Below are 57,671 nucleotides of genomic sequence, written 5' to 3'. Positions count from 1 at the left end.
AATTGATCGGTATGAGTGAAAGGGCTATGCGCTCTATTCGGGGCAAAGACATCTCATATATTATGCAAAATCCAATGAACAGCTTTACGCCAGTATGGACGATCGGTCATCAGCTGATTGAAACCATCCGCCGGCATACCACTGTCAGTAAAAGGCAGGCAAAAGCGAAGGCAATGGATGCGTTAGCGCAGATGAATCTGCCGCAGCCAGATAAGCTGTTAAACAAGTATCCTTTTGAACTAAGCGGCGGCATGCTGCAGCGTGTCATGATTGCCATGGCTGCCTGTATGCACCCGCCTCTCCTCATAGCAGATGAACCAACAACTGCTTTAGATGTACACACACAGAAGCTGGTGCTTGAGCATCTGAACCAAATTCGTCATGAGTATGGAACCGCCATTTTGCTCATTACTCACGACCTTGGCGTCATTGCAGAAATGGCAGATCAGGTTGTTGTCATGAGACAGGGAGAAATGGTTGAAAAAGCAGAAGTGCTTGAGCTTTTTGAAAACCCCAAGCATGATTATACAAAGAAACTATTAGCAGCTCGTCCATCCATCCCAGCTGTTTGCCCGATTTGAGGTGAGAAGGCCCTTGCATTTATTAGAAGTGAAAGCAGTTAGTCATTCATACAACAGCCGGTCGTTTCTGATGAGAAAAAAAGGCGCAGACCAAGTCTTAAACGGCGTCAATTTAATCATTGAAGAAGGCACGTGCGTCGGATTGCTGGGGCAAAGCGGCGCAGGGAAAAGCACGCTAGGCCGTATCATACTTGGTCTAGAGAAGCCAAAAGCCGGTCAGGTTCTTTTTGAAGGGCAGGATATTTATTGTGCAGATCAAAGAACACGCAAACATTATCGCCGGCATGTGCAAGCGGTGTTTCAAGATTCGTACTCGGCGGTGAATCCAAGGTGGGCAGTCGAACAAATTTTATCCGAACCGCTTGAAAACTATGAAACCATGAGCCGAAAAGAACGCAAAATCGTGCTGATCCATTGGCTGGAAAGAGTCGGGCTCAGCGAAAAGGACTTGTCTAAATATCCGCATCAATTCAGCGGTGGCCAGCTGCAAAGGATCAACATTGCAAGAGCCTTATTGCTGCAGCCAAAGCTCGTCGTACTGGATGAATCCGTCAGCAGCTTAGACATGGTCACACAGGGTGTCATTTTAGATTTATTAGTAGAATTAAAGAAGGAACTAGGTGTCGCTTACTTATTTATTACACATGATATGACGGCAGCCTATCACTTAAGTGATCAATTGGCGATATTAGATCAAGGTGAACTTGTTGCTCAATTTCGATCAAAGGATGATTTCTTTTCATCTGAAGAGATAGCGGTGCAAAAGATGAGAGATGCAATGCTCGCAGACCATCCTTTGTCCCGAACAATTGGCAGACCGGTTCGATAAATCTTCATTACATCAATGCCTCTTTTAGAAGAGGCTCAGCGTGTAGACAAACCCTCGCATTCGTTGTCAGGTCTGCGCGCTGGTGCTCACGAATGTTCAATTCGCTCCGCGCCAGTGCTCGCCCTTCCTAGACTTCAAAGGTTTTCTATCACGCTGAAAAGAAGACAAAGTGCTAAAATAAAAATCATTTTAGCACTTTGTCAACAATCTAAGCCTCTTTTAGAAGAGGCTATTTTTCATGAAAGGCAGGTGGCATCGTGAACCATCGAGCGTATTTAGCTTTAGCCATTCCTTTAACCATCTCAACGATGACCACTCCATTACTTGGAGCTGTTGATACAGCAGTTGTCGGTCAGCTTGCCAACCCCGCGTATATTGGAGGCGTCGCGGTTGGCAGTCTCATTTTCAGTACACTCTATTGGCTCTTTGGTTTTTTGCGGGTGAGTACATCTGCTTTTGCCGCTCAGGCAAACGGGGCGCAGAGTGAAGAGCAGGGCGTACTTGCTTTTCTAAGACCCTTTTTAATCGCCATCATTGTCGGCCTTTGTTTTATTGCCCTACAATGGCCCATTATTCAATCTGCTTTTCTCGTGATCTCTCCGGCTGCGGATGTACGGCAATTTGCAGCAGATTATTTTCATATTCGGATTTGGGGTGCGCCGTTTACCTTAATGAATTATGTGATATTAGGCTGGCTGATGGGAATGGCAAAAATGAAAGAAGCCCTCTCTTTACAAATCTTGATCAATGTCATGAATATGGTCCTTGCCCTCCTGCTTGTTCATGTGTTTTCGTTTGCAGTCAAAGGGGTGGCGGCCGCGACATTGATATCTGAATTAACCGCCTTTGTATTAGGCGCATGGATCATCATGAAACATTCAAAAAACGGGTTCCAGATGCCGGCTATTAAGAAAATCATGGATACACAGGCAGTTCAGAAAATGTTTCATGTGAATAAAGACTTGTTTATTCGGACGATTTGTCTGCTTGTCGTGATTAACATGTTTACAGCAAAAGGTGCTTCTTTTGGAACAGAGATGCTGGCGGCCAATGCCATCTTATTTCAAATTCACTACATCATGGCTTATTTGTTCGATGGTTTTGCCAATGCATCCAGCATCCTTGTGGGGAGATCAGTTGGGGCAAATGATCGCACCCTTTATGAGAGAACTTTAACCCTTTCGAGGCAGTGGGCACTTGTCATGGCATGCCTAATTGCGTCGGTTTATTTTCTCTTAAAAGAGCCGATCTTGGGCTTGTTTACAAATCTTCCCCGTCTTTTAGATGTGACATTAGGCTATGCAGACTGGCTCGTTCTCTATCCGTTTGCCGCTTGTTTCGGTTTGGTCATATACGGTGTATTTACAGGTGCGACAGAAATTGCCCCTGTCAGAAATTCAATGCTGTTTGCGATGATCTTGTTTATCGTTGTTCAAGCAGCGGTTACGCCTATTTGGCATAATCACGGATTATGGTTTGCCTTTATCATCTATACTACCGGACGGTCTGGCTTTTTGATGATGTACAAATCAAGGCTGGATCAGAAGCTTTTCGCAAATGAAAAACACCCTTTGCCATCATGACAAAGGGTGTTCATGTTCATTCGCTTTCTTTTTTCACCTTTTGATACGCCTCATCAAGGTGCTGAATTCGCTTCAAAACCACAGCATTTTTGGTCAGCTGATCTTGTACAAGCGTTGACACCACTGAGCGGTAATAGGCATTCATGGCATGAATCTTGTCTTCATTTTGATTCATGGCGATGTGTTGTTTCAAGTTGTCAACAAAGTATGGAACGGAAAAAAGTTCAGACATGGGAATCACTCCTATTTCGTATATACGGTCCGTCAATCTTCATGTAAAATGATGAGAGGGAGGGGAGACAATGAGCCTTAATCTGCAACAAGAACAAGTATTAAAGCAGGTGCTCACACAAGAACTCAGGCAGGCCATTACATTGCTCCAGCTGAATAGCACTGAGCTTGGCGAGTATCTTGACCAGTTAGCGCTTGAGAACCCTCTGATTGAGCGGAAAGACACGGACAGCTATCAACCAGTTTATCATAAAAAATCTCAAGACCGAATGACAGAGCCGTATCGAACGCATCAAAAAGAAAGCCTGCAAATGTATTTAAAGAAACAAGCCATTGATTTGAATTTAAGTGAAAAGAATCAAAGGATCTTTCATTTTATGATCGAGTCCATTGATTCCAATGGCTATTTAAATGAACCAGTTGACGAGATGGCAGCAGTCTTAAAGGTGTCAGCTGAAGAAGTTGAAGCCGTCCTTCATCAGCTTCAATCGCTAGAGCCTGCCGGTATTGGCGCAAGATCTTTACAAGAAGGCATCCTGCTTCAGCTGAGAAGAAAAAAGGAGCGCTGGTATGAAGCTGAGCTGATCATCGATGAGCACTTCTTTCTCTTTGCAAGAAAGGCATGGAAGGAAATCGCGGCGAAAACAGGTATTTCCATGAAAACACTTCAAGCGGTACAAGATGAGGTGTCGCAGCTTGAACCAAGACCAGGCATCCATTTCTCATACGAAGAAGACCATGTGTATATAGAGCCGGATGTGACGATTACTGTCGTGCAAGACCACATCGCATTTGAGCTGAATCAGCGCGCTTTCCCAGACGTTGAAATGAATGAAGGATACTTCGCTATGATTCAAGACCGAAAGCGGCATGAAGCATATGTGTATCTAAAGGAAAAAGAGCAACAGTACAATTGGCTTCTCCAAGCGCTGAAGCAAAGAAAACAAACGATGACCCATGTCGTTCGTGAGATTATCTTACACCAGACAGATTTTTTCCTTACAGGGAAACATAAAATGAAACCGCTTACGATGAAACGTATCGCAGATATATTGCAAGTGCATGAGTCAACAGTCAGCCGAACGGTGAAAGGGAAAATGGTGCAAACCCCTTATGGCCTCATGGAAATGAAGCAATTTTTCCAAGCAAAGCTAGAAGGGCCCTCACTGGAAGAGGCATCCAGCTACACAGTCAAGACGTACATTGCCGAGCTGATCCAAACGGAAAATAAGAAAAAACCGTATTCAGATCAGCAAATGATGACGCAGCTTCAGCAAACCTTTGGCATTCGAGTCTCACGCCGAACCATTGCGAAATATCGTGAACAAATGAATCTTCCATCATCTACACTGCGGAAGCGCTATGATTAAAAAGAAGTACTTGCCAGAAACATGGCAGGTGCTTCTTTTTTGTTGAAAGGGAGGCACATAGAAGATTTTTTGAAAATTAAATCGGGGAGACGTGTGAACGGAAATTTTGGGGTAAAGTATAAGATAGGGCATGAGCCGAAAAGGATAGACAACAGTGATGAGGTGAGACCAATTGAAATATAAACAAATCAAAACCAAAAAAATATATGAAGAAATTGCGGATGCATTAATCGAATCCATTCGCACTGGTGAGCTTCTTCCGGGAGAAAAATTAGATTCGGTTCAAGCGCTCTCAGAAAACTTTCAAGTCAGCCGTTCCGCTGTGAGAGAGGCGCTGTCTGCTCTCAAAGCGATCGGATTAATAGAGATGAAGCAAGGGGAGGGCACATATGTGAAGCAGTTCGATCCTGAACAGCTCGCATTTTCTTTATCTCCTGCATTTTTAATGAAGCAGCATGATGTCAGGCAGCTCCTTGAAGTGAGAACCATTATTGAAACAGGTGCTGTCAAAAAGGCGGCGCTGCTTCGGACGGACGATGACCTTCATCAGCTGCGTGATGCACTTGAACAAATGAAGCTGGCAGAAGCCCATGAAGAAATTGGTGAAGAGGCAGATCTCACCTTCCATCTCGCCTTAGCCAAAGCCTCGAAGAATGATGTATTAAAGGTGTTAATGAATCAGGTCTCATCCTTGTTAGTAGAAACGATGCGGGAAACGAGAAAAGTCGTGTTATTCTCAACGAAAGCCTCCATTCGGAAGCTTTACGAAGAACATGAACAAATTTACAAAGCCATCGTTGCAAGGCAGCCAGAAGAAGCAGAGAAAGCGATGCTTACGCATTTGAAAAATGTAGAAAATCTGCTCGGTGATGTGCTGCAAAAACCAGCAGAACAAACAGATACACAATAAGCTGTGCCGAAATGATGGCACAGCTCTATTATTGCCGAGAAATATGTAGCTTTTTCATTCGATATTGCAGACTTTGCCTGCTCATGCCCAATAACTTTGCAGTCTGTGAAATATTATCGTCCATTTTTTCTAAGTAATGGACGATGTATTGTTTTTCGAATCGTTCCATTTGGGTTTGGAAATCAGTCGTCTGTTCTGGGCTTGTATACACAAAGGTGTCAGCAGCTGCGGTTTGCTGCAAAGAATTTGTTTGCAATTGCGCCTTAGGACGGTCTTCCCCGTGTTTAAATCTAAAATGATAGGGAAGGTGATGCATGCTTAAGTCGTCTTCATCCATCATCATATTCATCCCCGCCTCAATCACATGCTCAAGTTCTCTTACATTGCCTGGCCAATGATACGCCTTAAAAAGGGCAAGTACCTCTTCATCAGCCGCCTTCACCTTCATTTGAAACAGCTCATTATATTTTTGAATAAAATGATTCACAAACGTAGGAATGTCCTCTTTTCGTTCAGAAAGCGGCGGAATAAATAAGGTGACAATACCGAGACGATAAAATAAATCCTTGCGCATACGTCCACCTGCGATTGCATCCACAGGGTCCTCATTCATATTGGCAATCACTCTTACATCAACAGCAATTTCCTTTGTGCTTCCTAGCCTTCTCACACGTTTCTCCTGTAAGACGCGCAGTAGTTTTGCTTGAAGATGAGGATTTAATGAGTTGATCTCATCTAAAAGCAAGGTTCCTCCTTGCGCCTGCTCAAATAAGCCAGGCTGATCAGCTGCTCCCGTAAAAGCCCCTTTTTGTGTACCAAAGAGCAGGCTTTCAATCAAATTATCAGGCAGTGCCGCACAATTTTGGGTAATAAATGGTCCAGATGACCGGCTACTGCCGTTATGAATGCTTTGAGCAAACAGCTCTTTCCCAGTCCCAGTTTCGCCAACAATGAGCACATAGGAAGAGGTGCGTGTCGCTCGTTTCGCATGCTCAATCACCTCTAAAAAGGCAGGGCTTTGTCCAATAATAGAATCGAAGGTAAAGCGGGTGCTTCCTTTTTTCTTCATATTGTGATGAATCAGCCGTTCCAGCTTGGTCACATCATTCGAAATTTCAACAGCCCCTTGAATGAGACCGTATCGAACGAGCGGGTATGTATGGTTAATCGTTGTGATTTCTTTTCCGTTGTAATTATGATACGTCTGCTTGGCATGTACGGTTTGTTTCCCGGTACGCAGCGCTTGGACAAGTGTACTGTGCATTTCATCTTGAAACGCGAAGAAATCGAGTACATTTTTATGGAGAACATCTGAGCGTTTCAATGATTCAATTTCCATCATTTTTTTATTATAAACAACAGTATTGCCATTCTCGTCAATGGCGTGAACCCCGACATCAATTAAATCGAGCATTTGTTTATATAAATCAATCTCATTTTCAAGCTTTGCGGTATGCATATCTTTTTTCACTTGCGCCACCTCCTGACGTTACCTCTATTTTACATGAAAAATTTTGCAGTTTCCTCTAAAAAATTTTGCGCATGCAAAGATATTTTGCGTAATGAATGAGGTAAACCCTTATGATCAAGCGGTCAGAAAGTTGGCACGATCCTTGCATAACATATGGATGAAGATGAACCCAATTGAAAAAAGCTACCTTACAGAAGGAGGAATAGATGATGACACAGACAAATGAATTGATTCAACAAACAGAACAATATGGAGCGGCAAACTATCATCCGTTGCCAATTGTAATTTCAGAGGCTGAGGGAGTGTGGGTGACAGACCCTGAAGGCAATCGATATATGGATATGCTGAGTGCGTATTCCGCAGTGAACCAAGGACATCGCCATCCCCGCATTATTGAAGCGCTCAAAAAACAGGCAGATCGCGTGACACTCACGTCGAGAGCCTTTCATAATGATCAGCTTGGTCCTTGGTATGAAAAAATTTGCAAACTGACGAATAAAGACATGGCACTGCCAATGAATACAGGTGCTGAAGCTGTAGAAACCGCTGTAAAAGCAGCGAGACGCTGGGGCTATGATGTGAAAGGAATCGAAGAGAATCGTGCAGAAATCATTGCGTGTGTTGGCAATTTCCATGGGAGAACGATGACGGCTGTGTCTCTTTCCTCAGAAGCAGAATACCAAAGAGGTTTCGGCCCAATGCTTCCTGGAATTAAGTTGATTCCTTACGGAGATATAGAAGCGTTACGTGAAGCTATCACACCACAGACAGCGGCTTTCCTCATTGAACCGATTCAAGGTGAAGCGGGTATTGTCATGCCGCCAGAAGGCTTCTTGAAAGATGCCAAAACGCTTTGTGAGCAAGAAAATGTGCTGTTCATTGCGGATGAAATTCAAGTGGGGTTAGCACGAACAGGTAAGATGTTTGCGTGTGATTGGGAAGACATTGAGCCAGATATGCTGATTCTTGGGAAAGCTTTAGGCGGCGGAGTATTCCCAATCTCGTGTGTTGTAGCAAACCGTGATATTTTAGGCGTATTTAACCCTGGTTCTCATGGATCTACCTTTGGAGGAAATCCTCTTGCGTGTGCGGTGTCGCTTGCTGCACTGGATGTTTTAATCGACGAAAAGCTTGCAGCCCGCTCTATGGAGCTTGGTGAATACTTCAAAGACAAATTGGCACGCATTCAAAGTCCTGTGATTAAAGAAGTGCGCGGCCGCGGACTATTTATAGGCATGGAGCTGACAGAGGCAGCTAGACCTTATTGTGAAAAACTGAAGCAAGCAGGTTTGTTATGTAAGGAAACTCATGAAACAGTCATCCGTTTTGCACCACCGCTGACTATTTCAAAAGAAGATTTAGACTGGGCGATTGGTCATATTGAAGCACTGTTTCAAGCTTAAATGGCAAAGGGGGAGGAAGCTTCACTTTCTCCCTTTCTTTTTCAACGAACAGCGAATTTTGTCAAAGGATGCTGAATAGAAGAGGGAAAGTGGGGAAGTGGATTTGATGCAAGAACAGCATAATGAACTAGAGCGTTCCATGAAAAGCAGACATCTTTTTATGATTGCCTTAGGCGGCGTCATCGGTACGGGCCTTTTCCTTGGATCAGGATTGATTATCCATCAGGCAGGACCGGGGGGAGCCATTCTATCGTTTATCATTGGCGGACTGTTAATGTATTTGGTCATGCTGTGTCTTGGAGAATTAGCAGTGGCGATGCCAACAGCCGGTTCCTTTCAGGAATATGCAACCAAATATATAGGCCCGTCCACAGGCTTTATGATTGGTTGGCTGTACTGGTTTAGCTGGGCGTGTACGATTGGTCTGGAGTTTACATCAGCAGGCATATTGCTCCAAAGGTGGTTTCCAGATATCCCGGTTTGGCTCTGGTGTCTAGCATTTAGCGTGATATTATTTGCCGTGAATGCCATCTCTGCTCGCAGCTTCGCTGAAACGGAGTTTTGGTTTTCAGCTATCAAGGTTGCGGCCATCCTATTGTTTATTATCATCGGAATTGGCGCAATTTTCGGAATGATTCATTTGAAAGGCGGAGAACCAGCCCCTTTATTTCGTCATTTGACGGATCATGGCGGACTATTTCCTAATGGTGTTTTTGCTATTTTATTAACCATGGTCACGGTCAATTTCTCCTTCCAAGGAACAGAACTTGTAGGGATCGCAGCAGGTGAGAGTGAAAGCCCTGAAAAAACATTGCCTCGATCAATACGGAATATTATTTGGAGAACGATGGTCTTTTTCGTTTTATCAATTGCGGTTCTGGCAGCACTTCTTCCATGGCAGACAGCAGGCGCTGTCGACAGTCCGTTTGTGGTCGTGCTGGACAAGGTCGGCATCCCATATGCCGCAGATATCATGAATTTTATTATCATCACCGCTGTCTTATCTGTAGCAAACTCTGGATTATATGCGTCATCACGTATGCTCTGGTCGCTTTCAAAGGACGGGAAAGGACCTGCTTTTACGAAAAAGCTGTCCAAGCGTAAAATCCCGATCAATGCATTATTGGTGACAATGGGTGTATCCGCTCTATCTCTGCTTACAAGTGTTGTGGCACCAAAAACGGTGTATGTGTGGCTTATTTCGATTTCTGGAATGGTTCTTGTTGTGGTGTGGATGTCCATTTGTTTGTCTCAATATTTCTTTAGAAAACAATTCATAAAAGATGGTGGAGATGTAAAGGATCTCGTCTTCCGTACACCGCTCTATCCATTTGTCCCACTAGCAGGCTTCATCGCATTTGGCATCGTGCTCATCAGCCTATTCTTTATTGAGAATCAGCGGATTGGCCTTTATTGCGGCGTTCCGTTCATGGCAGCCTGCTACATCATTTATTATCTCAAAATCAAACCGAAGGAAGAGGCAAAGCGTTTTGCCGAAGAGGAAGGAATCCCAAAAACATAAAAGACGACTATATCAAAAAAATGTGCATGCGGACCTCTTACGCATGCACACTTTCATTGATGAATTCATTCAATATAGAAGAAAATAAAATATTTTGAAAAGAAATATCATAGCAAGAACCTTGATGACAAGCAGGCTATCGGTAAAATTGTGTCTATTTTTTGTCTAAATGTGTTTGTAATAGTTGAAAATGCAAGATGATCCTGTTAAAATAATTAAAGAAAGCAGGGTTTGATTTTTTTTGGCTGTGGCGGGACGTTTTTTGTCACAGTGGGACGTTTTTAGTCCAACGTGAAAAGAAAGGGTCGTTAGCCATGAATCGTTTATTGGAAGCTCAAAAAAAATTATTGCCAGATCTTCTCATCGTTATGCAAAAACGCTACGACATTTTGCAGTACATCAGATTAGCTGAACCAATCGGCCGCAGAAGTCTTGCGACGAGTCTTGGTCTCAGTGAGCGCATCTTACGTGCTGAAGTTCAGTTTTTAAAAGAACAAAATCTGCTGGATGTCAAAACGAGCGGCATGATGCTGACGAGTGAAGGCCACGCTTTGCTTGAAATGCTTGAAGGAATGATGAAAGACGTTTTAGGTTTAACCTTTTTGGAAAATACATTAAAGAGGAAGTTAGGCCTAGAAGAAGTCGTGATCGTTTCTGGTGACAGTGACGAATCCCCGTGGGTGAAGCAAGAAATGGGAAGAGCTGCTGTCCAATGTATGAAAAAAAGGTTTACTGGAAATAATATCGTCGCCGTCACTGGGGGAACGACGATGGAAGCCGTTGCCGAAATGATGACCCCTGATGCCAAAAACAGAGACATGATGTTTGTCCCTGCGAGAGGCGGTCTTGGGGAGAATGTAAAAAATCAGGCAAACACCATTTGTGCCCACATGGCTGAAAAAGCTTCCGGTACTTACAAACTGCTGTTTGTTCCAGGACAGCTGTCAGAAGGTGCTTACTCTTCCATTATTGAAGAGCCGTCAGTCAAAGAAGTGCTTCAAACGATCAAATCATCCACGATGCTCATTCATGGAATCGGTGAAGCAAAAACAATGGCGATGAGACGAAACACACCAGCTGAAGATTTAAAAAAGATTGATGAGCATGACGCAGTGACAGAGGCCTTTGGCTATTACTTTAATCGTGATGGTGAGGTCGTCCACAAAGTGCACTCCGTCGGCATGCAGCTAGATGATTTAGAAAGCATTCCACACATCATTGCTGTTGCAGGTGGATCATCAAAGGCAGGGGCCATTGAAGCTTATTTCAAAAAACCCCGCCGAACGGTTCTCGTCACAGACGAAGGAGCCGCAAAAGAGTTATTAAGGGAGTCAATTGATCCCTCAATATAAACATTGTGACCTATAAAAGGAGGAAACATCATGGCAGTAAAAGTCGGTATTAACGGATTTGGACGTATTGGACGTAACGTATTTCGTGCAGCATTAAACAATCCTGAAGTTGAGGTAGTAGCGGTTAACGATCTAACAGACGCTAACATGCTTGCACACCTTTTACAATATGACTCTGTTCACGGAAAACTAGATGCAGAAGTTTCTGTAGACGGTACAAACTTAGTAGTGAACGGTAAAACAATCGAAGTATCAGCTGAGCGTGACCCTGCGAAATTAAGCTGGGGTAAACAAGGCGTAGAAATCGTTGTTGAATCTACTGGATTCTTCACAAAACGTGCAGACGCTGCAAAACACTTAGAAGCTGGCGCTAAAAAAGTCATCATCTCTGCTCCTGCTAACGAAGAAGATATCACAATCGTTATGGGTGTAAACGAAGACAAATACGATGCAGCTAGCCACGATGTCATCTCTAATGCATCTTGTACAACAAACTGCTTAGCTCCATTTGCAAAAGTACTTAACGATAAATTTGGTATCAAACGCGGTATGATGACAACAGTTCACTCATACACAAATGACCAACAAATTCTTGATCTTCCGCACAAAGACTACCGTCGTGCTCGTGCAGCTGCGGAAAACATCATCCCAACTTCTACAGGTGCTGCGAAAGCTGTTTCACTTGTATTGCCTGAACTTAAAGGTAAATTAAACGGTGGCGCTATGCGTGTTCCAACACCTAACGTATCTTTAGTTGACCTTGTGGCTGAATTAAACCAAGATGTAACTGTTGAAGATGTAAATGCAGCACTTAAAGAAGCAGCTGAAGGAGAACTTAATGGAATCCTTGGCTACAGCGAAGAGCCATTAGTATCTAGTGACTACAATGGTAATGCAAACTCTTCAACAATCGATGCTCTTTCTACAATGGTCATGGAAGGCAGCATGGTGAAAGTCATTTCTTGGTACGATAACGAGAGTGGATATTCTCACCGCGTTGTTGACCTTGCAGCTTACATTGCAAAACAAGGTCTTTAATTTCTCACACTGAAGGAACTCACTTGGTTCTTTCCTAGAGACACGATATAATGAAGACGGACAAGGGAAGGGGAAGCATCCCTTTCCCTTTTTCTCTGTTTTTATCCGTTCTGCACGATTTCTCGTTTTGATGAGGGCAAAATGGGAAAAGGATAAAGAGAGACTTGTCCAATGCGTAAGGAAACCAGAATAAAGGAGGATCTCCTGACGAGCATGAATAAGAAATCAGTAAAAGACATTGACGTAAAAGGTAAAGTTGTGTTCTGCCGCGTAGATTTTAACGTTCCAATGAAAGACGGAAAAGTGACGGATGATACTCGTATTCGCGCAGCATTACCAACGATTGAGTATTTAACAGGACAAGGCGCAAAGGTACTATTAGCTAGTCATTTGGGTCGTCCGAAGGGTCAAGTTACTGAAGAATTGCGTCTGACACCTGTAGCGAAACGTCTTCAAGAGCTTCTTGGACAAGAAGTGAAAAAAGCGGATGAAGCTTACGGCGACAACGTGAAAAAGCAAATCTCTGACTTAAAAGAAGGAGATGTGTTAGTGCTTGAAAACGTTCGTTTCTATCCTGGTGAAGAAAAGAACGATCCTGAACTATCAAAAGCATTTGCTGATTTAGCCGATGTGTATGTCAATGATGCGTTCGGTGCTGCACACCGTGCACATGCATCCACTGCTGGTATTGCAGCATATCTTCCGGCTGTTTCGGGCTTCCTCATGCAAAAAGAGCTTGAGGTTCTAGGAAAAGCCATTTTAAACCCTGATCGCCCATTTACAGCGATTATTGGTGGCGCCAAAGTAAAGGATAAAATCGGTGTGATTGAAAGTCTTCTTGATAAAGTGGACAACCTCATCATCGGCGGCGGACTTGCTTACACATTTGTGAAAGCACTAGGCCACGAAGTAGGAAAATCTTTATTAGAAGAAGACAAAGTAGATTTAGCGAAATCCTTTATGGACCGAGCAAAAGAAAAAGGCGTGAACTTCCTGATTCCAACAGATGTTCTGGTAGCCGACGACTTTTCAAATGATGCGAATACAAGCATTGTGCCAATCTCTGAAATTCCAAGTGATCTAGAAGCACTTGATATTGGAACAGAGACAATAGGCAAGTACGCTGATGTTATTAAAAACAGCAAACTTGTTGTTTGGAACGGACCAATGGGTGTATTTGAAATCGACGCATTCGCTAAAGGAACAAAAGCAATCGCAGAAGCACTGGCAGAAGCAAAAGATACATATTCTGTCATTGGCGGTGGAGATTCAGCAGCAGCTGTTGAGAAATTTGGTCTTGCTGATCAGATGAGCCATATTTCTACAGGCGGCGGCGCTTCACTTGAATTTATGGAAGGCAAAGAGCTTCCAGGTGTTACTGCATTAAACGATAAATAAGACCAAAACTGCTATAAGGAAGTGTCAATCATGAGAAAACCAATTATAGCTGGGAACTGGAAAATGAACAAAACACTTGGCGAAGCGGTTAGCTTCGTTGAAGAAGTCAAGTCATCCATTCCATCTCCTGACAAAGTGGAATCCATTGTCTGTGCGCCAGCCCTTTTCCTTGAAAAGCTAAACAGCCTTTCTAACGGAACAGACCTTAAAATTGGTGCACAAAACATGCACTTTGAAGAAAATGGTGCATTCACTGGTGAAATCAGCCCTGCTGCGCTAAAAGATCTTGGCATCGGCTACTCAGTGATCGGTCATTCAGAGCGCCGTGAATTCTTCTCTGAAACAGATGAAACAGTGAACAAAAAAGCACATGCTGCATTCAAGCATGGCATCGTTCCTATTATCTGTGTAGGTGAAACGCTTGAAGAGCGTGAAGCCGGCAAAACAAATGAACTTGTCGCTGATCAAGTGAAGAAAGCACTAGCTGGTTTAACAACTCAGCAAGTCGCTGAATCTGTTATTGCATATGAGCCAATTTGGGCAATCGGTACAGGGAAATCTTCTACAGCGAAAGATGCAAACGACGTTTGTGCGCATATCCGTCAAACGGTTGCAAGCGAATATGGTCAAGAAGCGGCAGACAGCCTTCGCATTCAATATGGCGGAAGCGTGAAACCTGCGAATATTAAAGAATATATGGCAGAATCCGATATTGACGGTGCTTTGGTAGGCGGCGCAAGCTTAGAACCTCAGTCTTTCGTTCAATTATTGGAGGAAGGTCAATATGAGTAAGAAACCAGCTGCATTAATCATCTTAGACGGATTCGGTTTAAGAGGCGAAACAGTTGGTAACGCTGTTGCCCAAGCAAAGAAACCGAACTTCGACCGCTACTGGAACGAATTCCCGCATCAAACCTTAACGGCTTCTGGTGAGGCAGTAGGCCTCCCGCAAGGTCAAATGGGGAACTCTGAAGTTGGGCATTTGAACATCGGTGCAGGACGCATTGTGTATCAAAGCTTAACAAGAGTGAATGTTGCCATTCGTGATGGGGAATTTGAGAAAAACGAAACGTTCCTAGAGGCAATGACTTATGCAAAAGAGAATGACAAGGCCCTTCATTTATTCGGTCTCCTGTCAGACGGCGGTGTGCACAGCCACATTCAACATCTCTTTGCCCTGCTAAAGCTGGCGAAAAAAGAAGGCTTAACAAAGGTATACATTCATGGCTTCTTGGACGGACGTGATGTTGGTCAGAAGACAGCCAAAGTGTACTTAAAACAGCTTGAAGAACAAATCAAAGAAATCGGTGTCGGAGAAGTGGCAACACTTTCTGGACGCTATTACTCAATGGACCGTGACAAACGCTGGGATCGTGTGGAGAAAGCATATCGCGCGATGGCGTATGGTGAAGGCCCAAGTTATCAAAACATCTATGATGTCGTTGATGACTCCTATGAAAATGGAATCTACGATGAATTCGTTATTCCATCTGTCATCACGAGAGAAAATGGTGAGCCAGTTGCAAAAGTAAACGACGGCGATTCTGTGATTTTCTATAACTTCCGCCCAGACCGTGCGATTCAAATTTCGAACACCTTCACAAATGAAGATTTCCGCTCGTTTGATCGCGGAGAAGCACATCCGAAGAATTTACACTTCGTCTGCTTCACACACTTCAGTGAAACAGTTGATGGCTATGTTGCCTTCAAACCAGTGAATTTGGATAACACAGTAGGAGAAGTGCTAGCGCAAAATGGATTGAAACAGCTGCGGATTGCTGAAACAGAGAAATATCCTCACGTGACGTTCTTTATGAGTGGTGGACGTGAAGAAGAATTTCCTGGTGAAGACCGCATCTTGATCAATTCGCCAGATGTGGCAACCTATGATCTCAAGCCAGAAATGAGCGCTTATGAGGTAAAGGATGCACTTGTTGCAGACATCAATGCTGACAAGCATGATGCGATCATCCTGAACTTTGCTAACCCGGATATGGTTGGTCATTCAGGTATGCTCGAGCCAACAATCAAAGCCATTGAAGCAGTAGATGAGTGCTTAGGAGCTGTTGTCGACGCAATCCTAGCAAAAGGCGGACATGCCATCATCACAGCAGACCACGGTAACGCAGACGTGCTGATTACCGAAGAAGGAAAGCCGCATACTGCACATACGACAAACCCTGTTCCAGTCATCGTAACGAAAAAAGGTGCAACGCTTAGAGAAGGCGGCATTCTAGCCGATCTATCTCCAACGCTTTTAGACTTACTTGGTCTTGAAAAACCAAAAGAGATGACAGGAACATCATTGATTCAGAAATAACAAATTGATTCAAAAGGAGAGAAATAACGATGCCATACATTGTTGACGTATATGCACGCGAAGTATTAGACTCTCGCGGTAATCCAACAGTTGAAGTAGAAGTTTACACAGAATCTGGCGGCTTTGGCCGTGCACTAGTACCAAGTGGTGCTTCTACTGGTGAATATGAAGCAGTAGAACTACGTGACGGAGACAAAGACCGTTACCTTGGAAAAGGTGTTCTGACAGCTGTAAACAACGTAAACGAAATCATTGCACCAGAGCTTTTAGGCTTTGATGTCACTGAACAAGTAGCAATTGACAAAATGTTAATCGAACTTGACGGAACAGAAAACAAAGGGAAATTAGGCGCAAACGCAATCCTTGGCGTATCTATCGCTGTAGCACGTGCGGCTGCTGATTTCTTACAAATTCCACTTTACCAATACCTTGGTGGATTCAACTCCAAAACGCTTCCAGTGCCAATGATGAACATCGTCAACGGCGGAGAGCATGCGGATAACAACGTAGACATTCAAGAATTCATGATTATGCCTGTAGGTGCACCGAACTTCCGTGAAGCACTTCGCATGGGCGCACAAATCTTCCATAGCCTGAAATCTGTATTAAGTGCAAAAGGCTTAAACACAGCTGTAGGTGACGAAGGTGGATTCGCTCCAAACCTTGGTTCTAACGAAGAAGCACTTCAAACAATCGTTGAAGCGATTGAAAAAGCTGGTTTCAAACCAGGTGAAGAAGTGAAACTTGCAATGGATGCTGCATCTTCTGAGTTCTACAACAAAGAAGACGGTAAATATCATTTATCAGGTGAAGGTGTTGTGAAAACATCTGCTGAAATGGTTGACTGGTATGAAGATATGGTATCGAAATACCCAATCATCTCGATCGAAGACGGCCTTGATGAAAACGACTGGGAAGGTCACAAACTATTAACTGAGCGCCTTGGCAGCAAGGTTCAGCTAGTAGGAGATGACTTGTTTGTTACAAACACGAAGAAGCTTTCTGAAGGAATCAAAAACGGCGTTGGTAACTCAATCCTAATCAAAGTAAACCAAATCGGTACATTAACTGAAACATTTGATGCAATCGAAATGGCAAAACGTGCAGGATACACAGCTGTTATCTCTCACCGCTCTGGTGAAACAGAAGACAGCACAATTGCAGACATCGCTGTTGCAACAAACGCTGGACAAATCAAAACAGGTGCTCCGTCTCGTACGGACCGTGTGGCGAAATACAACCAATTACTTCGCATCGAAGATCAATTGGCTGAAACAGCACAATATCACGGCATTGCAACATTCTATAACTTGAATAAATAATGCCAGCAACGCGCTGCGTTCCGCTCTTATATCAGAGTGGGCGCAGCGTTTTTTTGTGTTGAATGAGATCCCGCAGCTGTTTCAATAGTCACATCCTATTTTTGTAAAAAATCGTCCTTCAGTCAGAGGGAAAGCGCGCAACTCCACCATTTATAAGCAATAGATCATGAAAAATCGACTAAAAATATGATCTGAAATGAACTTATGTTTTCTGTATGTGGGATGGTATCATTTTACATATATTAGGGGGTGATGAGATGCTGAATCCTTTTAGCCTTCGTTTTCCAGTAGGTGTGTATATGTATATCCTTCAGCTACTGGCGGCATATGATGAAAGGAAGCAACGAATTCTAACTTCTAAGAATGTACAGAAAAACGCATTTTGGATTTATGTCCTTGCCGCTATATTGGGCATTATTTCACTTGGAGCATTGATTTGGGCATGTAAGACCTTTGGAAAGGGCTCCAAATTTTTAGGAGAGTTCAAATTATTAGGCATGTACGTTAAAATCCAATGCGGTTTCTAACAGGGATGAGAACAGATGCAAGGTCATCTGTTCCATCTGAAACAAACGGAGGGATATGATGCTGTCACTACAATTACAAGAAAAAACGTATAGCCGCACCTTCTCTCTCCGTAATATTCAAATGAACGTGGAGAAAGGCCAGACGATGCTTCTTTTAGGGCATAATGGTGCAGGAAAGACAACGATGATTCAAGCTATGTTTGGGCTGACGCCATTTACTGGATACGTTTCCTTACATGGTGAACAGCTGAACCTTCAATCCTCAGCTCATATTTCCCTTTTGAAAAAACATGTTTCCTATATTTCTGACGATCATGCGTTGTTCGATTATTTAACACCGAGGGAATACTTTCAATTACTTCAGCTGCCACATGAGCAAGATGCCACACGTGAAGAGACATTCACCGATTTGTTTGAGCTGAGTCCGTATATGGATCAGCCAATCGCTCAGCTGTCCCATGGCAATCAAAAAAAAACACAGATCATTTCGCAGCTTCTCAGACCATGTGATTATTATGTGTTCGACGAGCCAACGAACGGACTTGATCCAGATATGATGATCATCTTAAAAAAGGTGCTCATGAAGCTGAGAGATCAAGGCGCTGGCATCCTGATTTCAACTCATCATTTGAGCTTTGGTGATACATTATATGATCATCTCATGATCTTAAGAAATGGTGACGTGAAGCTGAATATGTCCCGCCAAGAAACGAATGAGACATTTCCTCATCAGGCACTTGAAGAGATTTATAAAGAAGTAAATCGAGATTACTATATGCAGGTGGAGAGGTTACTCAATGATTTGGACACGACACGTTCTTCATAAAATCGAATGGGGCATGCTGACAACGAAAGGAAAGCAGCTTGGAAAAAAGTATCCTTTGCAGCTTCTCGCAGCTGCCGTTTTTTTCTTGCTCATCTATGCAATATACGTTGTCATCAGCCTGCGCTTTTACATGCAGGCAGGTGAAAGTGAGCCAGCTGCGCTATACCTCCAATTTGTCAAAATGTCGCTCTTACTATTAGGAGCAGGGATTGTGTTATCCCGCAATAAACTGAAGCGCCAAGAATATCAATTCTACTTTTTGAACAGTGCGATACAAAGTGTACCCTTTGTCCTTTGTGCGTATTTCTTTCCAGTGCTTTTTTGCTTCCTCATGGCTGGATTACTTTTTTTACCGATTGTATTAGGTCTTTTGATCACGGGTGTCACCCCATCTCTGTATTGGATCATCGTTGTTTGCATCACATGCGGCATATTGGCACTTTATACGCTCTCTTCATGGATGCTAATGCGGATCGGTGTAAGTCATTTCGTATCAAAAACAAAGGAGCATTTACTGCTACAAACAATCGGCTTTGCGGCACTTCAAGTACTCATATTTCTTCTTTTTCAAAAAGCAGTGGAGATGATCCATGTATGGCCGGCTGTCTATCTGACGTTGCTGGTGATTCTTCTAAGCGCTGGCTGGCTATGGGTGAAGGGCTTAGCAGCTTGCTATGTTCATCAAATGTTTTTGCAGCTGAAAACAGAGGTAAAGTCATTTTCTTACCAGAAAATTAGGACGTACTCTTCCTTTCTGACGCATTTGCGGCAGGAAGTGGTCTATTTCATCCGATCAGCTGTTTTTAAAGAACAAGGCATTTTGTTCCTCTTTCTCGTTTGTTTGACGATTGGGCTGCCATTTGTTTTTACGCCGGAAGAAACTGGATGGCTGTATGCCTTTATTGTGCAGTTTGCGTTAAAGGAAATATTGATTATGCTTCCGCTGATGATTGGCAGAGAATATCATATCAATCAACGGGCCATCTTTATGTTAAATACATCAAAGGGCGCGTATATATTGTCGAGAATTTTATTTTATTACGCAATCAATTTACTCATTTATTTTGTGTATATTGGCCTTGCTTATTTGGTGATCGGTATTGAAAGTGAAGGTCATGGCTTGGCGAGTTTGTCCATTTTATTCATGACCGTCATGGCAGCCTGTACGGGGTTTGTCGTGAAAATCAGTGATTTTAATAAACTGTTTGTCATCGTGATGATGATTGCTGTATTCAGCTTCATCGATATGCTTTTATTAGAGTGGCTGTCATCTAATATGTCTCTACTCGCCACCGCTTATCTGCTTGGTTCACTTGCCTTTTTCAGTTGTATATATGCAGTGATGTTAAAAAGGCCGATATTGCGATGATGGGGCTTGTCATTAGTTTACTAGCGGTTGTGCTCATTCATGAACTCGGTCATATGCTGATGATCATGGTGTGCAACAAAATTGAAAAAAGACCGCTCTTTGATTTTGTGGTCACGATTGATTGGAAGCATGTGGCGATCGTCCATGAGACATTTGCCAGGCCGAGCTTTAATCTGATGGTGGCACTTGCGGGTCCGCTGTTTCCGGTGCTCTGCTCGATTGTGCTTTTCTTAATGTGGAAGCATCCGGTGAGTCATCAGCTGCTGTTTTTTTCTTTACTGAACACTGTGATGCTGCATCCAGCTTGCCCAGACGGGAAAAATATCACAGCCAGTTTAAAAGAGATGAAGGAGAGAAAGAGATGATCAAAGTATTTCATTCGTTTTCTAGCGGCTTAACACTTGCGATGCTGTATATATTTTCTGTGTTTATGACCCCTGTCTTTTTACTGCTGCTAGAGGTCAATCATATTGAATCAAGTCCAACGCTGTTTGGCATGCCATTTTATATTATGAAAATTGAAGAGTATCAATTCAGCTCTGAGGCGACGCTTTTTGGATGCGTTGTCTGCTTTTTAGCTGGCGCTGTGCTTTATTTTTTCATTCAATATGTGATTCATGCTATGAAGAAACGAAGAGCATAAAAAAAGCAGGCTGAACAAATAGTCAGTCTGCTTGAAATGTGAGAGACAGCCGTACCATATCCATACACTGAATCCCGTTTTCATAAATTGGTTCATCATAATGCTTAAGGAAGAAATCGTGATCGATCGATGTTAGGCGGAAGCCGCATTTTTGATAAAGTGCGAGCTGCTGAATACTCGAGTTGCCTGTGCCGATTTCAATCGTATGAAAACCAGTGGCTTTCGCTTCAGCGATCGCATGGCGGATCAACTGCTTCCCAATTCCCTTTCCTTGCCATGACTCCTTCACAGCAACATTCATGATTTCCACTGAATGCTGAGAGAGCGATGATAGCACATAGACACCAATCACTTCCTGTGCATGAAAGGCGGCATAACAAGAGCCGGATTGCACATAAGCGAGAACCTTTTCCTTTGAAGGGTCAGCTAATAGTAAAAGATCCATAGGGAGAGATTGATCATGAGATAATGGCCGAATCTGTATCACATTTTTTCATCCTTTCTATTCTTTAATATACCCTTGTTTCACGCCCCAATCATATTGGTCCTGTACCCACTGAGAGGGAGGATGATGAGTGACATTCGGGTCTTTTTTGACAGTTGGTTTCCTTGTAGACTGAGTGGTCTGCTTATTTGCTTGAGCAGTGGCTTTTGCTGCCGTCAGCTCTTTTTGAAGCTGGTCGACTTTTATCTCAAGCGCTTTACGCTGTTTGACCTCTTTTTCATAGGCTTTCTTTTCTTTTTTGAGCTTTTTTGTGACGGTGGCTATTTGCTTTTTTTGTTCATCGTTTTTATGCTTCATATCTGTTTGATCTGATGTTAACTGCGAGAGCTTCAGATCGCTCGTGTTGCTTTCTTGCTGGTGTGTTTTCTCTGCTTTTTCGATGGTCTGCTGCTGCCAAACAATCCAGCCACCTAAGGCAATAACTGCTACAGAAAGAAGAATGATCGTCATTGTTTTCTTCATGTGTGAACCCCTTTCTTTAAACCTCTATTATCATCGGTTAAAGATATACAGGTTTTAACATCACAAGGGCATATTCACATCAGAATGGCAGACACTATGCAAAAAGGAGGGTGTCTGTTGATTTCCTTTATGATTCATGTTGTCGTCTCATTATTTGCTGTATCAAACCCCATAGGAAACGTACCTCTTTTCATCACCTTAACAGAGGGCTATACAGAAAAAGAGCGCTCCCAGACAGCCAAAAAAGCCATCGTGGTCTCTTTTATTATTTTGATTGCCTTTCTATTGGCAGGCAGGCTCATTTTCAAATTGTTTGGAATCGATATTCATGCACTCCGCATCGCTGGTGGTATTTTTATTTTTGGTATCGCTTACAATTTACTGAATGCAAAAGAATCACACGTCCAAAATCCTCATTCGGAGGAAAAGGCAGAAAGCAAAGAGAAGTCAGATATCTCCGTTACGCCGCTCGCCATTCCGATCATCGCTGGTCCCGGTACAATCGCTACAGTAATGAGTTTAACCCCTGGAAGTCAAGGGATGCTCCACATGTTTTCGATTTTAATCGGCATTGTCATCGTTCTTGCCATGACGTATTATGCCTTTCATTATTCAAGTTTTATTATGCGAAAAATGGGGAAAACAGAGATGAATGTCGTGACGCGTTTGATGGGATTAATTCTGGCTGTAGTGGCAGTTGAAATGATCGGCGCAGGCTTAAAAGGGATGTTTCCGATGTTTATATCATAAGTGTATATAAAAAAGCTGTTTTTTTCTACAATGATGTAAAATAAAACAGCTTTTTTTAAGGTTTCGGCACATGCTTAAATACTTCTTCACTTTCAAAGAACTCAATTAAGCGGCTAATCCAATCATAGTAATCAAGACTTTCCTTGATTTCTGAAAGAAGCAGGTTGATTTTATCCTCTGTTTCTTCTGGTAAATCTTCCTGTTCAAGCAGCTCTTGCAATTCCTTGCACGTTTTCTTATGTGCTTTACGGTTTTTACTGACAACACGTGTCCAATTGGCTGCAAACAATGAAATAAACGTTTGGTATTGATCTTGCTCAACATCATAAAGATCTTTACGTATTCCTTTTTCATAAACCTTTTCCGCAATATTTAAATCAAGCATTTCTCGAACGACTTGACTCATCCTCGTTTTGCTCATGCCGGTCGCCTCTGATAGCTCTTCCAGCGTCATTGGTTTACGGTTCATGTGAATGATACCAAGCACTCTACCCACTGTAGAAGAAAGACCAAAGGCATTCATGTTCTCTGCAGCTTTTTCAATATAATGATCCTGTGCTTTTTGAATGGCGCCTAGCGCTTGCTTGTCCACTCCCCGCTTCATCCCTTCACGACTGACAATTTGTAACACAATATATCATATACCTGTTTGTTGATGAAAACAATAAATATTGAGTAATTGCTAGTAATTTGGAGGAAAAAGGAGAGATATCTAGATATTACGTCGTTAACTGAAAATTTTATATAAATGTTATGCAATACAAACACATTATAAACTTTTTATTTTATAAAGTTTGCACTATAATTAATAAGGTGTAAATTTTCTGAATATATAGATCCAACTAATTGGAGGTGTCTCATTTGCTGAAACTAGAGAATGTATCTAAGACGTATAAAGGTGGAAAAAAAGCTGTCAAAAATATTGATTTAGACATAGCAAAAGGAGAATTTATTTGTTTTATTGGACCGAGTGGCTGTGGTAAGACCACAACCATGAAGATGATCAACCGACTCATCGAACCTTCCTCAGGAAACATTTTTATCGAGGGAGAAAATATTATGAAAAAAGATCCAGTTCAATTAAGAAGAGAAATCGGTTATGTGATTCAGCAAATTGGACTGTTCCCCCATATGACCATCGCGCAAAACATCTCACTTGTGCCGAAGCTCTTAAAATGGCCGGAAGAAAAACGGAAGGAACGAGCACGCGAACTGCTGAAGCTCGTCGACATGGGCCCAGAATTTTTAGAGCGCTATCCTCATGAACTCAGTGGAGGACAGCAGCAGCGCATCGGAGTTCTTCGCGCACTGGCAGCAGAACCCCCTCTGATCCTCATGGACGAACCATTTGGTGCACTTGATCCAATTACACGAGATACATTGCAGGAAGAATTTAAGAAACTGCAAAAAACGTTAAATAAAACCATCGTATTCGTCACACATGACATGGATGAAGCGATTAAACTGGCTGACCGAATTGTGATTTTAAAAGATGGAGAGATTGTCCAAGTAGGCACACCTGAAGATATTTTGCGTAACCCAGCCAACGAGTTCGTAGAAGAATTCATCGGAAAAGAACGCCTGCTTCAATCAAATCCGAATATGGAACGTGTAGAACAAATGATGAACACGTCACCAGTCACCATTACAGTTGAACAAACGTTGACTGATGCCATCTACATCATGAGAGAAAAGCGGGTCGATTCCTTGCTTGTAGTAGACGAACATGATGTGTTAAAAGGCTATATCGATATTGAAACAATTGATGCGAACCGCAGAAAAGCGGCTTTCGTTGGTGAGATCCTAAATACAGAGTTCTATACTGTACAAGAAGGCGCACTTCTCAGAGACACCGTTCGGAAAATTTTAATACGCGGTATTAAATATGTACCGGTTGTCGATGCCAAAGGGCATTTAAAAGGCATTGTGACACGGGCAAGTCTTGTAGATGTTGTGTACGACTCCATTTGGGGAGACGATACGCCAGCGTCTGCCATTGAAATGAACTAAGGGAGGTGGACACATGGATCAAATCATCGATTTTCTAGAGAAAAATGGTGGGGAACTCCTCACAAAAATGTGGGAGCATTTATATATTTCCTTAATTGCTGTCGTGCTAGGAATTATCGTTGCCGTTCCTTTAGGCGTCGTTCTCACGCGAATGAAACGAGGCGCAGGCTTTGTCATCGGTGTCGTGAATATCTTTCAAACACTCCCTAGTTTAGCGATTCTTGCATTTTTTATTCCTATTTTGGGGGTTGGGAAAATACCTGCAATCGTTGCTCTCTTTTTCTATTCGGTATTGCCTATTTTGAGAAATACGTATGCCGGCGTCCAAGGTGTGAACAAAAATCTGCTTGAATCCGGTAAAGGGATCGGCATGACGACATGGGAGCAAATTCGTCTTGTGGAACTTCCGCTTGCTGTACCGATCATTATGGCAGGTGTCCGAACGTCAACGATTTATTTAATTGGTTGGACAACACTTGCTGCTTTTATCGGTGGAGGCGGTCTTGGTGACTACATTTTGATTGGACTTCAGCTATACCAGCCGGAATACATTATTGCAGGTGCCATCCCAGTCACTATTTTAGCGGTTATCATTGACTTTACATTGATGAAGCTGGAGAAAAAAGTAACACCAGAAGGCTTAAAAGGATTGAAGGAAGTTTCATAAGGAGTTGGCTTATGTGAAAAATCGAAAAACAAAATGGATCAGTGCACTGCTTGCCGGATGCTTGCTATTGATAAGCGGCTGTTCACTTCCTGGACTAGCCGGCTCCTCAGGCAATACGCTGCGGGTGGGAGCACAAAACTTTACCGAATCAGAAATAATGGCCTATATGGTTAGCGAAATCATCGAACATTACACAGATAAAAAGACAACGATTGTGAAAAACTTAGGCTCCAATACCGTACAGCAGAAAGCAATGGAAAACGGTGATATCGACATTTCGGCGACAAGATATACAGGGACAGATTTGACAAGTACGCTTGGAATGGATGCGGAAAAAGACCCGGAGCGTGCAATGGAAATCGTCCAAAAAGAATTTAAGAAACGCTATGATTACAAATGGTTTGATTCCTATGGCTTTGATAATACGTATGCCTTTGCCGTGACGCAAAAGATGGCGAAGGAAAACAAGTTAGAAACGGTCTCTGACTTGAAAAAGAATGCGAAGAATTACCGGTTCGGTGTCGATAATATATGGCTCAAAAAGAAAGGCGACGGGTATGAAGGATTCGTGAAAACATACGGAATTGAATTTGGAAGCACGTATCCAATGCAGATTGGTTTAGTCTACGATGCATTAAAAAATGAAAAAATGGATATTGTGCTTGCCTATTCAACAGATGGACGAATCAAAGCCTATAACCTCAAAATCTTAAAAGATGATAAGCGGTTTTTCCCGCCATATGATGCATCGCCCGTTGTCCCGGAAAAAGTTTTAAAAGAGAACCCAGGGCTTGATAAGGTGATCAACAGACTGATCGGAAAAATTGATACAGAACAAATGCAAGAGTTGAACTATCAAGTCGACGGAGAGCTTCAAGAACCAGCCACCGTTGCGAAGAATTTCCTGGAAAAGCACAATTACTTTGAGTAAGATGGGGAGGTGTCACGGCTGATGGACACACTGCAGCAATTATGGACGTATTATCAGCAGAACGGTTCATATGTGTTAGAAGAATTTTATCGGCATTTTCTCATGTCAGCGTATGGGGTGCTGTTTGCGGCGATAGTCGGAATTCCAGTAGGCATCTTTGTGGCGCATTACCGTAAGCTGAGCAATTGGATCTTCGCCATTACCAACGTCATTCAAACCATACCGGCGTTAGCGATGCTTTCCGTGTTGATGCTCGTGTTAGGACTTGGCGCAAATACAGTCATCTTATCACTCTTTCTGTATTCGCTTCTGCCGATCATCCGCAACACGTATACAGGAATTGTCAGCATTGAACATGCTTATTTAGAAGCGGGTAAAGCGATGGGCATGACGAAATGGCAAGTGCTGAGAATGGTTGAATTACCGCTTGCTTTATCGGTTATTATGGCTGGTTTAAGAACTGCACTGGTCATCGCCATCGGCATTACAGCGATTGGGACATTTGTTGGTGCAGGAGGTCTAGGTGATATCATCATCAGAGGATCAAACGCCACAAACGGAACAGCCATCATTTTAGCAGGCGCTATTCCAACTGCACTCATGGCCATTATCGCTGACCTAGTCATGGGCTGGCTTGAACGCTATTTAAGCCCAACGAACAAGAAAAAAGAAAGAAAAGCATTAGCTGAAAAAAACATGACATCTGCTTAAGCGGTTGAAAAGACAAAACCTCCCTTACATCTGTAAGGGAGGTTGTTTTATAATGATCAGGCAGTTCACATGCGGTTATTTTATGATTCGAGCGTGATCCATTCAGTAGACCACTTCGAAATTTCCTCAAAAACGGGTGCAAGGGAACGCCCCATATCAGTTAAAGAATACTCAATACGCACGGGTGTTTCAGCAAAAACCTCCCGTTTTACAATGCCTGCTGCTTCCAGCTCTTTTAATCTCTCAGATAATACTCTTCCGCTTAAATTTGTCAGAGCGGCCTCAATTTCACTAAAGCGCTGCGGACTTGAGAGAAGCTGAAAAACAATCAGTGCAACCCAGCGTTTACTCAATAACTCAACTGCTTTTTCAAACCGTGGGCATATGTCAGATTGATTCATCTTTCTTCACTCCAATCTGAACTCATTATACCGTAAATTTGTCATAAATCAGCTCTAAAAGCTTGTCAATGATCAAAACATTCTATGATGACGAACGGCTGTTTAATATAAATAACAGATAGCGGTTAAGATCTTCTATTTCTTTTTTCGAAAGAGTTGACCAAATGTCTCCATCAAATAGCTCGAGATCACCAAGTTCATATTGCGTTGCGGCTTCCTTTATTTTGGATAATGCCGTTTCCTCTTCCTTCAGCTGATGGACAGAAGAGGCTTCCTCAATATAGCCCGCAGCCTGCATCATTTCCTCATAAGGGACCTTTAATGCACCGGCTAGTTTTTTTATCGTAGGAGGCTTCGGAATGCCGCGTTTCCCATTTTCAATACGAGAAATACCAGCAGCACTGACCTCTGAATACATCGCTAATTGGTTCACTGACAGCTTCTTTTCCTCACGTAATGCTCTTAAGTATGCACCAAAGTTCATCAAGGCAAAACCTCACATGGTTATAGATTAGATATGTCTATTTTACTTGATTTGTTGACTATTGGCAACAAGTATACCATGAAAATATTGACATTAGTTAATAGTGAATGTATCTTAGGGTTATGCCCCGCTATTTGTTCGTCTTTTTTTGGTTGATGAGCGTGAGAAAGTATTCATTCAGCTGGCTGATGTCTTGTGCGGATAGCCTTTCCCATAGGTCTCCGTCAAAAATGGGAAGATGTTCTACATCCTTTTGAAGCGCCGTTTGATAGATTTTCAACACGGATTCATATTTTGGTTTCATTTCATGAACTTGTTCCTGTTCAATATGACCGGCAAGCAGCATTAAATCCTCATAAGGCACCTTCAAGGCGTGTGCTAATTTTTTTATGGTTAAAGGCTTCGGCACACCACGCTTTCCATTTTCAATACGAGAAATACCAGCAGCGCTTACACCTGAATACATGGCGAGTTGATTGACAGACATTTTTCTATTTTCTCTTAAAATGCGTAATTGTTCACCAAAGTGATTCATGACATCGAACCTCACATTTCAGTATATGACTTATTTTAGTATGATCATTGACCAAAGGAAATAGCAGAGGGGTAAAAGTGTTGACTTAAGTTAATAGATCTGTTTCATGTGAGCACCTACACGTTGTACATATTGATTCCATAGGAGGTTGTAATGATGGTCGAAAAGATTCAGATCAGGCGGACTTTTGTCATGCAGTATATGATCGAAAACGATATGTCTTTAAATCAGCTCGCTGATGAAATTGGCATTTCTCCTGCCACACTCAGCAGGGTATTAAATGGTCATCGGAAACCAGGCCAGCTTGTCATTGGCAAAATGATTCATTACTTTGATAAAAAATTTGAAGATCTATTTTACTATGAAGATGTTGACAAAAGTCAATGAACAAAATGATCAAGGAGGCAATGTCGTTGAAAAGAACTGGGATGGTCAGACATATTGATTCACTAGGCAGAATTGTTCTGCCTTCAGAAATGCGCAAGGTACTCAATATTAAAGAAGAGCAGTTTTTAGAAATTTTCATTGAAGATCAAACCATTATGCTGAAAAAATATGATGCAGATAAGAGCTGCCTGTTAACTGGACAAGTGACGAAGTATAACAAAAGCTATGGAAATGGGAAAGTGATGCTGAGTCTTGAAGGAGCTGAACGTTTGTTAGTAGAATTAAAACAGCTATTGAAAGAAGAAGCAACCCGTTAAAAACGTGTTTTTAACCGAAAATTGCATATAAAAAATGCTGCATACTACTCTTTGGAATGAAATTGAATCAAAATAACGAATAAAGTCGACAATATAGAGGGAATCTTTATTTTGATGTTTCGTGACATGCACCTTGTTTTCATGTAAAATAAAGTTATGTGTACCAGTTTGTCTGGAGGTGTTTTCATGCACGCATTTGTTATCACATTACTCGTAATTGTCAGTATCGCACTTATCATCGTTGTATTGTTACAATCTAGTAAAAGTGCTGGACTGTCAGGCGCTATTTCAGGTGGAGCCGAGCAGCTTTTCGGTAAGCAAAAAGCGAGAGGTCTTGACTTGATACTTCACCGTTTAACGGTTATTTTGTCAGTGCTTTTCTTCATCTTAACACTTGCATTGGCATATTTAGGCGTGTAAAGCGCGAGTAACAGAAGGTCTGATCTTTTTTCAGACCTTTTTTTATTATCAGCACTCTTTTGTGTTTGTTTCATACATACAAGTGGAAAATATAAACCATATCGGAAGGAAAGGAAGTCACATCATGAAAGTTGTTACACCAAAACCATTTACGTTTAAAGGTGGAGAAAAGGCGGTGCTTCTTCTTCACGGTTTTACTGGGAATACAGCCGATGTTCGAATGCTTGGCCGTTATTTGAACGAAAGAGGGTATACGTGTCATGCACCACAATATAAAGGACACGGTGTGCCGCCAGAAGAGCTTGTCCATTCAGGCCCTGATGACTGGTGGAAAGATGTAGAAGAAGGCTATCAATTCTTAAAAGATGAAGGCTATGAGGAAATTGCGGTTTGCGGCCTATCCCTCGGAGGAGTTTTTTCATTGAAATTAGGTTACACTGTACCTGTAAAGGGAATTGTACCTATGTGTGCACCTATGTACATAAAAAGTGAAGAAGTCATGTATCAGGGTGTACTAGAATATGCCCGTAACTATAAGAAATTTGAGGGTAAGTCAGAGGAGCAAATTGAACAGGAAATGGAAGAGTTCAAGAAAACGCCAATGGATACACTGAGGAGCCTGCAAGAACTCATTGCAGATGTTAGAAACAATGTCGACATGATTTATTCACCTACTTTTGTTGTTCAGGCACGTCACGATCATATGATTAATACAGACAGTGCGAATATCATTTACAACGAAGTAGAGACAGATCAAAAGCATTTGAAATGGTATGAAGAATCAGGCCATGCGATCACGCTTGATAAAGAGCGCGAGAAGGTTCATCAGGATGTATATGCATTCTTAGAATCACTTGATTGGTCAGTTTAAATATATAGGGGGTTAGAGTGTGCAAAAAGAAGAATTTATGAATGAATTACTCGCTTTTATGAAAGATGAAGCGTATAAACCGTTAACCGTTCAAGAGCTGGAAGTGATGATGGAGATTACCAATCCTGATGATTATAAAGAGCTCGTCAAAGCACTTGTGATCCTGGAAGATCAAGGGCTCATCGTTCGCACGCGCAGCGATCGCTACGGTGTACCAGAAAAAATGAACTTGGTAAAAGGAAAGCTGTCTGCTCATGCAAAAGGTTTTGCATTTGTGACACCAGAAGAGTTTGGACAGGATGATATTTTCATTCCACCTAATGAGCTAGGCACAGCGATGAATGGTGATACGGTCATGGTTCGTGTCAGTCACAAATCAAACGGCACAAAAAAAGAAGGGACGGTCATCCGAATTCTGGAGCGTAATACTCAGACGGTTGTCGGTACCTACACAGAAACGAAAAGCTATGGCTTTGTCATTCCTGATGATAAAAAAATCACAACCGATATCTTCATCCCGAAATCCGCTAAAAATGGAGCGGTCGAAGGGCATAAAGTGGTCGTGACGCTGACTAGCTACCCAGAAGGAAGAATGAGTGCAGAGGGCGAAGTGACTGAAATTCTTGGTCATAAAAATGACCCTGGCATTGATATACTATCAATCATTCATAAACACGGCCTGCCAGGGGAGTTCCCTGAAGAAGCGCTTCAGCAGGCAGTAGACACACCTGAAACGATTGATGAAAAAGACCTAGAAGGCAGACGTGACTTACGCAACGAAACGATTGTAACCATTGACGGAGCAGATGCGAAGGACTTAGATGATGCCGTTACGGTGCAAAAGCTGGATGATGGCAAATATAAGCTAGGGGTGCATATTGCAGATGTCTCTCATTATGTCACAGAGAATTCCCCCATTGATCAGGAAGCTTATGAGCGTGGAACGAGTGTGTATCTCGTAGACCGCGTCATTCCGATGATCCCTCACCGCCTGTCAAACGGTATTTGCTCATTGAATCCGAAGGTCGATCGTCTCATGCTGTCTTGTGAAATGGTCATTGATCGAAATGGGAAGGTCGTCAAACACGAGATTTTCCAAAGTGTGATCAAAACGACGGAAAGAATGACCTATACTGATGTGAATAAGATTTTAGTCGATCAAGACGAAGAGCTTATAGACAAATATGAGCCGCTTGTGCCAATGTTCCAAGAAATGGAGAAGCTTGCAGAGATTCTTCGCGAAAAACGAATGGAGCGCGGGGCAGTAGACTTTGACTTCAAGGAAGCAAAAGTGCTTGTAGATGATGAAGGAGTGGCGAAAGAAGTTGTCGTTCGTGAGCGTTCTGTCGCAGAGAAATTAATTGAAGAATTCATGCTTGTTGCAAACGAAACGGTTGCAGAGCATTTCCACTGGTTGAATGTACCTTTCATCTATCGAATTCACGAAGAACCAAATCCTGAGAAGCTTCAGCGCTTTTTAGAGTTCGTGACAACGTTTGGTTACATTGTAAAAGGAACGTCGACAAACATCCACCCGCGTGCACTTCAAAGTGTACTTGATGCTGTGAGGGATCAACCAGAAGAAGTTGTGATACAAACTGTGATGCTTCGTTCGATGAAACAGGCGAAATATGATCCAGAAAGCATCGGTCATTTTGGTTTATCAACGGAATTCTATACACATTTCACATCACCGATCCGCCGTTATCCGGATTTAATTGTGCATAGACTGATCAGAACCTATTTGATTCAGAAAAAGACAGACGAAGCAACTCTAGAAAAGTGGGGCCAGCTGCTTCCTGAAATTGCAGATCATGCGTCTACAATGGAGCGCCGCTCAGTTGATGCAGAGCGTGAAACAGATGATCTCAAGAAGGCAGAATTTATGCTTGATAAAATCGGTGAAGAGTTTGATGGAATGATTAGTTCCGTGACGAACTTCGGACTATTTGTTGAACTGCCGAATACAATTGAAGGTCTTGTCCATGTCAGCTACATGACAGACGACTACTATCGCTTTGATGAGCAGCACTTTGCCATGATCGGTGAACGCACAGGAAATGTCTACCGTATCGGTGATGAAATCACAGTCAAAGTGGTGAATGTCAATAAAGATGAGCACTCGATTGATTTTGAAATCGTCGGTATGAAAGGCACTCGCCGTAAATCGGCAAAAGATTTTAAGTTTAAAAAACGAACAGATTCACCAGCGAAAAAAGGGCGCGGAGACCAAAATGCCTCTGGGGATAAAGCCAAAGAGGATAAAGGCGGAAGTGACTGGTTCACAGGCCGTAAGAAGAAGAAAAAGAAAAAACGCGTATTTGATAACGCACCAAAACAAAAGCGTAAAAAGAAAAAGTAACGTGACAAAAAGCAAATAGGGCAATACGCTCTATTTGCTTTTTGACCACATAGCGTCAGCGTTGTCTAAAGCTGGATTGTTTGATAAAATAATCCGTACGATTTGGACCGTGTTTGTGTCAAAAGGAGGGTGTACGCCAATGCCAAAGGGAGAGGGAAAGGTTGTTTCCCAAAACAAAAAAGCAAATCATGACTATTTTATAGAAGAAACATTTGAAGCTGGCCTTGTGTTACAAGGAACTGAAATCAAATCGATTCGTGCAGGAAAAGTGAATTTAAAAGATTCTTTTGCCAAAATCGAACGAGGAGAAGTGTTTCTTCATAACATGCACGTGAGCCCATACGAGCAGGGGAACCGTTATAATCATGATCCGCTGAGAACGAGAAAGCTGCTGTTTCATCGCAAGCAAATCAGTAAATTGATTGGTGCGACAAAGGAAGAAGGCTACTCACTCGTGCCTCTGAAACTCTATTTAAAAAATGGCTTTGCCAAAGTGTTGATCGGAATTGGTAAAGGGAAAAAGAAATACGATAAACGTGAAGATCTGAAGAAAAAAGATGCAAAACGTGAAATCGACCGTGCCTTCCGTGATCGACAAAAGCAATTCTAGATTCATGCAGATGTCTTGCTGAGAGCGGAAGCATTATGCTACAATATGTTATGCAGTAAACAATCATTGCTTTTCTTACAGAAACCACCAGTTGTTTCAAGCGATGAGATTGTTATAATAGTTATATACGGAAGCAGTTAAGCTGAACGTTTCCATCCCGTATATCCCTTTTACAAGGGGACGTTACGGATTCGACAGGGGCGGTTCGAGCTTGAGCTGCGAGCCGAGAGGCGATCTCGTTAACACGCACTAAATGTAACTGGCAAAACTAAAAGTTTTAACCAAAACTTAGCACTAGCTGCCTAATAAGTGCAGCGAGCTCTTCCTGACATCGCCTATGTGTCTGTGAGGAGCCCAATGAAGTAGGCTACGCTTACGTTTTCGTCTGAGGACGTAAGAAGAGATCCATCAGACTAGCTCTCCAAGCGCCCGTCAGCAGGCATGAGGATGAGTGAACACCAAATATGTTGACTACGCTCGTAGACGCTTAAGTAATCGATGTCTCTGGACGTGGGTTCGACTCCCACCGTCTCCATACATATGATTTCGAAGGAAATCAATGAGGTCAAAGTCCTTTCATATTAAGGGTTTTGGCTTTTTTCTATTGTCGGTGATTTATAAAACTTACAATGTAGTGAGCTAATAATAAGTGTTCTTTATATCAGGTTGACCTGAAGAGTTACCAATTCCAATGTCTTTGGTTAAAGTTTCTATTTTTTGCAGTTACGTTTTGTTGTTGGAGCATTTATAATTGAATGTACTATTGCATTATTTTTACAAGAATTATTTTCGGAAAAATAAATTTAAAATGAGGTACATAACATGATCAACTTCCAAGATAAAGTAGGCTTCATTTGGTCAATTGCAGAGATTTTACGTGGGCCATATAAGCCAGAAGACTATGGTGAAATTATTTTGCCATTAGCTGTATTACGCCGTTTTGATTGCGTATTAGAAAGTACAAAAGAAGAAGTGTTAGTGAAAGCAAAGCAGTATCCAAATATGACAGATGAAGCACGTGAACAAATTTTAAATCGTGTTTCTAAGCAGAATTTCCATAACATAAGTGAATACAATTTTAAAAAGCTATTAACAGACGCTGATAATATTGCTGAAAACTTACGTGACTATAAAAATGGTTTCTCAAAAATTGTTCGTGATATCATGGAGCACTTCGACTTCGATCGCCAAATCGATAAACTTGATCAAAATGACTTATTGTACTTAACGATTAAACGTTTTAGTGAAATTGATTTACATCCAGAAACAGTTTCAAACATTGAGATGGGTTATGTATTTGAGGAACTAATTCGTCGTTTTAATGAGTATGCTGAGGCCGGGGATCATTACACGCCACGTGAAGTCATTCGTTTAATGACACATTTATTATTTTCACATGATGATGCTAACATTTTAACAAAACCAGGTTTAACACAAACACTTTATGACTGTGCGGCTGGTACAGGTGGTATGGGTTCAGTTGCCCAAGAATATTTACTAAATCAAAATCCAACAGCACATTTGGAATTTTTTGGACAAGAGGTTAATCCTGAATCCTATGCGATTTGTAAGGCAGACTTACTTATTAAAGGTGAAGATGCACGTAATATCCGTTTAGGGAACACATTATCAAAGGATCGATTCCCACATGATACATTCGATTATTTAATTTCAAATCCACCGTACGGAGTGGACTGGAAATCATATGAGAAGGCGATTAAAAACGAACATCAGAAACAAGGTTTTGATGGTCGTTTCGGACCTGGTACACCTCGTACAAGTGATGGGCAGTTATTATTCCTCCTGCACTTAATATCAAAAATGAAGCCAGTCACAGTGGAAAATCCACAAGGCTCTCGTCTAGCCATTATTATGAATGGTTCGCCGTTATTTACAGGTGATGCAGGTTCTGGTGAAAGTGAAATTCGAAAGTATGTGCTTGAAAACGACTTAGTAGAAGGTATTGTGGCATTGCCGAACGACCTATTCTACAATACAGGCATTGCAACATACATTTGGATTTTAACAAACAATAAAGCGCCTCTTCATAAAGGGAAAGTGCGGTTAGTCAATGCAGTAGACTTCTCGAAAAAAATGAAAAAGTCGATGGGTAGCAAGCGTAACGAAATTACGGAAGAGCAAATTAATGAGATTGTTCGTTTATACGGTGATGCACAACCAAATAAGTACGTGAAGATTTTTGAGAATGAAGACTTTGGTTATGCGAAAATTACAGTAGAACGTCCATTACGTTTAAACTTCCAAGTAAATGAGGAGCGTTTGGCACGTGTAGTAGAGCAAAAAGGCTTTGCGAACTTAGCAATATCGAAGAAAAAAGGTGATGCAGGTCATTTTGAAATCGAAGAAGGGAAAAAGCTGCAAACACAAATTTTATATGTGTTACGCACGTTAGAAAGCGATACAGTATATAAAAATCGTGACGAGTTTACGAAAGTACTAAAAGATGCATTAAAACAAGCGGGCATTACTATCGGAGCACCTGTATTAAAAGCAATTTTAGCTGGTCTATCTGAAAAAGATGAAACAGCTGACGTATGTATGAAAAATAAAACAGACATCGAACCAGATCCTGATTTGCGTGATACTGAAAATGTACCGTTAAAAGAAAACATTCATGATTATTTTGCACGTGAAGTATTACCACATGTACCAGATGCATGGATTGATGAAACAAAAACAAAAATCGGCTACGAAATTCCTTTTACTCGCCATTTTTACAAATACACTGAATTACGTAGCTCAGCAGAAATTATGGAAGAGATTCGTGCATTAGAAGCGGAGATTACTGACCAGTTAAAGAAGGTGATGGTATGACTGTAGTTTTAAAGAAAAGCAAATTGAAATATCATTTAAAAGTTAAGAATGGTCGAGAAATAACAAATGAAGTGAATTATGGTAAAAATGTTATTAACGTATATGGATCGGGTGGAGTTTTTAAATATACTGATAAAAAACTATTTACTGGGCCTTCAGTATTATTTGGTCGAAAAGGAACGATAGGTAAACCTTTATATGTTGAAGGTGATTTTTGGGCTGTAGATACTATGTATTACACTGAGGTTTATTCAGGTAATTCTCCGAGATATTTTTATTATCTGTTAGAGGTATTCCCCTGGGGAAAAATTGTAACTCAAACAGCTTTGCCTAGCATTGTAGGGTCAGAGCTAGAAAATTATGAAGTAAATATCCCATCTGAAGAAGTCCAAAAAATCATAGCAAAATTTTTAGATCGTAAATGTGTTGAAATTGAGACTTTATTGAAGCATAAAGAACGTCTGTTAATATTATTGGAACAACAACGCCAATCAATCATCACAGAAGCTGTTACGAAAGGTTTAAATCCGAATGTGAAAATGAAAGATTCGGGTGTTGAGTGGATTGGTGAGGTTCCAGAGCATTGGGAGATAAAAAAAATTAAGCACATTACACAAGTAAAAAGAGGAGCGTCGCCTAGACCTATTGATGATCCAAAGTATTTTGATGATGATGGAGAATATGCATGGGTACGAATAGCTGATGTTTCAAGAGCAGGAATGTATTTAAATGAAACATCACAAATAATGTCTGAATTAGGTGCTTCATTAAGCATCAAACAATATCCAGGTGATTTATTTGTTAGTATTGCAGGTACTGTAGGAAAACCATGTATATCCAATATAAAATGTTGTATTCACGATGGATTTGTCTATTTCCCAAATTATAAGTATAATAAGAAATTTTTATACTATATATTTGCGTGTGGTCAGTCATATAAAGGTTTAGGGAAAATGGGGACTCAATTAAATCTAAATACAGACACAATTGGTGAGATAAAAATACCCTGGCCATCCGTAAAAGAGCAAGAGGATATTTTAAATAGACTTGAAGAAGAGGTAAATAAACTTGATAAATTGATAGGGTTGGTGAACTTTCAAATTAAAAAACTAACTGAATACCGTCAATCCCTAATCTACGAAGCAGTAACAGGCAAAATCGACGTATGTGATATGGAACTTGATTAAGTGAGGTGAATTGTAATGGCGATCGATACTACAGAAACAGGTTTTGAGACAAATATCGAATTAGCATTAATCGCGAATGGCTATAAAAAGCGTGTGTTAGAAGGTGAGGCAAGTAGTTCTTTCAAGCAGCATGCGATTGATGTTGAAGAGCTATTTGCATTTTTAGAAGATACGCAGGAAAAGCGGATGCGTACGTTAGAAAAATCGTATGGTCCTACTTATAAAGAACAAGTGTTAAAGCGCATTAAAGATCAGCTACATAAACAAGGTTTGGTTGAATGTTTACGTAAAGGGATTAAAGACCGTGGTGTGACATTACAGCTTGCGTATAATAAGCCACCTACGGATATGAATAAAACATTAAATGAGCAGTATGGGAAAAACCGCTTTAACGTTGCTCGCCAAGTGTTTTACAGTGATAAGCATAAAAACAGCTTAGATATGGTGGTGTTTTTAAACGGTTTACCACTTGTAGTGATGGAGCTGAAAAATCCATTAACAAACCAAACAGTTGAAGATGCGATGATACAATTAAAGAATGATCGTGATCCACGTGAGCAGCTATTTAAATTTAATGAGCGTGTTGCTGTCTACTTTGCCGTTGACCCAGATGAAGTGTTTATGACAACAAAGCTTGATAAAGGCAAAACGTACTTCCTCCCATTTAACAAAGGTAATAATGGCGGGAAAGGCAATCCGTTAACTTACGGTGACAACTATCGAACGCATTATTTATGGGAAGAAATTTTAGTACCTGATAGCTTACTCGATATTATATATCGCTTCATCTTTATTAAGAAAGACGACATTAAAGATTCAAACGGTGAAACAATAGGTGAGCGTCAAATGCTTATTTTCCCTCGCTTCCATCAGCTTGATGTTGTACGTAAGTTAGAAGCAGATGTTGCACAAAAACTTGTCGGTCATAATTATTTAATTCAGCACTCTGCGGGATCTGGTAAGACGAACTCGATCTCATGGCTTGCACACCGTTTAGCTAAGCTACATAACGAGGAAAATGAATCGATCTTTAGTAGTGTCATCGTGATTACCGATCGCCGAGTGTTAGATAAGCAATTGCAAGACGCAGTGTATCAGTTAGAGCATAAAGCAGGAATGGTCGAACCAGTCGATAAAAACTCAGAGCAATTAGCACGTGCTATTAATAGTGAAACACGCATTATTATTACAACGCTCCAAAAGTTCCCATTTATTTTGGAGAAAGTAGCGGGTTTAGAGCGAAAAAAATATGCAGTTATTATCGACGAAGCGCACTCATCTCAAGGTGGTAAAGCATCTACTGCCTTAACAAATGTTCTATCAGATAAGACATTAGAAGCAGCATATGAGGAAGACCGCATTGCCGAAGAAAACTTAGCTGATGTAGATGAGAAAATTGTAGAAGCCATTTTGAAAAGTGGGAAACAGGATAACGTATCGTTTTTTGCATTTACAGCGACTCCAAAGCCCAAGACGTTAGAGAAGTTTGGTACAGTTGGCATTGATGGTAAGCCAGAGGCCTTTCATCAATACACAATGCGCCAAGCAATTGAAGAAGGGTTTATTTTAGATGTACTTGAAAATTACACAACGTATAAAACGTTCTGGAAAATTGCCAAGACTGTCGATGATGACCCTGAAGTATCGAAGAAGCAAGCCACCAAAAAACTTGCTCAATACGTTTCATTGCATCCACACAGCATTGAACAAAAAACAGAAATTATCATTGAACATTATCGGAATTTTGTACAGCGGAAAATTGGTGGGCGTGCCAAGGCGATGGTCGTGACAGCAAGCCGTTTACATGCAGTACGTTATAAAATTGCTTTTGATAAGTATATTCATGAAAAGGGATATAACGATTTAAAAACAGTTGTGGCATTCTCAGGTACTGTAAAAGACGGTGGAATAGATTATACGGAGCCGGACATGAACAGTTTCTCTGAAAAAGAGCTACCTGATAAATTCAATTCAGATGAATTTAAAGTGTTACTTGTAGCTGAGAAATATCAAACGGGATTTGATGAACCACTGTTGCATACGATGTATGTAGATAAGCCATTAAGTGGTATTAAAGCGGTGCAAACCCTATCTCGTTTAAATCGTACTTGCCCAGGTAAAGAGGACACATTCGTACTGGATTTTGTAAATGAACCAGAGGTTATGAAAGCTTCATTCCAACCATATTACGAATCAACAAGCCTATCTGAAATTACGGACCCAAATATCCTTTATGATATGCAGGCTGACATCGAGCCTCATCAAGTATTTAAAGAAGATGAGGTGCAAAGGGTTAATGAACTTGAAGTAACAGACGGTGTGAAAAAGTCAACTAAGGCGCAAACAGAGTTAAATGCAATTCTTGACAAAGGTGTAGAGCGATATAAAAGGCTTTCAGAAGAAGAACAGTTTGATTTTAAACAAGCCGCAACAAAATTTATTCGTACGTATAGTTTCGTGCTACAAGTTGTAACGTTTATTGATCTAAGCTTACACAAGCAATATATTTATTTAACATACTTGTTGCGTAAGCTACCTCGTACAACTGGTGATAAGGACGTTTATTTAGCTGATGATATCGCACTTGAATACTATCGCAATCAAAAGGTATTCGAAGGGAGCATCGAGTTGGAAAAAACGGGTGGCATTGAACTTGATCCACAGAAGCATGGTGCTGGTGGTGTAGCTGAAGATGAGAAGGTGCGATTATCAAGCGTGTTAGAAAAGTTAAATGAGCGCTTTGGTACACAATTTACAGAAACAGATTTTCTTTCTCGTGAACAAGTGAAAGAGGACATGTTGAATGATGATGATCTCCGTCAGAAAGCGAAAAACAATACAAAAGAAAACTTCAAATTTGCTTTCGAAAAAACATTTATGAATTTTGTTATCGACCGAATGAGTAGCAATCAGGAGTTCTTTATGAAGATTTTAGAGAACGATGAATTTAAGTCGTACATTATGGAAGACATGTTGAATGAGGTATATGGAGAAGTGAATCGATGATGATTCTATCGAAATATCAGTCTAAGTCCTATAAGAAAAAAGATGACGGTCCGTCATCTTTTTTTGTAGGAATCACTGTTCAGTTTTTTGAGAAGGTTTAAGGAATCGAATAAACAAAGGGCTAACTACGAAAATAGCTATAATGAGTAAAAGTTTATTTGATATAAATTTCATAAACGTTGTATTAATGATATACAATGAAATGAGTAATAAATAACATACTAAGAATAGTAAACCAGACTTTCTTTTTTGAAACGGTTTATCTAAAAGAATGAGCATAAATAAACCTGCCATGATTATGATGAAGGTCATTTTTTTACCTCCCTATATTTATTGTGGGAATACACCAGATGGAACTGCTGCATAACCTAATCCGGTAAATCTTATTCTTACGCCATGTCCTTCATGTTCATCTTGAATCATTTGACCAAAGCCTACAAGCCCTCCACCTATTACTCCAGCAATAGCACTAGCTAGTTGAGTAGGAGGAATGGGTATGAATCTAGAAATGGCTGCGATTCCACTAGTAGCGCCCCCTCCAGCTTTGAAAGACTGATATAAAGATCTGGTCTCATTGCAATCAAAGTATAAGTTATATCCCCACCAATAAACATTGTGACCGTTCTTTCCGCATCCTTTAGATAATGTTGATACCTTATGATCAAGTGAATTAGTGTTAGATTCATCTAGCATTTTAATACTAAAATCAGGTTGAATAACAGCTTTCTTTTCAAGTACTAATTGGTTACTATACTTAAGCCACGCCTTTACTTCTGTAATTATTGAATGATCTAGATTCAAATCAGTATAATTTGACTTTAAAATAAGTGTTCCTTTTTTAGATAAATATAGATATGACTCTATCTTCTTTATGTCTTTCATACTTACCTTTGTTTTTTTAACATCTTTTTGTTCAGAATGAAGTGGTTGATTTTGTTCAGAGTTGTTAACATCTGATTTTTTTTCTTCCGCAGAGCCTACATTGGAAAAACCCGTTGTGGATATGATAATTGTTAACAAGCCTATCAATAGTTTAGAAAACTTTCTACGATTGTTTTTCTTCATTAAGTTTTCCCCTTCCATTTAATGTTTTCATCATTGTACTGCAAATAAAATATGGTGTGGTCATTATTATAAAAAAGGGTAAAAAAGTAGGTTTTAAATTGAGCTGGAAGATAATTTTCGGCGAATTTTTAATTAGTTAAAAAGGTGCCTTAAGACTCTTGTTGAGTGTGTTGTGAAAAAAAGAATAAACAAATGTCATAAAGATTTTAAAAAACCTCCAACCAAATCAAAATCACATCTTCCCATTTGTGACTTCCTCATATATAGTAAGATTAGACTAGTTCTAAATAACTGAAATTGGGGCGTTTACATGGATTCGATTGTTTTACATTTTATTGTGATCATGAGTGTTTCTGGCATTCTGTCCGTGATATTATCAATCATTGCTCATGCGAACCGCCACCGGTATATTGGCTGTCAATTGTTTATGTACATGTCTGGAGCAACTGCGATTTATATCTTTGGGCACACGTTTGAATTATTGGCAAGTACACCTAGGGAGATTATGTTCTGGGTTTGTTTTCAATACATGGGTCTTCCGTTCATCGCGCCATTCAGTCTAATGATTGTGCTGCAATTTACGGGATTCCATCAATATTTCACAAAGCGCCGCGTGCTTCTCATCTTACTGATTCCAACTCTCACCACCATTATGGTGTTCACCAATTCTTTTCATTCACTCTTTTATCGAAGCATCACGATGAATCCGGTAGACGGATTTTTATTGGCTGACTTTACGATTGGCTATTGGTATATCATTCATGGTGTCTATACATTTGGCTGTTCGATGCTGGCTATTTTTATGCTGGTTTGGTTTTTGCGTGTCACAAAAAAAGAATATTTAAAGCAGATTCTAATTTTGCTAGTGGGCATGTTACTGCCAATCACGACATCTTTTATCTATTTATTAGGTGTGACACCTCTTCATATTGACCCGGTCCCTGTGGTGATGTTTTTAACCAATGCACTCTACTTATGGGCGATTATGTCGTTCCAGCTCTTTAAGCTCTCTCCCATTGCGATGGAGCGTGTGTTTGAGCATATGTCTGAGGGGGTTCTCATTTTAGATCGATACCGGACACTCATAGATTACAACCCCGCTGCTGCATCGATCATTCCAGCACTTTCTAATAAAAAGGGGATTGGCTATAAAATAGACGATATTTTCTCAGGAATCATCAAAGATACTGACTTCATTCAGTGGCTACGTTCTCCGCAGGATCATTCGCAATTTGATTTAATGTTGAAAAGGGAAAAAGATCATTCCAGCTATTATCACTTGACCGCATCGTCCCTATTTAATAGGAGAGGAGAGATCGAGGGTAGGCAAATTGTGATCAGTGATGTAACAGAGCAGCGTTTGCTTCAGGAAGAGCTGGAGCGCCGTGCGTATATTGATGGATTGACGAATATCTTTAATCGGTCTTCATTTATTGAACGAACGCAGATGATCCTAGAAGAGGATGCGCAAGATACGGCTGTTATGCTGTTTGATATTGATTTTTTTAAACAAATCAATGACACGCACGGACATCATATTGGAGACGAGGCGCTGCGTCATGTTGTCACCATTTGTCAGCAGCATTTACAAATGGACGATTTATTCGGACGATATGGCGGAGAAGAGTTTGCTATTTGTCTGCCGCATCATTCTTTTGAAGAGGCATGCCATATTGCGGAGCGAATTAGACATTCCTTTGAGATGAGTTTCTTTGAGAATGATGAGGAAAAAGTGCGGGTGACAGCGAGCTTTGGAATTGCTCACACAGCTTATGATCCCAATGTATTAGAAACTCTTCTATTTGAAGCAGACCAAGCTTTGTATATGTCAAAACGCCAAGGACGCAACCGGATTTATGCGTCCACTGGAGCGGACTATATGCTTTATGAAGAGCATTAACCTGCTGCTAGCTTCTCATTGACGGTTGTCCTGACATTCGATATGATAAACATAACATTTGAACGGTTTCCTAAAGGGGAGTAGCTTTTACGGTTTGGTCGTCATTACAGAAACATCCGTTGTTTCTCGGCTATTCCGGCATGAACATGTTAGCCAGACCTTTGCCTATCACACATGAGGCAAAGGTCTGGCTTTTTTAGGTCTTATTGCATCTGTGTGATGGGGGGAGCGGGACAAATGATGCTTTCAATACCTCAGATGAAAGGATGATCAATCTTGAAAAAATATGTGATCTCTTTGCTCTTTTCCGGCACGCTTGTATTAAGTGGATGCTCTGGTTTGCTTGACCAAGTAAGTGATACAACGACATATGTCACAGAGGCAAATGAGTATGTGGCGGACATTCAGCAATTTACGGAGGACTTTCCACAGCTCGCAGAAGAAGCTGTGAAAAACGCCGCCAAAAAAGCAGAATTAACCCAGCAGTTAGAATCATTGAAAGCAGACATTCAAGAATTTAATGAAATCACAGCACCCAAAATAGCAGAAGACCTGCATGCGCAGATCATTGAAAAAAATAAGGTGCTGTCAGAGGAAATACAAACGTATTTACAGCAATTGAAAGCAGACAACATCGACGTTGCCGCCATGCTTGAGGATCAGCAAGGATTGATCAAGCAGCTTCAGCAGTCCGTCAATCTATTGCAGGACATTGAACAATTAACAAACTAAAGCAAACACTAGAGTGTAATCAGCATATCTTTGCCTTTTCCGGTGGAGATATGCTTTAATTTAAGTAAAGATAAGTCATATTAGAAAAAAGGTGATCACATGACAGAACATGAAGAAAGACATATGGCTTCGCCAAGAGCCGACAAGGATAAAGATCAATTGATCAATCGGTTGAAACGAGTGGAAGGACAAGTGCGTGGGATTCAGCAAATGATTGAAAACGATCGTTACTGTATAGATGTTGTCAATCAAATCTCCGCTGTCAATGCGGCTTTGAAAAAGGTCAGTCTTCAATTGATGGAAAAGCATACCCATCATTGTGTAGCAGATGCAATCAAGAGCGGCAATGGGGATGAAGCCATTGAAGAGTTAATGACGGTCTTTACGAAACTGACAAAATCGTAGCATTTATATGTTTACATTGATACCCTACTAGGGTATAGTAAGGTGTAGAAAATGATTGATGGAGGCGATGAGAAGTGGAACAAGCAACACTTCAAGTGCAGGGCATGTCTTGCGGACATTGCGTGAAAGCAGTCGAAGGAAATGTAGGAGAACTAGCAGGTGTTGAATCTGTGAAAGTCCATTTAGACAAAGGAGAGGTGGAAGTTTCATTTCACCCAGATCAAGTCACGTTACACCGTATCTCTGATGTAATTGAAGAACAGGGATATGATGTCGTATAAATGAACATACGTGCTGCATAACAGCACGTATTTTTTCCAAAAAAAGATACCCCTATGGAGTATATGAAGAGGTGAGATGAATGAAAAAGGAAATTGATTTTCAAATTACGGGGATGACCTGTGCTGCCTGTGCAGGACGCATCGAAAAAGGATTGAACAGGCTGGAAGGTGTGGAGGATGCCAATGTGAATTTGGCGCTTGAAACATCTCATATTGTGTATGAAGCAGAACAACTCACACCAGATGATCTCAAGCAAAAAATTCAATCCTTCGGCTACGATGTGGTGATGGAGCAAGCGGAATTTGATATAGAGGGAATGACGTGTGCAGCGTGTGCCAACCGAATCGAGAAAAAAATAAACCGGATGGATGGTGTTGATCACGGATCTGTGAACTTTGCGCTGGAGACCCTTCAGGTCACGTATCACCCAGGCCAAACGTCTACAAGTGATATAAAGGAAGCGGTTCAGTCCATTGGGTATTCTTTAATTGAACCAGCTGTAGATGAAGCAGAGGAAGGAAAGAAAGATCATCGCCAAGTAGCAATAGAGAAGCAAACGGCACGCTTTTTATTTTCAATGATTCTGTCACTGCCGCTTCTTTGGGCAATGGTCAGTCATTTTTCTTTCACGTCTTTTATTTGGCTGCCTGAAGCGTTCATGAATCCTTGGGTTCAGCTAGCGTTAGCAGCGCCCGTTCAGTTCATTGTCGGCTGGCCCTTTTATGTAGGTGCGTATAAAGCGTTACGTAATAAAAGTGCCAACATGGATGTTCTTGTCGCACTTGGGACGTCAGCTGCGTTTTTCTATAGTTTATATGAAAGCATTCAGTCAGCGGTTCAAGGCACACATGAGGCAGCCCTCTATTATGAAACAAGTGCTGTACTCATTACGTTGATCGTGCTCGGAAAATTAATGGAAGCAAGAGCAAAAGGGAGATCATCAGAAGCGATTCAAAAGCTGATGGGCCTACAAGCGAAAGAAGCGGTCATCGAGCGAGATGGGAAAGAGATGACCGTCCCTATTTCCGAAGTGAAAGTGAATGATCTTGTGTTTGTCAAACCGGGAGAGAAAGTGCCGGTAGATGGAGAGATCGTGGAGGGAACAACCGCAATTGATGAGTCCATGATTACGGGCGAAAGTCTGCCTGTTGATAAAACGGCTGGTGATGCGGTCATCGGGGCAACGATCAATAAAAATGGGTTTGTGAAAGTGAAAGCGACAAAGGTTGGAAAAGAGACCGCCCTTTCACAGATTATTAAAGTCGTAGAACAGGCACAGGGCTCAAAAGCACCGATTCAAAGGATGGCCGATCAAATATCAGGGATATTCGTACCCATCGTTGTAGGAATTGCTGTGCTCACCTTCCTTATATGGTTTTTCTTTGTTGATCCAGGGAATGTGACTTCAGCACTTGAAACCTTTATAGCGGTCATCGTCATTGCGTGTCCTTGTGCACTTGGTCTTGCTACACCAACCTCTATTATGGCGGGTAGCGGTCGTGCGGCTGAATCCGGCATTCTGTTTAAAGGCGGAGAGCATTTAGAAGTGACCCAATCACTGGATACGGTGGTTTTAGATAAAACAGGGACTGTGACAAAAGGGGAGCCGAGTCTGACAGATGTAATAGTGTCTGCCAATTGGACAGAAAATACGCTCCTACAGTTAGCAGGATCAGCTGAACAACAGTCGGAACACCCGCTTGCCAGAGCGATCACAGATGGAATGAAGGAACAAGGTCTAGAAGCGGTCGAGATTGAAGCCTTCCAAGCTGACCCAGGTCATGGAATTGAAGCAAAGGCGGCAGGACACAGGCTTTTGATTGGAACGCGTAAGCTATTACAGAAACATCATATCCCATATGATCAAGTCGAAGCATCCGTCACAATGCTGGAGCAGCAAGGGAAAACGGCTATGCTTGTTGCCGTTGATGGAGAAGTCGCCGGCATTGTCGCGGTCGCAGATACGATCAAATCATCTTCACCTCAAGCGATCAAGCGTCTGAAAAAGCAAGGGATTCACGTCGTGATGATGACAGGTGATAACAAGATGACAGCAGAGGCGATTGCGAAACAGGCGGGTATTGATCATGTCATTGCTGAAGTTCTGCCTGAGGAAAAGGCTGCTCACATTGCGGCGCTTCAGGAACAAGGAAAGAAAGTCGCCATGGTCGGAGATGGCATCAATGATGCACCGGCCCTTGCGACAGCAAATATTGGGATGGCAGTTGGAACAGGGACAGATGTCGCCATGGAAGCAGCAGATATCACACTCATGACAGGAGACCTCCATGCCATTGCTGATGCGCTTGAATTTAGTCGAAAAACGATGAGAAACATCAAGCAAAATCTATTTTGGGCGCTTGCTTATAATTGTATTGGGATACCGATAGCTGCTTTAGGACTTCTTGCGCCATGGCTTGCAGGAGCAGCAATGGCCTTTAGCTCCGTGTCGGTTGTATTGAATGCGCTCAGATTGCAGCGACTGAAACCGGTTAGAGAGGGAGTGGCACAATGAAGCTGAATGTCAAATGGATTTGGACGATTAGTGCATTGTTCTACGTTACTCTGGTCCTTATTGGATATGCGATATACGCTGGAGCTTATTTACAAAAAGATACACCAAGTGAACAAATGCAAAATCATTAGGACTTCGCCCAAAAGCGAAGTATTTTTTTAACAATTTTGTGGAAAAACCCACCTTTTAAAAGATTTTTCATAAAAAATTCACTTCTTTTTGTTCCTTTTTGTCGTTTTTTGTAGGTTCATCGTTAAGATGCGATTAAGCAACAAAGAAAGCGTTATCAAAAAAAGGGGGTTCACGTATGAAAAAGTTAGGGTTAGCTTCTCAAATACTCATTGCGCTTGTTCTGGGTGTTATCGTGGGAGCGCTGTTTTATCAAAATGAAACCGTTATTAATGTGTTAACGCCGATTGGCGATATATTCATCCATTTAATTAAAATGATCGTTCTGCCAATTGTTATTGCTGCGTTGATTGTAGCAGTAGCTGGTGTAGGGGATATGAAAACCATCGGAAGACTCGGCGGGAAAACGATTCTTTACTTCGAAATTGTCACAACGATTGCATTAGCAGTAGGACTGCTTGCAGCAAACGTCTTCCATCCTGGTACAGGAATTGACATGAGCAACATGGAAAAAGGCGATATCTCTAAATATGAAGAGACATCGAAAGCTTCTTCCGAAAAAGCAAGTTTCTCTGAAACGATTGTGCATCTAGTGCCAACAAACGTTTTCCAATCCATTGCAGAAGGTGATCTATTACCAACGATCTTCTTTACAGTCTTATTCGGATTAGGAATAGCCGCAGTAGGAGACAAAGGGAAACCAGTGTTAGGGTTCTTTGAGGGTATACTCGAAGCCATGTTCTGGGTGACCAATAAAGTGATGAAGTTTGCACCATTTGGTGTATTCGCGCTCATCAGTGTGACGGTGATCAAATTCGGGGTCGGAGCGCTTCTCCCGCTAGGTAAACTGGTACTTGTCGTTTACGGCACAATGGCATTCTTCGTGATTGTCGTACTTGGCATTATCGCAAAATTAGCTGGAACAAGCGTCTTTACACTATTTAGAGTGCTAAAAGAAGAAATCATTCTTGCATTCTCAACAGCAAGTTCAGAAGCTGTACTGCCTAGACTAATGGATAAAATGGAGAAGTTCGGCTGCCCGAAAGCGATCACGTCGTTCGTTATCCCAACAGGCTACACCTTTAACTTAGATGGAAGTGCCATCTATCAATCCATTGCTGCCATATTTGTTGCACAAATGTACGGCATGCCACTTTCCATCTATGAGCAAATTACGTTACTATTAATCTTGATGCTGACATCTAAAGGAATGGCTGGTGTACCAGGTGCATCAATCGTTGTTGTCATCACAACACTTGGTGCAATGGGACTGCCGCTTGAAGGACTTGCCTTCATCGTTGGGATCGACCGTATTCTTGACATGGTTCGTACAACTGTTAACGTATTTGGTAACTCACTTGCAGCCATTGTCATGTCTAAGTGGGAAAAAGTTTTTGATCAAGAGAAATCGAAGAAGTATATTGAGGAATTAAAACAACAAACAAAAGCAGCGTAAAAGGAGATCTTTTCAAATGACGAAGCTACAGGACAAGCAAGTTCGAATCGAACGAGACTTTCTAGGTGAAAAGGAAGTAGACACTCAAGCGTATTATGGAATTCAAACATTACGTGCAGTAGAGAACTTTCCAATTACTGGCTACCATGTTCATGAGGAACTCATCAAAGCATTAGGGATTGTCAAAAAGGCAGCCGCACTTGCAAATATGGATACACAGCGACTATATTCTGGTCTTGGAGACAAAATTGTTCAAGCCGCAGACGAAGTTATTGAAGGAAAATGGAACAATCAATTTATTGTCGATCCAATTCAAGGCGGGGCTGGCACTTCAATGAATATGAATGCCAATGAAGTCATTGCAAACAGAGCGCTTGAACTACTAGGAAAGGAAAAAGGTGCTTATACTGAGCTAAGTCCAAACACGCATGTGAACATGTCGCAATCAACAAACGACGTTTTCCCAACAGCGATTCATATTTCAACATTGAATATGATTGAAAAACTACTTTATACGATGGAAAACATGCATCAAGTCATGACAGAAAAAGCGCAAGAATTCGATCATGTCATCAAAATGGGACGTACGCATCTTCAGGACGCTGTTCCAATCAGACTTGGTCAAGAGTTTAGTGCTTATGCAAAGGTTCTTGCTCGTGATATTAAACGTATCAAGCAGTCTAGACAGCATTTATATGAAGTCAATATGGGAGCAACAGCAGTCGGAACTGGATTAAATGCTGATCCTAAATATATTCGCCAAGTGGTTGGCTATCTATCTGACATTAGCGGATTACCGTTAGTTGGAGCTGAAGACTTAGTCGATGCCACGCAAAATACGGATGCTTATACAGAAGTATCAGCTGCACTGAAAGTATGTATGATGAATATGTCCAAAATGGCGAACGATATTCGCTTGATGGCATCAGGTCCAAGAGCAGGCTTTGGTGAGCTTCACTTGCCGCCAAGACAGCCAGGTTCATCCATCATGCCAGGGAAAGTCAACCCAGTGATGCCTGAGGTCATGAACCAAGTGGCATTCCAAGTCATCGGAAATGACCACACGATCTGTCTTGCATCAGAGGCTGGTCAGCTTGAGCTGAACGTGATGGAACCAGTCCTTGTGTTCAACTTGCTTCAATCTCTCAGCATCATGAAAAATGTATTTGAGTCCTTCGTAGACAACTGCTTGCGTGACCTAAAAGCAGATGAATCTAGATTAAAAGAATATGTAGAAAAAAGTGCTGGTGTCATGACGGCGGTCAATCCGCATATTGGTTATGAAGCTGCTGCACGAATTGCCAGAGAAGCGATTCTTACAGGCGTATCTGTACGTGAGCTTTGTCTGCAAAATGATGTTTTATCAGAGGAAGAGCTTGATGTCATCTTGAATCCTTTTGAAATGACTAAACCAGGTATTGCTGGCGCATCACTTTTAGAAAAGGATCGTTTAGAAGATTAAGCGACATCATGAGAAGCGCACACCGACAAAGTTCCGGTGTGCGCTTTTTCATGGATGTTTGTTTTTCTCAAGCCCACATAGTATACTATCGTCAATTATTAGGGATGTGACTGCGTTTGAATCTACTGAAAAAATGGCTAAATACAGAGCCTTATTTAATTGTGATGCTCATTGTACTGACACCGATTGGCGGAGAGTTTAAATTTTATCCTTTTGAGGACAGCTTTCGGGTCAGCTTTGGAACCGTTGTCTTTTTCTTTATCCTGCTTCAAATGAAAAAATTCCCGGCATGGGCAAGCGGTATCATTGCAGGGGTTTCTGTTTTTGCGTTTCGCGTGCTTCTTGATACAGCCGTCACAGGTCATCTTCCGCTGGAAGAGGCGATTTCATTCAGATTTCCTCCCCTGCTTTATTACGTCGTCTACGGCACGCTCTTTTATTTATTAAAGGTCAGACGTTTCCGCGATCAGCCTTGGCTGATTGGAGCGACAGGTATCATCATGGAGCTATGTGCGAGCGTTGTTGAAATGATTGCACTTCGTGGCACCATCGATGAAATTTTAACGATGCGGACGCTGTTTCAACTTTTCGTTTTAGCGATTTTTAGAAGCTTTTTCGTGTTGGCTTGTTATACAATGATTCGCTTATATGAAGAGCAGGCGAGAGAGCGTCAAATGAAAAAGGAAAAGGAACATCTGCTCATGCTCCTGTCTAATCTTTACACGGAATCTACATACTTTCATAAAACACTTGCACATGCTGAGCACATTACAGCGACATCCTATCAATTGTATCAATCTCTGCATCACGCAAAGGATGCAGAGTCAGTGGATTTGAAAAAGCTCGGAAAAACAGCCCTGCAAATTGCAGGAGAGGTGCATGAGATCAAAAAGGATAACCAGCGGATTTTTTCTGCCTTATCAAAGCTGATTCATGAAGAAAATTTCCAGGCTTATGCAAGTCCTGCCCATATTGCTGGGCTTGTGATTCGTATCCATGAAAATTACGCAGAATCTCTTAAAAAAAACATTGTCTTTCATTATGATGAAGATGGGCAGCATCCCGCCTATCACGTGTATACCATTCTATCTTTGTTAAATAATATCGTTTCCAATGCTGTCGAAGCCATTCCGGTGGATGGAGAGGTGTCTCTCTCTATTTCCCAGAAAGAGAACCATGTGATTTTTCAAATTAGTGACAACGGGCCTGGCATTAAAGAGCGTAATCATCATGTGATTTTTAAACCCGGTTTTACTTTAAAATACGATCAGGCTGGGAATCCATCAAGCGGTATCGGGCTTTCCTATGTGAAGGATACAGCGGAGAAGCTTGGCGGAAGTGTTGAGATGAGGAGTATCCCAAATAAACAAACGATTTTCACGTTAACGATACCATTGGATCAAGTTAGTAGAAAAGAGGGGGTTGGGAGATGAGATTTTTTATTGTGGATGATGATGAAGCCGTGCGTTCTTCACTGGCTCAGCTTATTGAAGATGAAGAGCTTGGCATTGTCGCGGGGGAAGCAGAGGATGGCGCAGAATTAACAGCAAGCTACTTAAATGATTTGCATATTGATATCTTATGTATTGATCTATTGATGCCGGAACGAGACGGACTTGAAACGATTCGAGCTATTAAGGATGAGTTTCATGGGAAATACTTAATGCTGTCACAGGTAGAAACAAAGGAATTAATCGGCCAGGCGTATACGCTTGGTGTTGAGTATTATGTAACAAAGCCAATCAATCGTGTAGAGGTCTTAAGTGTGCTCCACCTCATGATTGAGCGGCTTCATTTAGAGCATTCAATTGAAAATATTCAGCACTCACTCAAATCCGTCATGCAGTTTCAGCAGCGCGGTCAGACGAAAACGAAGCAGCGGGGGAAAAGTCTTGCAGAGGCAGGTCAGTTCTTGCTGGCGGAGCTTGGGATTGTCGGTGAGAAGGGGTCTAAAGATTTATTAGATATGATTCTCTTCACAGATCAATATTTAGCGCTGCATACCGATCATCATGATTCCTTTCCTTCTTTAAAGGTTATTTTCACGGGCGTCACCGAGGGAAAATTAAATGAGCCTTACACATCGGCAGACATTGCAAGAGAAGCGAAGGCAGCGGAACAGCGAGTAAGGCGTGCGATCAACCAATCATTGAAACATATCGCATCACTTGGGTTAACCGATTTTTCTCATCCGACCTTTGAAAATTACGCATCTAAATTCTTTGATTTCACCATCGTGCGAAAGAAAATGAGTGAATTAACAAAAGAGACCAGCGGTAGAGAAGAACATACCCGTATCAATGTGAAGAAATTTGTGCAGGTGCTCTACTACGAAGCAAAACGTATTTTTATGGAAGATTAAAAAAAAGACATGCTCCCTCATGAGGGGGACATGTCTTTTTTGGTGATGGATTGCAGGTGCATCTGCAGTACGGAGCGTATGAGCTGAGGCGGTAAGCGATGAGGCTGCAAGATTCCATTCAATGCAAGTCCGTTGATGACCGCATAAAGCCGCTCAGTTTCGACTAAAAGATCGATATGATCAAGCAAGAGCCCATCCTCTTTTAATTTCATTAAACAATATTGGGTCATTTGGAAAAGCTCGTCATACATCTTTGCATTGAGCGGCTGTAAATCAGGTTCAGTCATCGACTTGACTGTAAAAGCCTGCCACACCTCCATTTCAAATCTTCGTTCTTCATCAAGTGGAAGAACCTGTTCCAATAACGCGAGGACATTTTCTTCCGTTGAACCGTTCAGCTGAAGTCCTGTCATCCGCTCTTTGACTCTTTCCTGAATCAATGTCATAGAGAAAAGAAATAGCTCCTGCTGTGTGGAGAAATAATGGCGCATAGAGCCCGCTGAAATGCCAGCTTCTACCGCTACTTTTCGTACAGAAGCGTTCTCCAATCCATCCTGTTTAATCACTCTCATGGCAGCTTGAGCGACTTTTTGTTTTTGTTTATGGTGATCGACGATTTTTGGCATACATTGATTTTAGCACAGCTATTGTTTTTTTAACACAGTTGTGTTACTTTTTATTTAATACAATTGTATTAAAAAGGATGTGGTGAATATTGATCGGGTTATTGATTGTGGCATGTGAAATTGGATTTTGGCTGTTTATTCTGGTGGGTTTAACACTTCGTTATGTGTTTAGACAGAAAAAGTGGGGCGCCTTTTTTCTCATTTGTACACCGATTTTGGATCTCATTCTTCTTGCAGCGACTTATATGGATTTAAGGCAGGGGGCTGTGGCGAGTGTCATTCACGGGCTCGCGGCTGTTTATATTGGGGTGAGCCTCGCTTTTGGACATCAAATGGTGAAATGGGCAGATGTCCGGTTTGCTTATCGATTTGCAGGAGGCCCTAAGCCGAAGGGAAGACCAAAGTACGGGAAGGAACGGTCTGTGTATGAAATAGTCGGCTGGACGCGGCATCTCGTCTCTTATGTCATCGGAGCCGGTCTACTAATTGGGTTATCCTACCTCATCCAAGCACCAGAACGAACGGAAGCACTGATGCAGCTAGCGAGAGTATGGGGAATGGTCTTAGCCATTGATTTCGTCATTAGCATCAGCTATGTGATCTGGCCGAAAAAACACCCGCAAAATATAGCCAGCTAATAAAAAAGACAGGCGAAATCACTCCGCCTGTCTTTTCTTATGATGAAAGCCCTTTGTAAATGGTGTCAATATTCCATTTCATCATCTTATAGTAGCTGTCTCCATCTTCACCTTTCTTTCCAATGGAGTCAGTAAATACTTTTCCTTTAATCGGAACCCCAGTTTCTTCAGATAGGCTTTCAAGGCTGCGTTGATCGACACTTGTTTCAAGAAAGAGCGCAGGCACTTGATGATCTTTGACGAAATGAATGATGCGCTTCATTTGTCCAGGTGTTCCTTCATTTTCTGTGTTAATCTCCCAAATGTAGCCTGCCTTCAGTCCATAGGCATCTGCAAAATACTTGAAGGCTCCCTCACTTGTCACAAGACGCTTTTTGTCTTTTGGCAGCTGGTCGAACTTGTCTTTTGCTTCATCATGAAGCGCTTGAAGCTTTTTGATATAGGCTTCTGTATTTTTTTCGTAATCCTCTTGATGCTCAGGGTCCGCTTTAATAAGTGCATCTCTGGCATTTTTAGCATACAGAATCCCATTTTCGACATTTAGCCAGGCATGGGGGTCCTGCTGGCTTTCCAGTCCTTTTGAAGACAAGTGCTTTACTTTGACGCCTTTACTTAATTCGGCTACAGGTGCATCATCCCCGTCCTTGCCACTCGATTCGAGCAGCTTTTGAAACCAGCCATTCCCTGTTTCAAGGTTTAAACCATTATATAGAACAAGGTCTGCATCCGTTGTATGCTGAACATCCTTTGGCAGTGGATCAAATTCATGTGGGTCTGTACCAATGGGAACAATGCTGTGAATAGAGACGTGCTCTCCGCCTACTTCCTTCACAATGTCATAAAGAATGGAGTAGGTCGTGACGACTTTTAATGTGCCGTCATCTTTGCCGGAATTATTTTGTTTTGTAGAACAGCCTGTGATGACCATAAGGGCAATGAATACTGCGGTCAAACGGATTGCAAATACCTTCTTCATATATGTCCTCCTTTTACATAGACGCTTCCTTTTTTAGCTGCGTTCGTTTTCGTTTAGACCTTAATGATCTCCATAGAATTCCTTGCTTTGGTGAAAGGATAAAGGCACTCCCGAATAAAATGGTCGCAACTAGCACGATAGAAGCGCCAGACGACAAGTTATACGTAAAACTAAGCCCAAGTCCGACGACGGCAGAAACTGCCCCGAAAAATGCAGATAAATAAATCATAATCCATAGCCGGTCTGTTAAGAGATACGCAGTGGCTGCCGGCGTAATAAGCATGGCAACGACAAGAATAATCCCAACAGTTTGCAATGAAGCAACGGTCACAAGGGTCAACAACGTCATGAGAAAATAATGGATCATTCGATTCGGTAAACCGTAAACCGAAGAAATCACCGGATCAAATGAACTAATGAGCAATTCTTTGTAGAAAACGATAACGGCCAGCAGGATAAAAATGCCGATGCCAAGCGTAATCCACATATCAGATGATCGAACAGCTAGAACGTTTCCAAACAAGATATGATATAAATCACTGGAACTTTTCAAAAATGTGATCAAAATGATCCCGATTGAGAAAAAAGCGGTGAAGACAATGCCAATCGCAGAGTCATTTTTAATGCGGCTGTTTTGACTCACGTATCCGATCCCAATCGCTGTTAATACGCCAGTTAAGACGGCTCCGAAGAAAAAGTTAATTCCCAGCATATAAGAGATGGCGACACCTGGCAGCACAGCATGCGATATGGCGTCTCCCATCAATGCCATGCCCCGTAAAATGATAAAGCAGCCAATGACCCCGCAAATAATGCCTACCATCACGGATGTAAATAACGCTTTTTGTAAAAACGCATATTCAAAGAGTCCGGTTAAAAATTCCATTACACGTCTCCTCCTGCTGATTTTAAGAATGGTAGCTGCGTTTCATATGCCTCCAGCATGACCTCTGGGCGAAGGATGTCGTGTACAGGTCCCGCTTTGATGAGTTTTTTATTTAACAGAACGAGATGACTGAAGTAATCATCGGCTTTACTTAAATCATGATGGACCACTAAAATGGTTTTTCCTTCATCCCGTAATTCCTTCAAAATGCGAATCATTGTTTCTTCACTTGCCATATCAATTCCAACAAATGGTTCATCCAAACAGAAGAGCTGTGCGTTTTGCGCAAGTGCTCTTGCAAGGAAGACACGCTGTTGTTGACCGCCGGATAACTCACCAATTTGTCTTTTGGCAAAGTCCTGCATGCCGACTTTTTCTAAACAGTGGTATGCATATGCCCGGTCTTCTTTTTTCGGACGTTTGATCAGGCCAAGCTTCGGATATGTTCCAAGTAGGACGGTATCCAGCACATGAATAGGAAACGTCCAGTCTAGATCATTTCTCTGAGGTACATAGGCGATCTGTTTTCTAACTTGTTTAAAGGGCTGTTCAAAAAAGCGAATATCCCCTTGGTCTTTTTCAATTAAATCTAAACATGCTTTGAGTAAAGTCGATTTACCGGCACCATTTGGACCTATGATTCCTGTCATCGTTCCTTCCTGTATGGAAAGAGAGATGTTCTCTAAAGCATCCTGCCCATGATATGAGACATGAAGACGGTCGATTGTTAAAGCATTTGGCATCTCTTGCGGCCCCTTTCAATCATCATTGCACTTCCTAAAGATATATGCATACATTAAATAATTTTGACTAAAGGATGAAATGATTCTCTAATGCTATTTTGTTTCCTTAGGGAAACTTTTATTTTATTCTAAGCGTCTGTCCTTCTTTTGTAAAGAGAAAAACTATATCTTATTCTGTCAGAGGGCAAATGATCGTTTTTATGTTATGCGCAGAGCGGTGGGCATGAGCTTGGTTTATTGAAAATCCGTGTGACAGAATGGGACACAAAAAAACCAATTATTTCTTCATAAATGATTGACAGAAGATAAGAAATCCTCATATAATAAGGGTAATCCAATATATGAATATATGCTCATATATAAAGTTTTTAATTTTTAATAGGTTGAATCGATCCAGGGAACGTTACTTATCATATAGAAAAAGGTGAGAACATGAAAAAGATGAAGGATGAATACGTATTAAGCGGTCTTGATTGCGGCAACTGTGCACGTAAAATAGAAACAGGTGTCAGCAAAATGGATGGAGTGGAAGCTTGCTCTGTTAACTTTGCGACAGGCACCTTGACTGTGACGCATGCAGATAAGCAAGAAACGATGTCAAAGCGAATTGAAAAAACTGTTCAGTCCATTGAACCTCATGTGAGTGTATCACCGAAAGAAGATGGTCATCATCACGATCATGATCACGGGACGAAAAATTTAAAAACGATTGTGCTGAAATTAATTGGCGGTGCAGTCATTGGAACAGCCGCTTTCTTTATACCTGAAGATGGTATATTAAAGTTCCTTATGTTCTTCGCAGCATATTTACTAGTCGGCGGTGATGTGGTTTTTAAAGCGCTGAAAAATATCGTGCGAGGCCAAGTATTTGATGAGAACTTTTTAATGACCATTGCAACAGTTGGTGCTTTTGTTATTCAGCAATATCCAGAGGCACTGGCAGTGATGCTCTTTTACCAAATTGGAGAGCTCTTCCAAGGGGCGGCAGTGAACCGTTCAAGACGTTCAATTAGTGAATTAATGAATATACGTCCAGAATACGCGAATCTAAAAGTCGGAAATGAAACGAAAAAAGTGAATCCAGAAGAAGTAAAAGTCGGTGACCGTATTGTCGTGAAGCCTGGTGAAAAAATTCCGCTGGATGGGCTCGTTATTGAGGGCTTCTCACTTGTTGATACATCCGCATTAACAGGGGAGTCGGTGCCGCGGGATGTAGAAGCGGGAAAAGAAGTTCTTGCAGGATTTGTGAATCAAAACGGTATACTTGAAATTGAAGTGCAAAAAGAGTTAAGCGAATCGGCCGTGACGAAAATTTTAGATTTGGTTGAGAATGCAAGCAGCCGAAAAG

The 57,671-nt window shown here is 41.5% G+C and carries 57 protein-coding genes and 1 other RNA gene (2 of these 58 only partly in view); 45 read left to right on the top strand and 13 right to left on the bottom strand.

Annotation, left to right across the window (positions count from 1 at the left end; genetic code table 11):
* The 3 genes from MKY83_RS16400 to MKY83_RS16390 all read left to right on the top strand — a co-directional run.
* Positions 1 to 581, top strand: partial view of an ABC transporter ATP-binding protein gene (locus tag MKY83_RS16400; protein WP_181462029.1) — the 3' portion only. The gene continues 235 nt to the left of window position 1, outside the view; only the last 581 of its 816 coding nucleotides appear in the window; the start codon falls outside the window, past its left edge; the stop codon is at positions 579 to 581.
* A 13-nt stretch (positions 582 to 594) separates the two neighbouring features.
* Positions 595 to 1,410: an ATP-binding cassette domain-containing protein gene (locus MKY83_RS16395; RefSeq protein ID WP_342487490.1), complete on the top strand. Its 816-nt coding sequence runs from the start codon at positions 595 to 597 to the stop codon at positions 1,408 to 1,410.
* A 257-nt stretch (positions 1,411 to 1,667) separates the two neighbouring features.
* Positions 1,668 to 2,993 (top strand): MATE family efflux transporter, encoded by a 1,326-nt coding sequence (locus MKY83_RS16390; RefSeq protein ID WP_342487489.1) that lies wholly within the window; start codon positions 1,668 to 1,670, stop codon positions 2,991 to 2,993.
* Positions 2,994 to 3,009: 16 nt separating this feature from the next.
* On the opposite strand, the gene yvfG is transcribed toward MKY83_RS16390, so the two are convergent.
* Entirely contained in the window at positions 3,010 to 3,225 is a 216-nt protein-coding gene (yvfG, locus tag MKY83_RS16385; RefSeq protein ID WP_003213121.1) for a protein YvfG, read from the bottom strand.
* Positions 3,226 to 3,295: 70 nt separating this feature from the next.
* Here yvfG and rpoN point away from each other — a divergent pair, with 70 nt between their 5' ends.
* Positions 3,296 to 4,594 (top strand): RNA polymerase factor sigma-54, encoded by a 1,299-nt coding sequence (gene rpoN / locus MKY83_RS16380; protein ID WP_106067298.1) that lies wholly within the window; start codon positions 3,296 to 3,298, stop codon positions 4,592 to 4,594.
* 172 nt (positions 4,595 to 4,766) lie between these two features.
* Entirely contained in the window at positions 4,767 to 5,504 is a 738-nt protein-coding gene (locus tag MKY83_RS16375; RefSeq protein WP_106067297.1) for a FadR/GntR family transcriptional regulator, read from the top strand.
* 28 nt (positions 5,505 to 5,532) lie between these two features.
* Here the strand turns inward: MKY83_RS16375 and MKY83_RS16370 are convergent, their stop codons facing one another.
* On the bottom strand, positions 5,533 to 6,975 hold the full coding sequence (locus tag MKY83_RS16370) for a sigma 54-interacting transcriptional regulator (protein WP_319610338.1): 1,443 nt from the start codon (positions 6,973 to 6,975) through the stop codon (positions 5,533 to 5,535).
* A 209-nt stretch (positions 6,976 to 7,184) separates the two neighbouring features.
* Between MKY83_RS16370 and MKY83_RS16365 the strand changes: the two genes are divergently transcribed.
* The 13 genes from MKY83_RS16365 (at position 7,185) to MKY83_RS16305 (ending at position 20,695) form a co-directional block, all read left to right on the top strand.
* Positions 7,185 to 8,378, top strand: a complete 1,194-nt coding sequence (locus MKY83_RS16365; RefSeq protein WP_044138980.1) for an ornithine--oxo-acid transaminase — start codon at positions 7,185 to 7,187, stop codon at positions 8,376 to 8,378.
* A gap of 106 nt (positions 8,379 to 8,484) precedes the next feature.
* Positions 8,485 to 9,900 (top strand): amino acid permease, encoded by a 1,416-nt coding sequence (locus MKY83_RS16360; RefSeq protein WP_044138979.1) that lies wholly within the window; start codon positions 8,485 to 8,487, stop codon positions 9,898 to 9,900.
* Positions 9,901 to 10,214: 314 nt separating this feature from the next.
* A complete protein-coding gene (locus MKY83_RS16355) occupies positions 10,215 to 11,252 on the top strand; it encodes a sugar-binding transcriptional regulator (RefSeq protein WP_003212739.1) in 1,038 nt (345 codons plus the stop codon).
* 30 nt (positions 11,253 to 11,282) lie between these two features.
* Complete coding sequence (gene gap, locus MKY83_RS16350; protein ID WP_044138978.1) at positions 11,283 to 12,290, top strand: type I glyceraldehyde-3-phosphate dehydrogenase; 1,008 nt, start codon at positions 11,283 to 11,285, stop codon at positions 12,288 to 12,290.
* A gap of 213 nt (positions 12,291 to 12,503) precedes the next feature.
* Positions 12,504 to 13,688 (top strand): phosphoglycerate kinase, encoded by a 1,185-nt coding sequence (locus MKY83_RS16345; RefSeq protein ID WP_044138977.1) that lies wholly within the window; start codon positions 12,504 to 12,506, stop codon positions 13,686 to 13,688.
* A 30-nt stretch (positions 13,689 to 13,718) separates the two neighbouring features.
* On the top strand, positions 13,719 to 14,480 hold the full coding sequence (tpiA, locus tag MKY83_RS16340; protein ID WP_044138976.1) for a triose-phosphate isomerase: 762 nt from the start codon (positions 13,719 to 13,721) through the stop codon (positions 14,478 to 14,480).
* On the top strand, positions 14,473 to 16,008 hold the full coding sequence (gene gpmI, locus MKY83_RS16335) for a 2,3-bisphosphoglycerate-independent phosphoglycerate mutase (protein WP_003213111.1): 1,536 nt from the start codon (positions 14,473 to 14,475) through the stop codon (positions 16,006 to 16,008). Before tpiA ends, gpmI begins: the two co-directional genes overlap by 8 nt.
* 29 nt (positions 16,009 to 16,037) lie before the next feature.
* Positions 16,038 to 17,330, top strand: a complete 1,293-nt coding sequence (eno, locus tag MKY83_RS16330) for a phosphopyruvate hydratase (protein WP_003212752.1) — start codon at positions 16,038 to 16,040, stop codon at positions 17,328 to 17,330.
* A 257-nt stretch (positions 17,331 to 17,587) separates the two neighbouring features.
* Complete coding sequence (locus MKY83_RS16325; protein ID WP_044138975.1) at positions 17,588 to 17,857, top strand: hypothetical protein; 270 nt, start codon at positions 17,588 to 17,590, stop codon at positions 17,855 to 17,857.
* A gap of 58 nt (positions 17,858 to 17,915) precedes the next feature.
* Positions 17,916 to 18,683, top strand: coding sequence for an ABC transporter ATP-binding protein (locus MKY83_RS16320; protein ID WP_044138974.1), 768 nt, complete (start codon positions 17,916 to 17,918; stop codon positions 18,681 to 18,683).
* Positions 18,655 to 20,052 carry a hypothetical protein gene (locus MKY83_RS16315; protein WP_044138973.1) on the top strand — a complete coding sequence of 466 codons (1,398 nt, stop codon included), beginning with the start codon at positions 18,655 to 18,657 and terminating at the stop codon, positions 20,050 to 20,052. The genes MKY83_RS16320 and MKY83_RS16315 overlap by 29 nt, the downstream gene beginning before the upstream one ends.
* On the top strand, positions 20,049 to 20,417 hold the full coding sequence (locus MKY83_RS16310; protein WP_044138972.1) for a hypothetical protein: 369 nt from the start codon (positions 20,049 to 20,051) through the stop codon (positions 20,415 to 20,417). The genes MKY83_RS16315 and MKY83_RS16310 overlap by 4 nt, the downstream gene beginning before the upstream one ends.
* Entirely contained in the window at positions 20,414 to 20,695 is a 282-nt protein-coding gene (locus tag MKY83_RS16305; RefSeq protein ID WP_044138971.1) for a hypothetical protein, read from the top strand. The genes MKY83_RS16310 and MKY83_RS16305 overlap by 4 nt, the downstream gene beginning before the upstream one ends.
* A 22-nt stretch (positions 20,696 to 20,717) precedes the next feature.
* Here the strand turns inward: MKY83_RS16305 and MKY83_RS16300 are convergent, their stop codons facing one another.
* Together MKY83_RS16300 and MKY83_RS16295 are read right to left on the bottom strand one after the other, a co-directional pair.
* Positions 20,718 to 21,182, bottom strand: a complete 465-nt coding sequence (locus MKY83_RS16300) for a GNAT family N-acetyltransferase (protein ID WP_080772914.1) — start codon at positions 21,180 to 21,182, stop codon at positions 20,718 to 20,720.
* Between the two features lie 15 nt (positions 21,183 to 21,197).
* Complete coding sequence (locus MKY83_RS16295) at positions 21,198 to 21,662, bottom strand: hypothetical protein (protein WP_044138970.1); 465 nt, start codon at positions 21,660 to 21,662, stop codon at positions 21,198 to 21,200.
* A 117-nt stretch (positions 21,663 to 21,779) separates the two neighbouring features.
* Here MKY83_RS16295 and MKY83_RS16290 point away from each other — a divergent pair, with 117 nt between their 5' ends.
* A complete protein-coding gene (locus tag MKY83_RS16290; protein ID WP_113768096.1) occupies positions 21,780 to 22,412 on the top strand; it encodes an NAAT family transporter in 633 nt (210 codons plus the stop codon).
* Between the two features lie 55 nt (positions 22,413 to 22,467).
* On the opposite strand, the gene MKY83_RS16285 is transcribed toward MKY83_RS16290, so the two are convergent.
* Positions 22,468 to 23,004, bottom strand: coding sequence for a GbsR/MarR family transcriptional regulator (locus MKY83_RS16285; protein WP_012011291.1), 537 nt, complete (start codon positions 23,002 to 23,004; stop codon positions 22,468 to 22,470).
* A gap of 269 nt (positions 23,005 to 23,273) precedes the next feature.
* On the opposite strand from MKY83_RS16285, the gene MKY83_RS16280 reads away from it, so the two are divergent.
* Genes MKY83_RS16280 through MKY83_RS16265 form a run of 4 tightly spaced genes read left to right on the top strand, consistent with a single transcriptional unit; the run spans position 23,274 to position 26,731 of the window.
* A complete protein-coding gene (locus tag MKY83_RS16280; RefSeq protein ID WP_003212926.1) occupies positions 23,274 to 24,422 on the top strand; it encodes a betaine/proline/choline family ABC transporter ATP-binding protein in 1,149 nt (382 codons plus the stop codon).
* A gap of 13 nt (positions 24,423 to 24,435) precedes the next feature.
* Positions 24,436 to 25,089, top strand: a complete 654-nt coding sequence (locus tag MKY83_RS16275; protein ID WP_003213477.1) for an ABC transporter permease — start codon at positions 24,436 to 24,438, stop codon at positions 25,087 to 25,089.
* Between the two features lie 13 nt (positions 25,090 to 25,102).
* Positions 25,103 to 26,020: an osmoprotectant ABC transporter substrate-binding protein gene (locus MKY83_RS16270; protein WP_065098004.1), complete on the top strand. Its 918-nt coding sequence runs from the start codon at positions 25,103 to 25,105 to the stop codon at positions 26,018 to 26,020.
* Between the two features lie 21 nt (positions 26,021 to 26,041).
* Positions 26,042 to 26,731 carry an ABC transporter permease gene (locus tag MKY83_RS16265; protein WP_065098005.1) on the top strand — a complete coding sequence of 230 codons (690 nt, stop codon included), beginning with the start codon at positions 26,042 to 26,044 and terminating at the stop codon, positions 26,729 to 26,731.
* Between the two features lie 80 nt (positions 26,732 to 26,811).
* Here the strand turns inward: MKY83_RS16265 and MKY83_RS16260 are convergent, their stop codons facing one another.
* The 3 genes from MKY83_RS16260 to MKY83_RS16250 all read right to left on the bottom strand — a co-directional run bounded on the left by MKY83_RS16260 (position 26,812) and on the right by MKY83_RS16250 (position 28,151).
* A complete protein-coding gene (locus tag MKY83_RS16260) occupies positions 26,812 to 27,132 on the bottom strand; it encodes a helix-turn-helix domain-containing protein (protein WP_044138965.1) in 321 nt (106 codons plus the stop codon).
* Between the two features lie 82 nt (positions 27,133 to 27,214).
* Entirely contained in the window at positions 27,215 to 27,616 is a 402-nt protein-coding gene (locus MKY83_RS16255) for a helix-turn-helix transcriptional regulator (protein ID WP_106029330.1), read from the bottom strand.
* A 130-nt stretch (positions 27,617 to 27,746) separates the two neighbouring features.
* Positions 27,747 to 28,151, bottom strand: a complete 405-nt coding sequence (locus tag MKY83_RS16250; RefSeq protein ID WP_044138963.1) for a helix-turn-helix transcriptional regulator — start codon at positions 28,149 to 28,151, stop codon at positions 27,747 to 27,749.
* Positions 28,152 to 28,304: 153 nt separating this feature from the next.
* Between MKY83_RS16250 and MKY83_RS16245 the strand changes: the two genes are divergently transcribed.
* The 10 genes from MKY83_RS16245 to MKY83_RS16200 all read left to right on the top strand — a co-directional run bounded on the left by MKY83_RS16245 (position 28,305) and on the right by MKY83_RS16200 (position 40,146).
* Positions 28,305 to 28,538, top strand: coding sequence for a helix-turn-helix transcriptional regulator (locus MKY83_RS16245; protein WP_106067294.1), 234 nt, complete (start codon positions 28,305 to 28,307; stop codon positions 28,536 to 28,538).
* Between the two features lie 26 nt (positions 28,539 to 28,564).
* The gene (locus MKY83_RS16240) at positions 28,565 to 28,855 is read left to right on the top strand and encodes an AbrB/MazE/SpoVT family DNA-binding domain-containing protein (protein WP_342487488.1); all 291 of its coding nucleotides are present in this window, start codon (positions 28,565 to 28,567) and stop codon (positions 28,853 to 28,855) included.
* Positions 28,856 to 29,041: 186 nt separating this feature from the next.
* Positions 29,042 to 29,275, top strand: coding sequence for a preprotein translocase subunit SecG (gene secG / locus MKY83_RS16235; RefSeq protein ID WP_003212746.1), 234 nt, complete (start codon positions 29,042 to 29,044; stop codon positions 29,273 to 29,275).
* Between the two features lie 124 nt (positions 29,276 to 29,399).
* Positions 29,400 to 30,146, top strand: coding sequence for a carboxylesterase (locus MKY83_RS16230; RefSeq protein WP_044138960.1), 747 nt, complete (start codon positions 29,400 to 29,402; stop codon positions 30,144 to 30,146).
* Positions 30,147 to 30,165: 19 nt separating this feature from the next.
* Positions 30,166 to 32,508 (top strand): ribonuclease R, encoded by a 2,343-nt coding sequence (rnr, locus tag MKY83_RS16225; protein ID WP_342490537.1) that lies wholly within the window; start codon positions 30,166 to 30,168, stop codon positions 32,506 to 32,508.
* Between the two features lie 139 nt (positions 32,509 to 32,647).
* Entirely contained in the window at positions 32,648 to 33,118 is a 471-nt protein-coding gene (smpB, locus tag MKY83_RS16220) for an SsrA-binding protein SmpB (protein WP_065098009.1), read from the top strand.
* Between the two features lie 176 nt (positions 33,119 to 33,294).
* Positions 33,295 to 33,656: a transfer-messenger RNA gene (gene ssrA / locus MKY83_RS16215) on the top strand.
* Between the two features lie 284 nt (positions 33,657 to 33,940).
* The gene (locus MKY83_RS16210; RefSeq protein ID WP_065098010.1) at positions 33,941 to 35,953 is read left to right on the top strand and encodes a class I SAM-dependent DNA methyltransferase; all 2,013 of its coding nucleotides are present in this window, start codon (positions 33,941 to 33,943) and stop codon (positions 35,951 to 35,953) included.
* On the top strand, positions 35,950 to 37,140 hold the full coding sequence (locus MKY83_RS16205; protein ID WP_065098011.1) for a restriction endonuclease subunit S: 1,191 nt from the start codon (positions 35,950 to 35,952) through the stop codon (positions 37,138 to 37,140). Before MKY83_RS16210 ends, MKY83_RS16205 begins: the two co-directional genes overlap by 4 nt.
* A 15-nt stretch (positions 37,141 to 37,155) precedes the next feature.
* Positions 37,156 to 40,146, top strand: a complete 2,991-nt coding sequence (locus MKY83_RS16200; protein ID WP_065098012.1) for a type I restriction endonuclease — start codon at positions 37,156 to 37,158, stop codon at positions 40,144 to 40,146.
* A gap of 330 nt (positions 40,147 to 40,476) precedes the next feature.
* On the opposite strand, the gene MKY83_RS16195 is transcribed toward MKY83_RS16200, so the two are convergent.
* Entirely contained in the window at positions 40,477 to 41,211 is a 735-nt protein-coding gene (locus MKY83_RS16195; protein WP_223252853.1) for a hypothetical protein, read from the bottom strand.
* A 310-nt stretch (positions 41,212 to 41,521) separates the two neighbouring features.
* Here MKY83_RS16195 and MKY83_RS16190 point away from each other — a divergent pair, with 310 nt between their 5' ends.
* The 10 genes from MKY83_RS16190 (at position 41,522) to MKY83_RS16145 (ending at position 52,454) form a co-directional block, all read left to right on the top strand.
* Complete coding sequence (locus MKY83_RS16190; RefSeq protein ID WP_342487487.1) at positions 41,522 to 43,111, top strand: histidine kinase N-terminal 7TM domain-containing protein; 1,590 nt, start codon at positions 41,522 to 41,524, stop codon at positions 43,109 to 43,111.
* A 276-nt stretch (positions 43,112 to 43,387) separates the two neighbouring features.
* Complete coding sequence (locus MKY83_RS16185; RefSeq protein ID WP_185107848.1) at positions 43,388 to 43,843, top strand: DUF6376 family protein; 456 nt, start codon at positions 43,388 to 43,390, stop codon at positions 43,841 to 43,843.
* 99 nt (positions 43,844 to 43,942) lie between these two features.
* On the top strand, positions 43,943 to 44,248 hold the full coding sequence (locus MKY83_RS16180) for a metal-sensing transcriptional repressor (RefSeq protein ID WP_065098016.1): 306 nt from the start codon (positions 43,943 to 43,945) through the stop codon (positions 44,246 to 44,248).
* A gap of 74 nt (positions 44,249 to 44,322) precedes the next feature.
* The gene (copZ, locus tag MKY83_RS16175; RefSeq protein ID WP_012011271.1) at positions 44,323 to 44,529 is read left to right on the top strand and encodes a copper chaperone CopZ; all 207 of its coding nucleotides are present in this window, start codon (positions 44,323 to 44,325) and stop codon (positions 44,527 to 44,529) included.
* Positions 44,530 to 44,609: 80 nt separating this feature from the next.
* Entirely contained in the window at positions 44,610 to 47,045 is a 2,436-nt protein-coding gene (locus tag MKY83_RS16170; protein ID WP_342487486.1) for a heavy metal translocating P-type ATPase, read from the top strand.
* A complete protein-coding gene (locus tag MKY83_RS16165; RefSeq protein ID WP_342487485.1) occupies positions 47,042 to 47,176 on the top strand; it encodes a hypothetical protein in 135 nt (44 codons plus the stop codon). Before MKY83_RS16170 ends, MKY83_RS16165 begins: the two co-directional genes overlap by 4 nt.
* A 176-nt stretch (positions 47,177 to 47,352) precedes the next feature.
* Positions 47,353 to 48,630, top strand: coding sequence for a cation:dicarboxylase symporter family transporter (locus MKY83_RS16160; RefSeq protein WP_003213370.1), 1,278 nt, complete (start codon positions 47,353 to 47,355; stop codon positions 48,628 to 48,630).
* 16 nt (positions 48,631 to 48,646) lie between these two features.
* Positions 48,647 to 50,092: an aspartate ammonia-lyase gene (gene aspA / locus MKY83_RS16155; RefSeq protein ID WP_058013682.1), complete on the top strand. Its 1,446-nt coding sequence runs from the start codon at positions 48,647 to 48,649 to the stop codon at positions 50,090 to 50,092.
* A 116-nt stretch (positions 50,093 to 50,208) separates the two neighbouring features.
* Entirely contained in the window at positions 50,209 to 51,525 is a 1,317-nt protein-coding gene (locus MKY83_RS16150; protein ID WP_065098019.1) for a sensor histidine kinase, read from the top strand.
* A complete protein-coding gene (locus tag MKY83_RS16145; RefSeq protein ID WP_342487484.1) occupies positions 51,522 to 52,454 on the top strand; it encodes a response regulator in 933 nt (310 codons plus the stop codon). Before MKY83_RS16150 ends, MKY83_RS16145 begins: the two co-directional genes overlap by 4 nt.
* 17 nt (positions 52,455 to 52,471) lie before the next feature.
* Here the strand turns inward: MKY83_RS16145 and MKY83_RS16140 are convergent, their stop codons facing one another.
* Positions 52,472 to 53,080 (bottom strand): TetR/AcrR family transcriptional regulator, encoded by a 609-nt coding sequence (locus MKY83_RS16140; RefSeq protein WP_111913089.1) that lies wholly within the window; start codon positions 53,078 to 53,080, stop codon positions 52,472 to 52,474.
* Between the two features lie 89 nt (positions 53,081 to 53,169).
* Here MKY83_RS16140 and MKY83_RS16135 point away from each other — a divergent pair, with 89 nt between their 5' ends.
* Entirely contained in the window at positions 53,170 to 53,718 is a 549-nt protein-coding gene (locus MKY83_RS16135; protein ID WP_126740893.1) for a hypothetical protein, read from the top strand.
* A 37-nt stretch (positions 53,719 to 53,755) separates the two neighbouring features.
* Here MKY83_RS16135 and MKY83_RS16130 read toward each other — a convergent pair whose 3' ends face one another.
* From MKY83_RS16130 to MKY83_RS16120, 3 genes are read right to left on the bottom strand one after another with little or no spacing between them, the layout of a single operon-like run.
* Positions 53,756 to 54,694, bottom strand: a complete 939-nt coding sequence (locus MKY83_RS16130) for a metal ABC transporter substrate-binding protein (protein ID WP_113768086.1) — start codon at positions 54,692 to 54,694, stop codon at positions 53,756 to 53,758.
* Positions 54,695 to 54,707: 13 nt separating this feature from the next.
* Complete coding sequence (locus MKY83_RS16125; protein WP_044138947.1) at positions 54,708 to 55,580, bottom strand: metal ABC transporter permease; 873 nt, start codon at positions 55,578 to 55,580, stop codon at positions 54,708 to 54,710.
* On the bottom strand, positions 55,580 to 56,323 hold the full coding sequence (locus tag MKY83_RS16120) for a metal ABC transporter ATP-binding protein (protein WP_058013687.1): 744 nt from the start codon (positions 56,321 to 56,323) through the stop codon (positions 55,580 to 55,582). The genes MKY83_RS16125 and MKY83_RS16120 overlap by 1 nt, the downstream gene beginning before the upstream one ends.
* 432 nt (positions 56,324 to 56,755) lie before the next feature.
* Between MKY83_RS16120 and MKY83_RS16115 the strand changes: the two genes are divergently transcribed.
* Positions 56,756 to 57,671, top strand: partial view of a heavy metal translocating P-type ATPase gene (locus MKY83_RS16115; RefSeq protein WP_113768084.1) — the beginning only. 1,184 nt of this gene lie beyond the right edge of the window; the window shows 916 of its 2,100 coding nt (coding positions 1–916); it begins with the start codon at positions 56,756 to 56,758; its stop codon lies beyond the right edge, outside the window.

Origin of the sequence: Bacillus sp. FSL M8-0266, assembly GCF_038613425.1 — a bacterium.
Taxonomy (GTDB): domain Bacteria; phylum Bacillota; class Bacilli; order Bacillales; family Bacillaceae; genus Bacillus; species Bacillus pumilus.
The sequence above is the reverse complement of the archived record's forward strand: the minus strand, read 5'-3'. Positions and strand labels throughout refer to the sequence as shown.

Coding starts and splice junctions, on each gene's coding strand:
- MKY83_RS16160 (WP_003213370.1), top strand. CDS start 47,353: ATGAAAAAGTTAGGGTTAGCTTCTCAAATACTCATTGCGCTTGTTCTG.
- MKY83_RS16315 (WP_044138973.1), top strand. CDS start 18,655: ATGATTTGGACACGACACGTTCTTCATAAAATCGAATGGGGCATGCTG.
- MKY83_RS16355 (WP_003212739.1), top strand. CDS start 10,215: ATGAATCGTTTATTGGAAGCTCAAAAAAAATTATTGCCAGATCTTCTC.
- MKY83_RS16165 (WP_342487485.1), top strand. CDS start 47,042: ATGAAGCTGAATGTCAAATGGATTTGGACGATTAGTGCATTGTTCTAC.
- gpmI (WP_003213111.1), top strand. CDS start 14,473: ATGAGTAAGAAACCAGCTGCATTAATCATCTTAGACGGATTCGGTTTA.
- gap (WP_044138978.1), top strand. CDS start 11,283: ATGGCAGTAAAAGTCGGTATTAACGGATTTGGACGTATTGGACGTAAC.
- smpB (WP_065098009.1), top strand. CDS start 32,648: ATGCCAAAGGGAGAGGGAAAGGTTGTTTCCCAAAACAAAAAAGCAAAT.
- MKY83_RS16130 (WP_113768086.1), bottom strand. CDS start 54,694: ATGAAGAAGGTATTTGCAATCCGTTTGACCGCAGTATTCATTGCCCTT.
- MKY83_RS16190 (WP_342487487.1), top strand. CDS start 41,522: ATGGATTCGATTGTTTTACATTTTATTGTGATCATGAGTGTTTCTGGC.
- MKY83_RS16275 (WP_003213477.1), top strand. CDS start 24,436: ATGGATCAAATCATCGATTTTCTAGAGAAAAATGGTGGGGAACTCCTC.
- MKY83_RS16140 (WP_111913089.1), bottom strand. CDS start 53,080: ATGCCAAAAATCGTCGATCACCATAAACAAAAACAAAAAGTCGCTCAA.
- MKY83_RS16345 (WP_044138977.1), top strand. CDS start 12,504: ATGAATAAGAAATCAGTAAAAGACATTGACGTAAAAGGTAAAGTTGTG.
- yvfG (WP_003213121.1), bottom strand. CDS start 3,225: ATGTCTGAACTTTTTTCCGTTCCATACTTTGTTGACAACTTGAAACAA.
- MKY83_RS16120 (WP_058013687.1), bottom strand. CDS start 56,323: ATGCCAAATGCTTTAACAATCGACCGTCTTCATGTCTCATATCATGGG.
- MKY83_RS16195 (WP_223252853.1), bottom strand. CDS start 41,211: ATGAAGAAAAACAATCGTAGAAAGTTTTCTAAACTATTGATAGGCTTG.
- MKY83_RS16205 (WP_065098011.1), top strand. CDS start 35,950: ATGACTGTAGTTTTAAAGAAAAGCAAATTGAAATATCATTTAAAAGTT.
- MKY83_RS16320 (WP_044138974.1), top strand. CDS start 17,916: ATGCTGTCACTACAATTACAAGAAAAAACGTATAGCCGCACCTTCTCT.
- MKY83_RS16305 (WP_044138971.1), top strand. CDS start 20,414: ATGATCAAAGTATTTCATTCGTTTTCTAGCGGCTTAACACTTGCGATG.
- MKY83_RS16200 (WP_065098012.1), top strand. CDS start 37,156: ATGGCGATCGATACTACAGAAACAGGTTTTGAGACAAATATCGAATTA.
- MKY83_RS16170 (WP_342487486.1), top strand. CDS start 44,610: ATGAAAAAGGAAATTGATTTTCAAATTACGGGGATGACCTGTGCTGCC.
- MKY83_RS16125 (WP_044138947.1), bottom strand. CDS start 55,580: ATGGAATTTTTAACCGGACTCTTTGAATATGCGTTTTTACAAAAAGCG.
- MKY83_RS16250 (WP_044138963.1), bottom strand. CDS start 28,151: ATGAATCACTTTGGTGAACAATTACGCATTTTAAGAGAAAATAGAAAA.
- MKY83_RS16360 (WP_044138979.1), top strand. CDS start 8,485: ATGCAAGAACAGCATAATGAACTAGAGCGTTCCATGAAAAGCAGACAT.
- MKY83_RS16325 (WP_044138975.1), top strand. CDS start 17,588: ATGCTGAATCCTTTTAGCCTTCGTTTTCCAGTAGGTGTGTATATGTAT.
- MKY83_RS16265 (WP_065098005.1), top strand. CDS start 26,042: ATGGACACACTGCAGCAATTATGGACGTATTATCAGCAGAACGGTTCA.
- MKY83_RS16180 (WP_065098016.1), top strand. CDS start 43,943: ATGACAGAACATGAAGAAAGACATATGGCTTCGCCAAGAGCCGACAAG.
- MKY83_RS16245 (WP_106067294.1), top strand. CDS start 28,305: ATGATGGTCGAAAAGATTCAGATCAGGCGGACTTTTGTCATGCAGTAT.
- MKY83_RS16310 (WP_044138972.1), top strand. CDS start 20,049: ATGATGGGGCTTGTCATTAGTTTACTAGCGGTTGTGCTCATTCATGAA.
- MKY83_RS16365 (WP_044138980.1), top strand. CDS start 7,185: ATGACACAGACAAATGAATTGATTCAACAAACAGAACAATATGGAGCG.
- aspA (WP_058013682.1), top strand. CDS start 48,647: ATGACGAAGCTACAGGACAAGCAAGTTCGAATCGAACGAGACTTTCTA.
- MKY83_RS16230 (WP_044138960.1), top strand. CDS start 29,400: ATGAAAGTTGTTACACCAAAACCATTTACGTTTAAAGGTGGAGAAAAG.
- MKY83_RS16145 (WP_342487484.1), top strand. CDS start 51,522: ATGAGATTTTTTATTGTGGATGATGATGAAGCCGTGCGTTCTTCACTG.
- MKY83_RS16295 (WP_044138970.1), bottom strand. CDS start 21,662: ATGAAGAAAACAATGACGATCATTCTTCTTTCTGTAGCAGTTATTGCC.
- MKY83_RS16210 (WP_065098010.1), top strand. CDS start 33,941: ATGATCAACTTCCAAGATAAAGTAGGCTTCATTTGGTCAATTGCAGAG.
- rpoN (WP_106067298.1), top strand. CDS start 3,296: ATGAGCCTTAATCTGCAACAAGAACAAGTATTAAAGCAGGTGCTCACA.
- tpiA (WP_044138976.1), top strand. CDS start 13,719: ATGAGAAAACCAATTATAGCTGGGAACTGGAAAATGAACAAAACACTT.
- MKY83_RS16255 (WP_106029330.1), bottom strand. CDS start 27,616: ATGAACTTTGGTGCATACTTAAGAGCATTACGTGAGGAAAAGAAGCTG.
- secG (WP_003212746.1), top strand. CDS start 29,042: ATGCACGCATTTGTTATCACATTACTCGTAATTGTCAGTATCGCACTT.
- eno (WP_003212752.1), top strand. CDS start 16,038: ATGCCATACATTGTTGACGTATATGCACGCGAAGTATTAGACTCTCGC.
- MKY83_RS16260 (WP_044138965.1), bottom strand. CDS start 27,132: ATGAATCAATCTGACATATGCCCACGGTTTGAAAAAGCAGTTGAGTTA.